At 57.3% G+C, this 50,437-nt stretch carries 36 protein-coding genes and 2 pseudogenes (1 of these 38 only partly in view); 15 read left to right on the top strand and 23 right to left on the bottom strand.

The annotated features are described in order from the left end of the window. From cmk to lapB, 5 genes are all read left to right on the top strand, one after another. The coding region (gene cmk, locus Q7V20_RS21855; RefSeq protein ID WP_304795892.1) for a (d)CMP kinase at nucleotides 1–1,478 on the top strand (1,478 nt) is incomplete at its 5' end. A gap of 164 nt (nucleotides 1,479–1,642) precedes the next feature. Beyond that, nucleotides 1,643–3,358: a 30S ribosomal protein S1 gene (gene rpsA, locus Q7V20_RS21850; RefSeq protein WP_230181727.1), complete on the top strand. Its 1,716-nt coding sequence runs from the start codon at nucleotides 1,643–1,645 to the stop codon at nucleotides 3,356–3,358. A 152-nt stretch (nucleotides 3,359–3,510) separates the two neighbouring features. Beyond that, entirely contained in the window at nucleotides 3,511–3,858 is a 348-nt protein-coding gene (locus tag Q7V20_RS21845) for an integration host factor subunit beta (protein WP_304795890.1), read from the top strand. An 8-nt stretch (nucleotides 3,859–3,866) separates the two neighbouring features. Further along, nucleotides 3,867–4,229 carry a lipopolysaccharide assembly LapA domain-containing protein gene (locus tag Q7V20_RS21840; RefSeq protein WP_300546821.1) on the top strand — a complete coding sequence of 121 codons (363 nt, stop codon included), beginning with the start codon at nucleotides 3,867–3,869 and terminating at the stop codon, nucleotides 4,227–4,229. Between the two features lie 24 nt (nucleotides 4,230–4,253). Further along, nucleotides 4,254–5,411, top strand: coding sequence for a lipopolysaccharide assembly protein LapB (lapB, locus tag Q7V20_RS21835; protein ID WP_304795887.1), 1,158 nt, complete (start codon nucleotides 4,254–4,256; stop codon nucleotides 5,409–5,411). On the opposite strand, the gene Q7V20_RS21830 is transcribed toward lapB, so the two are convergent. The 7 genes and pseudogenes from Q7V20_RS21830 to Q7V20_RS21800 form a co-directional block, all read right to left on the bottom strand. Further along, nucleotides 5,405–5,854, bottom strand: a complete 450-nt coding sequence (locus Q7V20_RS21830; RefSeq protein ID WP_304795885.1) for a copper chaperone PCu(A)C — start codon at nucleotides 5,852–5,854, stop codon at nucleotides 5,405–5,407. The two genes, lapB and Q7V20_RS21830, sit on opposite strands and share 7 nt — an antisense overlap. Before the next feature lie 26 nt (nucleotides 5,855–5,880). Next, nucleotides 5,881–6,765, bottom strand: coding sequence for an SDR family oxidoreductase (locus Q7V20_RS21825; RefSeq protein ID WP_304795883.1), 885 nt, complete (start codon nucleotides 6,763–6,765; stop codon nucleotides 5,881–5,883). A 62-nt stretch (nucleotides 6,766–6,827) separates the two neighbouring features. Further along, nucleotides 6,828–7,487 (bottom strand): annotated as a pseudogene (locus Q7V20_RS21820) (ATP-binding protein); the annotation flags it as partial. A 130-nt stretch (nucleotides 7,488–7,617) separates the two neighbouring features. Further along, on the bottom strand, nucleotides 7,618–7,950 hold the full coding sequence (locus Q7V20_RS21815; protein WP_304795881.1) for a hypothetical protein: 333 nt from the start codon (nucleotides 7,948–7,950) through the stop codon (nucleotides 7,618–7,620). 12 nt (nucleotides 7,951–7,962) lie between these two features. After that, nucleotides 7,963–8,535: a hypothetical protein gene (locus Q7V20_RS21810; RefSeq protein WP_304795879.1), complete on the bottom strand. Its 573-nt coding sequence runs from the start codon at nucleotides 8,533–8,535 to the stop codon at nucleotides 7,963–7,965. Nucleotides 8,536–8,665: 130 nt separating this feature from the next. Beyond that, nucleotides 8,666–9,889, bottom strand: a complete 1,224-nt coding sequence (locus Q7V20_RS21805; protein ID WP_304795877.1) for a hypothetical protein — start codon at nucleotides 9,887–9,889, stop codon at nucleotides 8,666–8,668. 46 nt (nucleotides 9,890–9,935) lie between these two features. Beyond that, on the bottom strand, nucleotides 9,936–10,745 hold the full coding sequence (locus Q7V20_RS21800; RefSeq protein ID WP_304795875.1) for an N-acetylmuramoyl-L-alanine amidase: 810 nt from the start codon (nucleotides 10,743–10,745) through the stop codon (nucleotides 9,936–9,938). Between the two features lie 452 nt (nucleotides 10,746–11,197). Here Q7V20_RS21800 and Q7V20_RS21795 point away from each other — a divergent pair, with 452 nt between their 5' ends. After that, nucleotides 11,198–11,935: a glycoside hydrolase family 19 protein gene (locus Q7V20_RS21795; protein ID WP_304795873.1), complete on the top strand. Its 738-nt coding sequence runs from the start codon at nucleotides 11,198–11,200 to the stop codon at nucleotides 11,933–11,935. A 673-nt stretch (nucleotides 11,936–12,608) separates the two neighbouring features. Here Q7V20_RS21795 and Q7V20_RS21790 read toward each other — a convergent pair. From Q7V20_RS21790 to Q7V20_RS21760, 7 genes are all read right to left on the bottom strand, one after another. Then, entirely contained in the window at nucleotides 12,609–13,250 is a 642-nt protein-coding gene (locus tag Q7V20_RS21790) for a hypothetical protein (RefSeq protein WP_304795872.1), read from the bottom strand. A 3-nt stretch (nucleotides 13,251–13,253) separates the two neighbouring features. Then, the gene (locus tag Q7V20_RS21785) at nucleotides 13,254–13,931 is read right to left on the bottom strand and encodes an AHH domain-containing protein (RefSeq protein WP_304795870.1); all 678 of its coding nucleotides are present in this window, start codon (nucleotides 13,929–13,931) and stop codon (nucleotides 13,254–13,256) included. An 11-nt stretch (nucleotides 13,932–13,942) separates the two neighbouring features. Then, entirely contained in the window at nucleotides 13,943–15,172 is a 1,230-nt protein-coding gene (locus tag Q7V20_RS21780; RefSeq protein ID WP_304795868.1) for a hypothetical protein, read from the bottom strand. After that, the gene (locus Q7V20_RS21775; protein WP_304795866.1) at nucleotides 15,173–18,136 is read right to left on the bottom strand and encodes a type VI secretion system Vgr family protein; all 2,964 of its coding nucleotides are present in this window, start codon (nucleotides 18,134–18,136) and stop codon (nucleotides 15,173–15,175) included. It lies immediately after the preceding gene. Nucleotides 18,137–18,406: 270 nt separating this feature from the next. Beyond that, nucleotides 18,407–18,715, bottom strand: coding sequence for a hypothetical protein (locus Q7V20_RS21770; protein WP_304795864.1), 309 nt, complete (start codon nucleotides 18,713–18,715; stop codon nucleotides 18,407–18,409). A 488-nt stretch (nucleotides 18,716–19,203) separates the two neighbouring features. Beyond that, entirely contained in the window at nucleotides 19,204–20,193 is a 990-nt protein-coding gene (locus tag Q7V20_RS21765; RefSeq protein WP_304795862.1) for an HNH endonuclease, read from the bottom strand. Next, entirely contained in the window at nucleotides 20,190–21,854 is a 1,665-nt protein-coding gene (locus Q7V20_RS21760; RefSeq protein WP_304795861.1) for an AAA family ATPase, read from the bottom strand. The genes Q7V20_RS21765 and Q7V20_RS21760 overlap by 4 nt, the downstream gene beginning before the upstream one ends. 761 nt (nucleotides 21,855–22,615) lie before the next feature. Here Q7V20_RS21760 and Q7V20_RS21755 point away from each other — a divergent pair. Beyond that, nucleotides 22,616–23,599 carry a hypothetical protein gene (locus Q7V20_RS21755; RefSeq protein WP_304795859.1) on the top strand — a complete coding sequence of 328 codons (984 nt, stop codon included), beginning with the start codon at nucleotides 22,616–22,618 and terminating at the stop codon, nucleotides 23,597–23,599. Nucleotides 23,600–23,816: 217 nt separating this feature from the next. Here the strand turns inward: Q7V20_RS21755 and Q7V20_RS21750 are convergent, their stop codons facing one another. Further along, nucleotides 23,817–26,027 carry a hypothetical protein gene (locus Q7V20_RS21750; RefSeq protein ID WP_304795857.1) on the bottom strand — a complete coding sequence of 737 codons (2,211 nt, stop codon included), beginning with the start codon at nucleotides 26,025–26,027 and terminating at the stop codon, nucleotides 23,817–23,819. Nucleotides 26,028–26,440: 413 nt separating this feature from the next. Here Q7V20_RS21750 and Q7V20_RS21745 point away from each other — a divergent pair, with 413 nt between their 5' ends. The 5 genes and pseudogenes from Q7V20_RS21745 to Q7V20_RS21730 all read left to right on the top strand — a co-directional run bounded on the left by Q7V20_RS21745 (nucleotide 26,441) and on the right by Q7V20_RS21730 (nucleotide 31,374). Further along, nucleotides 26,441–27,085, top strand: coding sequence for a TnsA endonuclease N-terminal domain-containing protein (locus Q7V20_RS21745; protein ID WP_304795854.1), 645 nt, complete (start codon nucleotides 26,441–26,443; stop codon nucleotides 27,083–27,085). Further along, the gene (locus Q7V20_RS21740) at nucleotides 27,076–28,944 is read left to right on the top strand and encodes a Mu transposase C-terminal domain-containing protein (RefSeq protein ID WP_304795852.1); all 1,869 of its coding nucleotides are present in this window, start codon (nucleotides 27,076–27,078) and stop codon (nucleotides 28,942–28,944) included. Before Q7V20_RS21745 ends, Q7V20_RS21740 begins: the two co-directional genes overlap by 10 nt. An 8-nt stretch (nucleotides 28,945–28,952) precedes the next feature. Next, nucleotides 28,953–29,849 (top strand): TniB family NTP-binding protein, encoded by an 897-nt coding sequence (locus Q7V20_RS21735; RefSeq protein ID WP_304795850.1) that lies wholly within the window; start codon nucleotides 28,953–28,955, stop codon nucleotides 29,847–29,849. Next, a pseudogene (locus tag Q7V20_RS24420) lies at nucleotides 29,794–30,297 on the top strand (TniQ family protein); the annotation flags it as partial. The gene Q7V20_RS21735 and the pseudogene Q7V20_RS24420, both read left to right, overlap by 56 nt. Nucleotides 30,298–30,360: 63 nt before the next feature. After that, nucleotides 30,361–31,374, top strand: a complete 1,014-nt coding sequence (locus Q7V20_RS21730) for a hypothetical protein (RefSeq protein ID WP_304795848.1) — start codon at nucleotides 30,361–30,363, stop codon at nucleotides 31,372–31,374. A gap of 130 nt (nucleotides 31,375–31,504) precedes the next feature. Here Q7V20_RS21730 and Q7V20_RS21725 read toward each other — a convergent pair whose 3' ends face one another. Further along, nucleotides 31,505–33,052, bottom strand: a complete 1,548-nt coding sequence (locus Q7V20_RS21725) for a hypothetical protein (protein ID WP_304795846.1) — start codon at nucleotides 33,050–33,052, stop codon at nucleotides 31,505–31,507. Between the two features lie 449 nt (nucleotides 33,053–33,501). On the opposite strand from Q7V20_RS21725, the gene Q7V20_RS21720 reads away from it, so the two are divergent. After that, a protein-coding gene (locus Q7V20_RS21720) for an IS3 family transposase (protein WP_304795844.1) occupies nucleotides 33,502–34,769 on the top strand; the annotation gives its coding sequence in 2 pieces (ribosomal slippage) (nucleotides 33,502–33,835 and nucleotides 33,835–34,769; 1,269 coding nt in all). Between the two features lie 295 nt (nucleotides 34,770–35,064). Further along, nucleotides 35,065–35,574, top strand: a complete 510-nt coding sequence (locus Q7V20_RS21715) for an antitoxin Xre/MbcA/ParS toxin-binding domain-containing protein (protein WP_304795843.1) — start codon at nucleotides 35,065–35,067, stop codon at nucleotides 35,572–35,574. 18 nt (nucleotides 35,575–35,592) lie between these two features. On the opposite strand, the gene Q7V20_RS21710 is transcribed toward Q7V20_RS21715, so the two are convergent. The 3 genes from Q7V20_RS21710 to Q7V20_RS21700 form a co-directional block, all read right to left on the bottom strand. Next, a complete protein-coding gene (locus Q7V20_RS21710) occupies nucleotides 35,593–35,982 on the bottom strand; it encodes an antitoxin Xre/MbcA/ParS toxin-binding domain-containing protein (RefSeq protein WP_304795841.1) in 390 nt (129 codons plus the stop codon). Between the two features lie 143 nt (nucleotides 35,983–36,125). Further along, entirely contained in the window at nucleotides 36,126–36,467 is a 342-nt protein-coding gene (locus Q7V20_RS21705) for an HAD domain-containing protein (protein WP_304795839.1), read from the bottom strand. 181 nt (nucleotides 36,468–36,648) lie between these two features. Then, entirely contained in the window at nucleotides 36,649–38,022 is a 1,374-nt protein-coding gene (locus Q7V20_RS21700; RefSeq protein WP_304795837.1) for a helix-turn-helix domain-containing protein, read from the bottom strand. A 340-nt stretch (nucleotides 38,023–38,362) separates the two neighbouring features. Here Q7V20_RS21700 and Q7V20_RS21695 point away from each other — a divergent pair, with 340 nt between their 5' ends. Then, nucleotides 38,363–38,599: a hypothetical protein gene (locus Q7V20_RS21695; protein WP_304795835.1), complete on the top strand. Its 237-nt coding sequence runs from the start codon at nucleotides 38,363–38,365 to the stop codon at nucleotides 38,597–38,599. A gap of 403 nt (nucleotides 38,600–39,002) precedes the next feature. On the opposite strand, the gene Q7V20_RS21690 is transcribed toward Q7V20_RS21695, so the two are convergent. The 4 genes from Q7V20_RS21690 to Q7V20_RS21675 all read right to left on the bottom strand — a co-directional run. After that, a complete protein-coding gene (locus tag Q7V20_RS21690) occupies nucleotides 39,003–40,424 on the bottom strand; it encodes a hypothetical protein (RefSeq protein ID WP_304795833.1) in 1,422 nt (473 codons plus the stop codon). Between the two features lie 5 nt (nucleotides 40,425–40,429). Next, nucleotides 40,430–45,184, bottom strand: coding sequence for a hypothetical protein (locus tag Q7V20_RS21685; RefSeq protein WP_304795832.1), 4,755 nt, complete (start codon nucleotides 45,182–45,184; stop codon nucleotides 40,430–40,432). Between the two features lie 806 nt (nucleotides 45,185–45,990). Further along, nucleotides 45,991–48,183, bottom strand: a complete 2,193-nt coding sequence (locus tag Q7V20_RS21680; protein ID WP_304795830.1) for a phosphotransferase family protein — start codon at nucleotides 48,181–48,183, stop codon at nucleotides 45,991–45,993. A 359-nt stretch (nucleotides 48,184–48,542) separates the two neighbouring features. Then, nucleotides 48,543–50,437 carry the 3' portion of a CHAT domain-containing protein gene (locus Q7V20_RS21675; protein WP_304795828.1) on the bottom strand. Its footprint extends 2,920 nt past the window's final position, so 1,895 of the gene's 4,815 nt are visible here — the last part of the coding sequence; its start codon lies beyond the right edge, outside the window — the gene reads right to left on this strand; it ends in the stop codon at nucleotides 48,543–48,545.

Below are 50,437 nucleotides of genomic sequence, written 5' to 3'. Positions count from 1 at the left end.
TGACCATCGAGGTCGAGGGCGAGCTCATCTCCAAGCCCTACATCGAGATCACGCTCAACCTGCTGGCGCGCTTTGGCATCCAGGTGCAACGCCAGGGCTGGGAACGCTTCGTCATCCCGCAGCGCAGCCGCTACCAATCGCCCGGCGAGATCCACGTCGAGGCCGATGCCTCATCGGCGTCTTATTTCATCGCGGCGGGCGCACTGGCTGCCACCGACCAGCCGCTGCGCATCGAAGGCGTGGGCGCAGACTCCATCCAGGGTGACATCCGCTTCGTCGAGGCCGCGCAGGCCATGGGCGCCCAGATCACCAGCGGCCCCAACTGGCTGGAAGTGAGCCGGGGCGCCTGGCCCCTCAAGGCGATCGACCTGGATTGCAACCACATCCCCGACGCGGCCATGACCCTGGCCGTGATGGCCCTGTATGCCCACGGCACGACCCGCCTGCGCAACATCGCCAGCTGGCGCGTGAAAGAAACCGACCGCATCGCCGCGATGGCCACCGAGTTGCGCAAGCTGGGTGCCACCGTGGTCGAGGGCGAAGACTTCATCGAGGTGACGCCCCCCCTCACCTGGCAGCACGCCAGCATCCACACCTACGACGACCACCGCATGGCGATGTGCTTCTCGCTGGCGGCGCTCAACCCGCTGGCGCCTACCGCCACGCCCGGCCGGCCCATTTCCGTTCGGATCGAAGACCCGCGCTGTGTGGGCAAAACCTTCCCGGATTATTTCGAAACGCTGTTCCAGGTGGCCGACACCCATCCCGCCCTGATCCCCGTGATCACGGTCGATGGCCCCTCCGCCTCGGGCAAGGGCACGCTGGCCAGCAACCTGGCCACCCGCCTGGGCTACCAGTTCCTGGATTCGGGATCGCTCTACCGTGTGACCGGGCTGATGGTCGTTGAAAAGGGCATCGACCCCGACGACCAGGAGGCCGTGACCCAAATCGCGCGCCAGATCGGCACCCACATTCCGCTGCACTTCGAACAGCACAATGTGTGGCTGAATGGCAAGGAAGTGAGCGAGGACTTGCGCCAGGAGGCCGCCGGGCAAATGGCTTCGCGCATTTCCGCCATTCCAGGCGTGCGCCAGGCGCTGGTCGATCTGCAGCACAGTTTCAGGGGCCTGCCCGGTCTGGTGGCCGATGGCCGCGACATGGGCACGGTGATCTTCCCGGATGCCGCGCTCAAGGTCTTTTTGACCGCAAGCGTTAAAGAACGGGCCGAGCGCCGATATAACCAATTGATTTCAAAGGGGTTTTCTGCTAACCTTGATGAGATCTGCGCGGACCTGGAGTCGCGCGACCTGCGGGATCGCACCCGCGCCGTGTCGCCCCTCGTCCCTGCACCAGATGCCCGAAAACTCGACAACTCCGCACTGACCAGCGACCAATCGGCCGAAACAGTGTTGGGATGGTGGGTCGACGGGTGGCCTCACGTCAAAGCCAGTGTTGTCAATGACGTGAAGCCGATTTAAGGCTGTGACACTCAGCCTTCACCGCCCGGTGAAGGTTTGGTTTTCGCCAGGGTTTGCCTTTGTACTGTGCAAGCCAGGGTGTCATGTTCTCAACCCAACCGTGCTTCGTCGTTCCTGTCGATGAAGCCGCACCGCTGGCCCCAAGCCGGCACAGGAAATCCTCAATGTCTCAAGCACAAACCGCCGCCTATTCGGGCGCAGATTCTTTCGCCGCCATGTTCGAGGAGTCCCTGAAGGGCTCCAACATGCGCACGGGCGAAGTCATCACTGCTGAAGTGGTGCGCATCGAACACAGCTTCGTCGTGGTCAACGCAGGCCTGAAGTCAGAAGCCTACGTGCCAATCGAAGAGTTCAAGAACGACCAAGGCGAGCTCGAAGTCCAAGTGGGCGACTTCGTCTCGGTGGCCGTGGACGCCGTCGAAAACGGCTATGGCGACACCATCCTGTCGCGCGACAAGGCCAAGCGCCTGGCCTCGTGGATGTCGCTGGAAACCGCACTGGACTCCGGCGAATTCGTCATCGGCACTGTGAATGGCAAGGTCAAGGGCGGCCTGACCGTTCTGGTCAATGGCATCCGCGCCTTCCTGCCCGGCTCGCTGCTGGACACCCGCCCCGTCAAGGACATGAGTCCTTACGAAGGCAAGACCATGGAATTCAAGGTCATCAAGCTGGACCGCAAGCGCAACAACGTCGTGCTGTCACGCCGTGCTGTGGTTGAAGCTTCGATGGGCGAAGAACGCGCCAAGCTGATGGAGACGCTGCGCGAAGGCGCCATCATCAATGGCGTGGTCAAGAACATCACCGAATACGGTGCCTTCGTTGATCTGGGCGGCATCGATGGCCTGCTGCACATCACCGACATGGCCTGGCGCCGTGTCCGTCACCCTTCCGAGGTCGTGACGGTTGGTCAGGAACTGACCGCCAAGGTTTTGAAGTTCGATGCCGAGAAGAACCGCGTCTCGCTGGGTCTGAAGCAAATGGGCGACGATCCTTGGGTCGGCGTTTCGCGTCGCTACCCCGCCTCGACCCGCCTGTTCGGCAAGGTCACCAACATCGCTGACTACGGCGCATTCGTCGAGATCGAACCCGGCATCGAAGGCCTGGTGCACGTCTCCGAAATGGACTGGACCAACAAGAACGTGGCCCCCAACAAGATCGTCAACATGGGCGACGAAGTGGAAGTCATGGTCCTGGAAATCGACGAAGACAAGCGTCGCATCTCCCTGGGCATGAAGCAGTGCAAGCCTAATCCTTGGGACGACTTCGCCGTCAACTTCAAGCGCGGCGACAAGGTCAAGGGCCCCGTCAAGTCGATCACCGACTTCGGCGTGTTCGTTGGTCTGGCCGCAGGCATCGATGGCCTGGTTCACCTGTCCGACCTGTCTTGGGACGAGCCCGGCGAAGCCGCCGTGCGCAACTACAAGAAGGGCCAGGAAGTCGAAGCCATCGTGTTGGCCATCGACGTCGAGCGCGAGCGCATCTCCCTGGGCATCAAGCAGATGGATTCCGATCCGTTCACGAACTACACCTCGGTCAATGACCGTGGCATGACCGTGACCGGCAAGGTCAAGACCGTCGACGCCAAGGGTGCCGAGATCGAACTGACCGAAGGCGTCACCGGCTACCTGCGTGCTTCCGAAATCGCCCGCGAGCGTGTGGAAGATGCCCGCAACGTGCTGAAGGAAGGCGACGAAGTCACCGCCGTCATCATCAACGTGGATCGCAAGACCCGTTCCTTGCAACTGTCGGTCAAGGCCAAGGACAGCGCCGAGCAGCAAGAAGCTCTGCAACGTCTGAACGTCGCCGATGCCAAGGAAGGCTCCGGCACCACCAGCCTGGGCGCTTTGCTCAAGGCCAAGTTGGACCAGAACAACGGTTGATCCCGTTTCTCTGAGACCATCCATCCCCACCGAGTTTCTTTTCGAGTTTTTCTCAAGAAGGCCCCGGTGGGGGTTGTGATGAGCACACCCTGTTGTCTTTCCCGACCCGCGTGTTTTCATCACAGCCCCCGATCTTTTGACGTGACACCCTCATGACCCGTTCCGATCTAGTGGCCCGCTTGGCCGAGCGTTTTGGCCAGCTGACTCAGCGTGATGCCGAGTTCGCCGTCAAGACCATCCTTGACGCGATGTCCGAGGCGCTGGCCCATGGTCACCGCATCGAGATCCGGGGCTTTGGCAGCTTCTCGATCAACCGCCGTCCGCCCCGCATGGGCCGCAATCCGCGCTCGGGCGAGCAGGTGCTGATCCCTGAAAAACTGGTGCCCCACTTCAAGCCTGGCAAGGCCCTGCGAGAAGCGGTGGACGCCCGGGGCGAAGCACCAGTCGCAGACATCACCCCATCGGCCGTCGAGGCCGAGGCCCTCATCCGGAAAGCCTGAGGCAACCCATGCGCTTATTGACCTGGTTGTTGCGTGGCCTGGTGTTCTTCGTCTTGTTTGCCTTTGCCCTGAACAACATGCACCTCGTCGAGTTGCAATGGTTCTGGGGCTACCGCTCGCAGGCCCCGATGGTCTTCATCGTCCTGGCGGTGTTTGGCCTGGGGTGTGCCGTGGGTGTGCTCGCCATGGTGCCCAGTTGGTGGCGGCATCGCCGCGATGCCCGCCAACGCCTGCACCTGTTGCCGGAAAAAACCGTGGTCCAGGCCCCGGTCGCCACCCACGCCAACAGCCGATCGGGTGGCCACTCCACCATGCCCGCCGAGTTGCCGCACCCGCCCGACATGCCCGCCCCGCGCAAGCCCGGCAAGTGATCACTCAACGCCGCACGCATCCCCATGGAATTTGACCTGCAATGGCTGCTGCTGGCCCTGCCTGGCTTTTTTTTGCTGGGCTGGGTGGCCTCGCGCCTGGACCTGCGCCAGCTCAAGCGCGAAGACAGCGCCTCGCCGCAAGCCTATTTCAAAGGCCTGAACCTCTTGCTCAACGAGCAGCAGGACAAAGCCATTGACGCTTTCATCGAAGCCGTTCAGCAAGATCCGAACACGTCTGACCTGCACTTTGCACTGGGCAATCTGTTCCGCCGCCGTGGTGAGTACGAGCGGGCCATCCGCGTTCACGAACACCTGCTGGCGCGCGGTGATTTGCGACGCGATGACCGTGAACGCGCCCAGCACGCCCTGGCCCAGGACTTCCTGAAGGCCGGCTTGTTCGACCGCGCCGAGACGGCCTTCAAGGCACTGGAAGGCACGGCCTTCAGCACCGACTCCCGACTGGCCTTGCTCACCTTGCACGAGCGCTCACGCAACTGGCACCCGGCCATCGAGGTAGCCCGCCAACTGGAAGCCGCCGGCACCGGCTCATTCGCTCAACGCATGGCCCACCACTGGTGTGAAGTGGCGCATGAAGCCGATGCCCGGGGACGCCATGATGAAGCCGAACAGGCCCTGGTCCGCGCCCGCGAAGCCGCGCCTCAAGCCGCGCGCCCGCTGGTCATGCAAGGGCACCGCCTGGTGCGCCAGGGGCAGCATGCCGCCGCCTTGAAGGTGTGGGACGAGTTGATGGCGCTGCAACCGCAGGCGTTCTCACTGGTGGCACAAGACTACGCCACCAGCGCGCAAGCCAGCGATGGCGTGGCCGAGGCGCTGGCCAGGCTGGAGGCCTTGTACAAGCAAGCGCCCTCGGTGGATCTGCTGTCGGCGCTCAATCGCCTGCAAGACGAGCCGAGCCTGCGGCGCCAACGCCTCATCACCCACCTGAGCAACCAGCCCTCGCTATCGGCCGCGCAAGGGGTGATCCGCGAAAGCCTCAGCACCGGCGTGCCATTGACCGTGCCTGAAATAGAACGCCTGCAGGATGCCTTGGCCACGGCCGCCAAGCCCTTGCAGCGCTACCGTTGTGCCGCTTGCGGCTTTGAAAGCCAGCATTACTTCTGGCAGTGCCCCGGCTGCCATGGCTGGGACACTTATCCGCCTCGCCGCCTGGAAGATCAGTGAGGCTGGCTGGCGGTCGCGGCGGCTGGCGCGGTGGCCAGCACCGGCACCCGGATGGTCTGTTTGATGATCTGGCCCTTGCCGTCGCGCAGCTTCAAGGTCAACACAAGGTGATCTCCCACAGACAGGGGCCGCGTGAGCCCCATCAGCATCAGGTGATGCCCCCCCGGCTGCAACGCCACGGGCTGCCCGGCAGGCAGGGGCAAAGCGTCGATGGCGCGCATGCGCATCACATCACCTTGCATGCTCATCTCATGCAGTTCAGCCGACGCTGAGACCGGCGATCGAAAACCCACCAGGGTGAGCGGCACGCGGCTGGTCAGCGTCATGAACCCCCCCGTGCCGCTTTGCCCCTTGACCGCTTGCCGAACCCAGGCATCGTTGACCTGCACCAGCGGCTCTTGCCCCACGCTGACCGAACACACCGCTGCCAACAGCAGTGCCACGAAAGATTGCTTGCTTGTCACCATGATCAACCGGCTTTCATTTGAGGGGCCACCATGGCCGGTTGGCCAAAATGGGTGATCCCGAACACCTGTTCACTGTACTGCCAAAGCTGGCGGCTCAAGGCGGGATCACGGTTGGCAGGACTGCCCCGGCGCACCTTGCGGGCCGACCAGTACTCGCCCGTGGCGCTCAGGCCCTCGTGCGAGGCCAGGTGAATCTGGGTCTTGGCACCTTTGGCCTCTGACACCAGGAAGGGATCGACCAGCGCCGTGACCCAGCCCGGCGTGTCACGCCAGAAGTCGCTCTTGATGCCGCCCGGGTGGAAGCCGTTGACCTTGATCGACGTGCCTTGCAGTCGCTTGGCCAGTTCACGCACAAACAGCATGTTGGCCAGCTTGGAACGGCCATAGGCCTTGAAGGGCGCCCACTGCAAAGCCTGGCTGCGAGACGGCTTGTTCATGGTGCCAAGGTCCATCCGCCCACCCATCCAATGGGCCACCGAGCTGCTCACCACGATGCGCCCATCGCGGGAGGCGCGCACATTGGGCAGCAGATGGTGGGTCAGCAAAAAATGCCCCAGGTGCGTGGTGGCGAACATCAGCTCGATGCCTGCGTGATTGGTGGTCAATTGGCGCGTGTACAAGCCGGCGTTCAACACCAGCGCGTCGATCACCGGCAGGCGGCGAGACACCTCGTTGGCAAAGGCCTGGATTCCATTGAAATCCGACAGGTCGACCGCCAACCAGTCGATCTCGGCGCGGGGGTTGGCGGCGCGGATCGACTCCACAAGCGCACGGCTTTTGGCCGCATCGCGCGCTGCGATCAAGACCCGCCAGCCCAAGCCCACCAGCGCACGCGCCGTTTCCTTGCCAATGCCGCTGTTGCCACCTGTGATCAACGCAGTTTTCATGTGTGTGTCCTTGGAGCCAATCCATCAAGCGCCACATGATCCTCCAAAACCAGGGCCATGGATCACGGCGCCTGCACCACACGCCGGTACTGGATGGCTTCAGCCACGTGGGCCAGCCCGATGGCGTCGGATTCGGCCAGGTCGGCGATCGTGCGGGCCAGCCGCAGGACGCGGTGAAACCCCCGCCCCGACCACCCCAGGCGCGCGCTGGCGCTTTGCAGAAAGGCCATGGCGGCCGGATCGGGCATGGCCAGGCTGTCAAGCCCGGCACCATCCAGCACGGCATTGAGGCAGCCTTGCCGGTCCAGCTGGCGCTGCCGTGCCTGGGCCACTCGTTCGGCCACCAGCGCCGACGCTTCGCCATCAGGGGCTTGGGCCAGGATGTCGGGCGACACGGCTGGCACCTCCACCTGCACGTCGACCCGATCCAGCAAAGGGCCGCTGAGCTTGCCCTGGTAGCGCGTGACCTGGTCTGGCGTGCAGCGGCAGGCCTTGAGCGGATTGCCCAAGTGCCCGCAGGGGCAAGGATTCATGGCGGCCACCAACTGGAAGCGTGCCGGGAAATCATGGCGCCGGGCCGCGCGTGAGATGGTGATGTGGCCAGTTTCCAGCGGCTCACGCAACGCCTCCAGAGCGGCGCGGGGAAACTCGGGCAACTCGTCGAGGAAAAGCACGCCGTGATGGGACAAGGAGATCTCGCCCGGCTTGGGTGGTGAGCCGCCCTGAAAGAAGTCAAGCTAATTTATAAAACATCACGATAATTTATAAATCAACCGTTTCAAGTCTGTCAGTCGACTCACCGCACCCTGCAGGCCACCGAGCCAAGACCTATGCGGGGCGCAGTGATCGGCCCTAAAGGAGAACGAAGCCAAGTGCCGTGTTAATGACATCCTTAACGGCCCCCAATGCCGCATTGATTGCTCCCTCCACCAATAGAAGGGACATCCCTTTAAGCGCAAGCATTACTGCTCTAGCCGTGTTCTTTTGCATCTCAAAAAGAACGCTTGCTTCGGCAGCACCAATTTGTCCACTTATTTTCAACGTCTCAATTTGCACAAGTGTCCTTGCCAGTTTTTCAAATTCAGGCCCTGCATAGTCCTGAATCACTGGCCATTTCTGGTCAAAAACGCCCTTAGCTGCAGCGATCATTCCAGGAAGTATTTGCTGAACGTCTATATTAGCCATTTTCTCACCCCTTTACTTTGACTGATTTTCGCCGCGCTTCTTAGCCAACTCAAGCGCCATAACTGCGCCAATATGTTGATTGAACAACGATTGAATGGGCGCCACAACAAATCGATTTATAGCAATGTCGCCTCTATCCGGCACATTTTCTGTAGCCCCATTGTCAACCCTGCAGTCCAAGGACAAGTCTATGCCATTAGTTCTTACTTTTTCTTTTTGACTATCTGTTAGCGGGGTCGTTATGCATTGTTTATGCAGAAGAACTAAGTAAGCCAAATTCTCTTTCGCCAAATCGATCTGTTCTATCGTTATTTTGTTTTTGTAAATACCACTGGCGCGGATGCTCATTGCATTAAGATCAGCAAGTAGCTCCTGGTAAAGCTTTTGTTGAGATTTGTATTTCAAATCGTCGCCCTTAGCCGCCTGAAGAGAAATGAAATACGTATCGAACTTCTTTTGCACTTGTTGAGCTTGACCATCAATGGTCTCATCGTAATTTGAGACAAGTTGTATTGTCGTGCATCCGCTCGTAACGAGCGTGAGCGTCAAAATCCCCATCAAAAGATAATTGGTTTTATGCCGCATATTCTGTACCTCCGTTTAGTGATGATGAATGCACACAAGATATATTTTCTTGTATAAGATGCTCGCGAAAAATCCTAATCTGGCAATTTCCTATTGGAAAGTTGGGGGCCATTCAGCCGACAACTTCTTCTCACCCACAACAGCCTGCGCTATCGCAATCCTTTTCGTTTAGCTGGCCAACTGATTTATTCGTAGCTTCTGGCAGCAAGGCCATGCGAAGCGCTTTGAGGCGCCCGCATGCTGGGCATGTCAACATTGAACTTGCGTGACTAAGGAGGATTGACTTTGGAACGCCAATCTTCTCTGAAATGGCATCTAGCGATTGTTCATTCGAAATTGCTGCACCATAGCTGAAAATGTCCCTAATCCCGACAGCCCTGAGCTTATAGAACGTATCTCCCTCAAATCGGATGGCAAGCTGCGCCTGTGAGATCCAGTCAAGGATGAGTTCCAATGTATAAGCGGTTCGAATCCAAAGAATGATCGGATTCTCACTCGCCATTTTTTGACAATTCTCAATATCTAGCTCATTCATCCGATCAATCTTGTCTGGAACCATCCCTTGCAACATCAATAGCGTAAGATTCAACGGCAAGTCTTGCTTCTGCGGCCAACGCTGAGATGGAATCTGAGTTTTGATCAGGTCACCGATCCTTAGAAGAGTTTCTTGAATCCATAGCGCAGGGTTCCAGCCGATAAGAAATCCAAAGATTGCCAGTCCTACAGGAAACTCGGCGTCTTTGCCCCCTTCGGAGTAAACAAATCCTCGAAGAAGCGGAATGCCCTCAATAATGTGACGAGCCAGCGCTGCGACGAGGCAAGCAGTCAAGATCCGGATCGAGAGAAAATAATATGTCGACGGATTCATGTCATTATTATCAATACGATTGACAACCTGACCGATGACCCAGAGATACGCACCCAAGAAAGCCATAGAGCCTATGAAAGCCGTACCTGCCTGGTATCTATGTAAATTTTCGATTGCACCTGCAGGATCGATGGCATAGGCTCCGCCTAAGACAAAACTTGGCACCGGATCCACACCCTTTTCTCCGTAAAATACGGCTCCAAAGTACGTCCCGATTGAACATGCCGTCACCACGAATATCAGCAACCAAACTGGAAGAGCATGTGGACCTGATGTGAAAACGTTTTCGCACTCTCGGCGCTTGAAATAACGTTCAGCTGACAGAAATATTTCTGTACTTTTTACTCTGGGTGCCATCTCATCGAGAAGCCTGCGGTACTGCTTAGTTGCCCGTTGTTGGAAAAGAGTCGAGGCGACCAAAACGCCAACTAGCATTAGCACGCTTACAACAGACTGAACGTGCACCACATTAACTGCCGTCTGCATAGCCTCTCCCTTCTGGAATAAATTCCAAGGTCCCGAGGGACAGTAATCACCCCAGTGGATCGACAAATGCGGAGTGAACGAAGCCATCCGCGCCTTCGCCTGGATCTATCTGCACTTGAACCCAGTCAGCCATGCGAGACAGTACCTTTACCGATGTTCCAAAAGGCAAGATAGTTATCGTGCTGAAATCAGTTCCTGGTCCAGACCTAAGCCGAAGGCCTTTTCTAGCGATAACCTTGTGATCACCGCGCCATTCATCAGGCGATTCAACAGGGTCCGCTGCATCGCCGTGGTCATGATCGTGCCCAGCCTGAAGATCGATAGCTTCGATCTCTTCGAGTCCATTGTGAGCAATAACCACAGATTGGACGAACGACTCCCATCCTCCGGGCTTGTCTCGCAAAACGCGCGGGCAATGTTTGCCCGACCAATGATGGTGCTGAACGATGCCAGCCGGCAGGGGGATGTTGGATCGCTTTGCCAAAAGCGCAATGAGCAGTGCCGCTTTGTTATATGCGTCGGAAACGTTCATCTCCGGATGCATACATATTTCGACACCAATGCTGCTACCGTTACCTTGCGAAGATGCCGCGTGCCACGCCACTTCATTTGTTGGAACGCTTTGAAAAGCTGCTTTGTCATCGACGGTGAAATGCCACGAAACTTTTCGAGCGCGAGCGTCAGCGCCCTTTTGATACTTCGCGTGGGCAGCCGCATTAGCATTGCTGCTGGCATTGTCAGTGTTGTGAACCGTGATAAACCTAGGAACTAATTTTTGCCCCGGCCGGTTCGAGCTGCCCGGAGCAATGAAGTCTTGAATCAAGTTCAAGCTCGCATACGCCTCATCAATCTTCATCGCCCACTCCCTGTACGCGTTCTGATGGAAAAGCCCCGCTTGGCGATTTGCATTCGCGAGTTCCCAAATATTCAGTTTTCTTCGAAGAAGCTGCAACCCCTAGTTCGTGGAACGTCGAAGGTCTTTGTGAACGACAGGCACCCTCAAAGCGACGCTGGGAGCCTCGAAGAGCATGGTCCACTGGCTCATGGCAGTCAGCCATACTTCGTAACACCAAGCCTGGCGACGCGACCAACTGGAGTCGTCCCACTGGGATCGGTCAACCTGCTCGAAATCGGCAACGCGCACACGTCATCTCCAGGCGCTGCCTATCGTTGCCAGGATTGACGACGGTGCCACGATGGCTTAGCTTCACGCAAATCAGCAACCATGCTGCCCCGGGAGGAAAGGTGAACATGACTCGCATAGCAGCAAAGGCGATTGCACGCCATGGCCTAGTCAAGAGACTACCGATGGCTGCGCTACTTGCCTGCGCGATTCCCGGCACCTCATTCTGTGCACCGTTCAAAGCGGATCGCGCCTGGTTCTTCGACAAGTGCGCCGTCCTGCAAAACTATGAGATAAATGATGAAGGCACGGCAGCAGTAACTAAAGGCAAGACATTGCTTTCGGAGCCAATGAAGGCGGGCCTCAATCATCTCCTCGATAGCTGGGAAAAGTTCGGAGATGCCGACGCAAATCGCCTCGCCTTCGTGTTGGGAACGGTCAGGCGGGAATCGATGGGCACCTTTGAGCCAGTGCGCGAAGCGCCGCGCTGTGGCTCTGATGAGGGGTGCCGCGAGCGGGCCATCGGAAAGCTGCTCGCCGACAGGGCGGCCAAGTCCGGAAAGTCGGCGCGAGCCAACTACGCGCTGCCTGACGTCAATGGGCAGCGCTTCTACGGGCGCGGCTTCGTACAGATCACTCTCCGCGAGAACTACCAAAAGACGGGCGCGAAGCTTGGCCTCGATCTGGTGTCGGCTCCTGACAAGGTGCTCGATCCAGACATAGCTGGTCAGATTCTGATACGCGGCATGTTGGAGGGCTGGTACGGCAGTAAGAAGCCTCTGTCCGCGTACATCGATGGTGACAAGGTCGATAGGATCAACGCCCGGAACAACGTCAACCCGCATTCGCCCAACAAGCCCATCACTGCTGCCTATGCGAAAGAGTTCGGCGCGTGCCTTCGGCCGCTCGCTGGATCACCTTAAGCGCAGTAGGGGCCGAACAGAGAGACGGTTGCGCACCTTGGCAGCATCAAGCTGCCACCAAGCCACCCAAGCACCTCCGAGGGAGATCAAGACGGCCTCGGCCGACAGGTACAACTCAAGGTACTTGTTAGCATCACTGCTCATTCCGATCTACATTGCAATTTCTTAGCTGCTGGCTTGGCATGCCATAAGTGGCAGTCCCGGCCAGTGCGCTGTGAAATCGACTGCCGGCGATTCAATCCTGGCTACACGATGGGTCCACGACACGGTGATCTCCCCGGGCAAATCTACCCAATGGATTGGCTTTTGCCTCGGGCCAGAATGCCAGGCGCGCAAGTCATGTTCAATCTCCAGCCACCGACTTTCTATCAGCTGAGTCACAAGGTTGAGCTCTTGGATGACTTGGGCGGAAGAGGGTAGATCGGACAGCCACGTACCTTCGGCCCAGTTCACCCTCAAGGTGAGACCCGGCATCCAATCCCCTATCTTGACAAGCCCGCCTCCGAAGTAGCGGGATGTCAAGCAGGCTAAATGAAACGATTGCTGCAGTGCAAACTCCCCACGCATGTCCAACGTCTGGCGTGATCCATGAATCAGCTCAACGTGTGAGCCAAGCGTCGCGTCGATAGACATAGTGGCTGTGAGTGGTTGCTCGAATGACGATGAGGTTGACTCAATACTTGTCGGGATAGTCGGTGATGGACAAGACCTGAGCACCATTGCCAGCTGAGCGAAAGACCGCAGCAACAGATTGGTGGGCAACGACAAAGCCTTCCTGAGCCCCACCCATCTGAAAAATGGTTCTTTCCGTGAGAGGGACCTTTTTGAGCACGTCTTCGTCAAGGCTGAAACGATAGATCTGGTAGAGCTCAAAGCCGCCGAGCCTGATAGGTTCGATTCCCTGCTCATAGTCAGAGGCCTGCCTGTCCCAGCAATCCAATCTGTCAAGGAAAGTCATGTACCAGTAGTCTTCGTGCCACTTTCCCCAGTCATCTATGTACATGGCTGGTTGCAGCGCGAGGTTTGGTAAATCGAACTTCAACAGCTTGTCTCTAATCTCTCCTGAAACCACAGGATGGTTGCCTGCGAACAGCACAGAAGGCGGGGTCCTGACAAAGGAGTACCCATACTTCTTCCCCATCTCTTTCAATCCATTGATGAACACCAAAGGCTTGCTACCAACCGGTAGAACCTCGTACTGGAAAGGCAACTTGGCCGTGCTCTCATCGGGCGTCAAGAATGGCAATACGTCGACAGTCTTCTCGTCATCGCGCGGTTGAAGAACAAAGAAATACTGGTTATCAAAGTCATTCATGGTTCACTTTCCAGGCGCGGCGCCGTACAACCCAATCGATGCATAACTGATCTTCTCTTTGCGTTGGCCGGGGCCTTGGCGCTCCAGATGATTCCTGCCCGTCGGACACTTCGTCGACTCACGATGGTCCTTCACCGCGTCCGCTCCCGAGCATCCGACGTGGTTGCCTATCGAGAAGTGATCCGCGATCTTCGTCAGGCGCGCGAGGTTGGGCGTTCTACAAATCATTCCGAGCACGGATTTGCTCAGCACATCCATCTTGTGTTTGACCTGCGATCGGGCGGGATCATCGGATCCTGTGCAGGCCTTGTCCACGGGCAGCTTCAGCATCTCAACTTTCTTGGCCACCATCAGATGGTAGCTGCGCGGGTGGTCATCATCGTCATAGTCCGACTCCTCGCGGTCACTGATTGCGGTGTGGTTTCCACGGTGCGGCTGAACACCCAGGTGACACGCTCCCTGCAGTGTGCAAGGGAGAAACGCCAAGTTTTCTTTCAAGTTGATGTCGTAGCCAAAATCCTCAAGCTTGCTCGCAAGTCCAGAAAGCTTCACGCCATCCGCAGAGAGAATGTGATGCGCCTGCATCTTCACTCCCTTGTGCTTTGGATGCTTGCCGTCTGCCTTGATCAAGCCGTTCATCAATTTCAAGTACTGACTGTCTTTGGAGGTATTTCCGAGCATGCCCATCCTTTTCAGCGGTAAACCACCACACCGCGAGGTCCGCGTGGCGTGCGATGTTTTGTGCTGCCACAACGACGGCATCTGATATCGCGTTTGGCCAAGGTCCGCTGTGCTTGCAGCTTTTGCTGTGTTCTTCCTTTGAATCGAAGGCCCCTCAGTCGGGCGACCGCCAGTTTCTCGCCCATCTCCTGCAGGCGTCTGGCCGCGTCGGTCATCGTTTCAATCATCCTGACGAATGCGTCAAAGGCCTGTTTGGCCTTTTCGATTTTCTTGGCGGCGTTGGCCACCTTGGTGCTACTCATTGCCAATCTGGCCAGCAAGGCGGTGACGCGGGCGGCCGCAGCAGCGCCGGCTGACAGCAAAGCCGTGATGATCAAGGTCACCACCTCGATCAGCAGGTACATCGCTCCTTTGCCTGAGATGTAGGCGAAAAAATTGGGAGGCACTGCTTCCATCATCAGACCCAGGTAAGCCATGTAGGTGACGGCGCTGTCGTGGTCAGCGATGATCTCCAGAACCACATAGAAGTTCGGATCCTGCTTGATCGACTTTGCCAAGGCTGGATCGATGTCGCCCAGCACCGTGTCGACAAAGCCTTGAACGCCCTTGACGTTGCCCGCCGCAATGAAACTGGGCAAGTCCATGATGGCCTGGCGGTGCTTGTAGAACTTGCGGGCCTTCTCGACCATCTCTTGTCCTGCGTCAACCGCGTTGGAGATGTTCTCGCCGTAGCGGTCCATTTCGGCCTGAGCCTGTTTGCTCAGGTCGTCAATCTGAGCGTTCCACCAGCCCCAGCTTCTGAGGGTGGTGTCAGAGTTGGCAACCAATCCCTGAACTTTGCTGGCAGTGCTGTTGGCCCGGTTGACGATGTCTTTGGCGGTGCTGGTGGCGTAGTCTTGGCCAGCATCGATGGCCGAACCGGCCATGGACTTCACCTTGCCGCCAAAGTTGATCCAAGTCTCCTTCTTGAACATGTCCTTGAAGTCATCGCCCCAAGCCGCCGCGCCATCGCCTGCACCATGCTGGAGGCTCTGCGCGATGGACATCATGGGCCCAGCATCCCACTCCCTTTGGAATGGCGCCATGTACTCCACCAGGTTCTCATAGGCGCCATGCAGTTGAACGACCAACCCCTTGCGGTCGTCGTCGATTTCCTTCTCGGTGATCTCTGGATAGGAGGTGACGGTGACGTCGCCAGATTTCGGGACGTTGACCTTCCAATCGTGGTTTGGCTCAGCCATTCAATTCCCTGGTATTTTTCTCACGCTCACAGAATCAATGGCTGTCTTGCCATTGACTGCGATCTTCATGTTTTCAAGTGGCCACTGCGTGCTCCAGGCATCGTCGTAGAGCCCTTCAATGGCGACCCATGAGGTCTCGCTGTTCGGCATGACCGGCATGGTGTAGTTCATGGTGCCGCCACCCACCATGCTCTTCTGACTCGCCTGAACCAGGATCTTTCCGGGACATTCAACCGATATGGAGCCTCCATCAATGGTGATGCTCGCTCCGCCTGACACTGCCAGAACAATGCGTTTGGCCGCAGCGATGGTGACCACGCCGTTGGCCGTTTTCAGCTCAAGCACATCCTTGGCCGCTACTTGAGCGGGACCGGTCTGGGCCTGCAGATCGATTGGTCCTTGCGCGGCGATCACGGTCAAACCCTTGCCGGCTGCTTCAGAGCCGGGCTGGATGGCGCCAGCCAGCAGACCGATGGCTTGACCGGTGTGAATGCGCATCTGGCCACCGACTGCCCAATCGGTGTCCTGCCCGCTGGCGATGCTGGTCGTGTCCTGACTGCTCAGATGCAGGTCTTGTCCGGCGGTGAGGCCTACCCCTGCTTTCCCAACTATGACAATGTTGGGGTCAGCCATGTGCGGAAGTTGGCCCTGGCCTGCCTGGACAGATTTGTTCGCGGCATCTTTCAAGGCCGTGGGCAAGCTGTTCTGGCTGACCATGCCGCTAAGGCTTTTGGTCAGTGCTGCAGCGGGCGACAGCGACTTGTCGAGCGTGCTTTGGTTGGCTTGGAGGCTGCCGGCAGCGCAGGCGAGCCCCACGGTCTGGTGCGTGATGGCAGCCTGGTGAAAGGTCGCAGCCAACTGCTGCACCTGCTTGGCCAACGCCATGCCCGCAGCATTGTCACCAGCTGGATCTGAGCTCATTTCCAGGCCATTGTTCAGGCCAAAGGTGCTGAGCATCACGCCTCGTGCAGCACGGACACCGCCCCAGGCATCGGTCCGCAACTCGAAGCCCTGGCCTCTGAAGCTTCCCCGGTAGTTGTCTGCCTGATGCAGCAGGTGGCCCATTTGGAGCCATGTCTGACTCTGGCTGGTGTGCAGCAGCAGCCTTTGCTGATCCGGCGTGTCGTCGAACACCTTCTGGTTGTAGCCCTGCCCACCGAACTCCTTGCTCTTGATGCCGCTGAGCGCTGTCGCGTTGTTCTGGGCAGCCTGGCCTTCTCTGGCCACGCCAGGCGCAGCTCCGTGCCACGCAGGGCTGTTGCCACCAGCGCCAGCGCCTACCAAATTCATCTGCCCGCTGGGGGTGTGGTCGGTTGACTCGGCGAAGGCGTCCGTAACGCGCTTGGATGCCTGGCCGCCAGGGGTTCGAGGCACGCCACCTTCTCCCCGACCGTTGTACAGACTGCCCATCACGCAGGGACGGTCAATGTCGTTGTTCAGGAAGCCAACCAATACTTCCTGGCCGATGCGCGGAATGAACTGGTGCCCCATCCCAGGACCCGTGAATCGTTGCACGACCCGAATCCAGCAGCTGTGATCTGTGCTGGCCCGCTGTGGCGCATAAGGGTTGGCTTGCCAATGAAACCTGACCTTGATGCGCCCAAGCTTGTCCGTGTAGAGCTCATCGGCGCCATTGGCGGCGGTGCTACCGTCAGGGCCCACCACGATGGCGGTCTGAGGCCCGAGTGCCGTTGGCCGCGGCCGGGGCCGAAGACCGGTCTCGTCAAGCAGCACGGCTCGCCAAGGGATGCTGCGCCGCAAGGCCTGGAACTGGCACGCAAATCCAGTCAGCGCTGCCAGCTCGTGAAGGCCTTCCTCGTCAACTGAAAACTGATCCGCCATGGGCAGGCGAAGCTCAGGCAGGCGCGCTTGCCCCAATGACACTGCAATCGCAACGCTCAGATCCTTCGGAAGGTTGTTGATCCCGATGGCATGCACGGCGTGGCAGAAGAATTCCTTGTCATCGGCTTCCATCCCGAATGAGGCGAGCGGATCCAGCGTGGATTGAGTGACAGCCATCCATGTCCCGGCACGCAAGGTCCGAACAGTGGCTCGGCCCAGCCAAATCTTGTAGCGAGCCTCGTGGGCTTCTTGTAATCGCGTGGCGGCAAACTGTGCCTCCGCCTGACCGCCAAAGATGAAGTCGCCCGTAGGGTCGTAACTGGTCAGCCAGGTTTGAAGACTGGATGCCGTATTGCCTCCCCATACATGGTGTGTTGGCACATCTGCCACGATGGCCGCGTTGGCCTTGTAATCCCAGCCCTGAACTACCATGCCGGTTGACCCGATACGGCGCACTGATCCCATGGCCTGGATGCTGTCCTGCTCCTCCTGACTGCTGCTGCGATGAAAGCGGATGCCTTGTCCGCCGAGACTGCTTTGGCTTGTGACGTCCTCCGGCTGCTGGCCGCTGTTGACGAAGAACACAACAGTGTGGCCACCAGGTGCGGTTTCGTCTTCATCCACACGCCAGCAAATGCCTTCTTCAGCCAGAAGGCGCGCGACGAAGTCCAGATCCGACTCCCGGTACTGCACGCAATAGCTTCGCTTGCCGCCATTCCTTGCATACAGACCTTGGGCAACGTAGGATGGAACGTCGTCGTCCCACTTCCACGCCGCGATACTTTGATGGTCGGCGAATACGTCCTCAACGATCTCGATGATGGATCGGTCCTGCCAAAGGCGGCTGGATAAGGTGTGGCTGAGCAATGCCAGCCATGGTTGAATCATCAGCCCCTTGCGGGCAAAGCCGCCGTCCGCGTCCAGCGAGTCTGCACTGGTGACATATCCGCTGCGACGAGCACGGCTGCCATCGGCCAGGGTGGTGTGGAGCGTGATGGGCCGTGCGTAGAGCTGCTTAAGTTCCACGTGAGCATTGACGACCAATGCATTGACGTATAGCTGAAACGGTTCAGAGACGGCCTCTTCTAAAACGAAGCTCTCGACCATCAGGTCGGCAGGCAAGGCGCAGCCGCTGCCGGGCGCAGACAAGGTGTAGAGGCGCTTTTCAGTCGTCCATTGCTTGACGATAGAGGCCAGCGCCTCCGTCAATACCGAAAGATTCAGTCCCATCCGGACTCCCTGATTTTTGGCTTTTCTTATCTTTGAAAGAAGGCGAGATTTTCAACGCGAAAGTTGCATGTCGCTCAGATCGAAGGCTCGGCAGTGCAACCGCTTGTAACCCTGCTCTAGTGCGCCGATGCGCCAGCTGGCCGTTTCGAAAATTGGAGGCTTTCAGATCTCTACCGTGCCGAGAACCACTCCAGGAGTGATACGAAGATAGAAGGCGCCCTTGGAAAACAAGTTGCCCTCTACGCGGCCGCGCAGTTCGAGAATGCCTTCATTGATGACGTCTTGCTTGACGACTCCGTGAACGATAGCGATTCCACCCTTGTGCACATGAAGCGAGCCGCAACAGGTCCCGCGGAGATGCAGCGTGCCATCGGCCGTAACCGTCATTGACCCACTGGCCTCTCCTTCGAAAACAAGGGGCCTGTCGACAACTGCACTTCCGTCAATCAAGCCTTCATCTTCCAGTCGCAAAATCTTCTCCGGGATAGCTCAGTGAGATGTACCCACTATATTTCCGGATCACGAAATGACGATTCCCACCTATAGGGGTGTCAAAGCCTGAGAACAAGCGGATCATGGCCAACATCAACCCGGGGTGGCATGGCGCTTTCGCCCCTGAGCGGCTGGCTAGTCGAACGGCGTCGCTGGAATGCCCGGAAGCGGGCATTCCACTGACCAAAGGCGGTTGGAAGAGAAGTTAATACATCTCGGGTCGAAGTGCCCCGAATTTCCAGCGCAAGAACCTTCCCAGACCACGATGTCCGGGAAGAGCCTCTTAGCGCTGACTCCCTATTCTTCCGCTAAAAAACGGAGGATGTCGGGTCGCCCTTTCGGTTGTGGCTGATGACGTATCGGCCGGAGCAATTCCCAGCCCGCTCACTGCCCAGGCGTCTAGCACCTAGCCCGAAAGCACCTACGGCGGCAGTCAGAGGTACGGCCGTGAGTGGTAGTCTAATCGTTCAAATGTTCAGGGCAACGACCTGACTCTCCAGCGTCAGTTCGCCTGGTGAAGCCTGTGATCTCTCGAACAGTTCACCCAAGAGCCGAGGATCATCGGCGACAACGTGGCGGACAAGAATGTCGATCGATCCGCCCTGTCTATTGGCGCCATAAGCTGTTTTCAGCTCCGCCTGCGCAATTCGATGAGCGTCTCCGATGGTCGTGACCTCATGAGCTTGCAGTGACGCAACGAAGTAGTCCAGCGCCTTGTTGATTTCGCGCGCAGTGCGTTCGGCCAATCGGAGCTTGCTAACATGAAAGTTCACCAGTCGGTACTTTCGATAGAACGAATTGGAGGCTGCCAGGACTTTGAGGCCATTGACATCGACAAGGCGCATCATCCGGGTGCTGAAGATCTCATCGAAGTACGGGTGCAATACGCGTGATTGGCCTGCTAGGCGAGCCTTGCCAGCGAGCCGTCGACCGAACACACTGCGAGCGGGACGCTCAAGAACGGACTTGTGCAGAGTGGCGGGTGGTGGGATTACTCGCACGCGCAGGGCCTTTGAAAAGCCCGGATAGAACTCTCCTTTAGCTCGCTGGCATGGCATGCAAGCTGGCACAAGATTGGCGGTTAAGACAGACAGATGGGGAAACAGGCCTACCGAACGCGGGAGATAGTGATCCAACGTCAGGTCGCCTGGTAAACCGCAATATGGGCAGGACTGCAGAATCTTGTTCGCGCTGTCCCGCAGCCTTTGGATGTAGCCGAAGCAACTGATTCTGCGATCGTAGAGTTCGTTGAGGAGCCTGGCAGACGGAACCGTCAGTCGCTTCAGCTTACCCAGCAGGACCGGCTGTCGATAACGCAGTTCGTAGGCACGGTATTCCTGTTCAACGAACTTCCAGCAGGCGCGGAGCGTTGGTGACGCCTTGAGTCTATTGGCTCGTAGTTCACGCAGCGCGGCAAGGTCCTCTTGGAAGGCTCTCGGAAGTTTGATCTGATTCAAGGTCCGCGCCTTCCGATCGCCTTCATGCGAATGTATAGCTCTGCGTCTCTGCCTACGGAGGCCTCAACCGTTTCAACAACTCGTTGCCGTTCCTGTTCGCCTTGCGCTTGATCAAGCATGGCATCGATACGACGTTCGTAGTTCTTGCGCGTATCGGAATCTAGAAATACATGATCGGAGACCGAACCAACGTCGGCACCTAGAGTCTGCATGGATGTTCTGTAGAGTGCTGGATCTCCGTTCTTGTCGGGCTGCATGATCAAAATGGCAGTCTTGTCGACTTCCCTAACGACGAACGGCGAATGGGTGACCACCACCGCCCTGGACTCAGTCGCGATCAGGACCTTGTGCAACATCTGCATGAGGATAGAAACGAAGCGCGGGTGTAAATGGTTTTCTGGTTCGTCGATCAGAACGAATGCACCAAGCGCGGCCTCTTTGAAGAGATGGGCGCCAAAAAGCAGCACGCTTTTTTGGCCTGAGCTAATGCGGTAGAAGCCAATGTCGGTCGACCAGAAATAGGCTTCTTTCGTCAGGTCGAGAGCGCTCACAATGCTCGGATCGGAGAAATCCCTCAGGCTCGACAGCGATATGCTCGGTTGCGGATGTCCCGCGTCCTGCGCTGTCTTCACAAGCGTCGGAAGGTAGAGGTGATTGAGGTTCGCTACGTCAGTCATCACTTCATGAAGGGCCGCCAGGTTGAAACTAACGCGGTGCTGATCCAATGCTAGCGCCCGTAAGACATTGGTGAAGCCGCGCCAATTCGGGGCCGACACGCCGAGCGAAACAATGCGGGCCCCACTGCGGGCGAGTCCAGCCCACAGAGATCTTTCGTATGTGAACGACACCAGCGGGAGCCAGGTCATCGGTGCGACTTTACCTTCCCGGGAAGCGCTCAGCTCAGTTCCTCTCCGTCCGAGCGCAGCCTTCCCCAAGCCGAGAAGTAAGCGGGTCTTTCCAACCCCGTTCGGACCAATGACAACGGTCATTGGCTGCGGCGAATCAAGCACAGCGCCATACGTCAAGCGAACTTGGAGGAGCTTTTTGGGCGCTATCTCGAATGTCGCATCAATGCCTTCGGTGTCAGGTGGAAAATTCCGTTGCTTTTCCTGAAGCAGCGAATCGAGCGCGAACAGCGCGAACTGCTCCTCGTCCGTTGAGACGATTACGCTGTAGTGGGGATCGGTGCGGATCGTGCGCAACACCGTGCTTGAACTTGCGAAGGCCTGCAAGGCGGCGAGTTCGTTGGAACGCGACAGAACTCGTTTTACAAGCTGTCGGTCGCCACCAGCAGCATCGACAAGTTGGCGATAGTCACGCCTACTTCCAATGAACAAAGCTGCAAGACCGACCTGGGCGCTGAGCTCGTCGAAAGAAAAAAATGGCCTGTGATCGAGCAACGCCATCAGCTGCCCTCTTTCGGCGCCTCTGACTATGAGCTTGACGTCACTGAGGTGTCGTACCTGACCTTTGGATATCCAGTGGCATTCAACTTTTAGAAATGGCTGCTTGAAGTCCGGGTTCCGAATAGCCAACAGTAGGCAATCGTGAAACAGACTGAGCTTCTCAAGAACCTCGCGCTGGCGGTCTGAACTGCTGAAAGCTTTATACGTCAGGACGACGTCGCGTTGAAACCGCTGCTTTTCGTCACTTTCGCTCAATTTGGACGCCCCTCCTGGCGGATTTAGCTCCCGGCCGCGTCGATAGCGGCCTGGGCGTGGATCGATGAATTGATGTCCATCTTAAGATGGTCCGTCGATCGCTGTAGCATGGAACGATTTTCCTCGCTTCGTCGTGCAGTTGTGAGTTGTGAGTTGTGAGTTGTGAGTTGGGTGCTGGGTGCTGGGTGCTGGGAGCGGAACTTCGCAGTATGCTCAAGCAGCGCCACCCTGCGCCGGTCGACCCAAGGTCCGTGACAGATTTCGGAAGCGCGTGGGAACGTGCAGTTGAAGAATACGTCTATCGCAAAATAGCAACTTGTTGCAAAAGGCTTTCGTAGTCCCGAAGTCCTGCGAACGTTTTGGCTCAAGGCCTGATTTGTTGCATGCCTCTCGAAAATTCGAGAGGCTTTTCTTTGACCGCCTACCCGAAAGCTGTCACTAACGATCGACAGCTCTTGGCCGGGACTACCATTTCAGGGGCCACGCCGACAGCGGCTATTAGATGTGGCGAGGGTTGAACGGCCGGTCTTCCATGCGCTGGCCTCACCATCCCGACCCGTTGCAGACGTTCGTAGAAGGCGCCGCAATGCCGCCGTTCGAGTCAACTTTCATCCGCCCATTGGGGGGACCGAAGAACGAAGGAAACTGGCGATCAAATTCGAAGCATGGGTGAATGTGCACCGGGTTTCCTAGTACCTATAATGCTGCGCTGACAAGGAGAGAGCAGGGTGGCGAGGCTTAAGAAATCGGCAGAGAACTTCATGACGGAATTCGCCGTCAACCTTATTAGTTCTCGGTTCTTGCTGACCTCGGCCAGTCAGCTGATGTCAGACGGAGAGATGCTTCCGAACGAGCTGGAGATCTCGAAGAACTGCCACATCTACATGGTCGTTACACGGCCGGCCGTTCACTTCGATCCCTCCGATTTCTCATACGCCGACGGTGTGATCTCAGGCTCGCTCGTCTACCGCAATGACGACGGCGAGCAACGGCATCAATTTTCCAGTCCGTTCGAGCTGACGGACGGCGCAATTCGACTTGATCTGTCGCCGTACCCTTACAACGAAATCAGGACGTACGACTCGGAAGGTAGCATCGTCCGCTGGATGCCGGCGAACGCGATCAGCGTTTACCAAACTCAACTGTCCTACGAACACGCATTTCGCAAGCTCAAAGTGCTGTACGTTGGTCAGTCATACGCAGGGGGGCACAGCTCTGCGTTTGATCGCCTTCGAAAGCACGACACGCTGCAGAAAATTCTTGCTACCACCGCCTATGAATCGCCTTCAAGCGAAATCTTGGTGCTTACCGTTGAATACGTGCCGCCACGGATCATTAGCATGATGAACGGAATGGACAAGAGCTTGATCCGCGGCGAGCGAGACGAGAAGCGTTTCACCAAGGCATTGGATGCCAATTTCAGCAAGAAGCTTCAGATCTCATTGGTCGAAGCAGCGCTCATCCGGTACTTCCAGCCGAAATACAACACCGTCTACAAGAAGAAGTTCCCATCTCGCGACCTAAAGGTGCTTCAAGAGTGCTACCAGTACGACTTCTCCAGCCTCGCGGTGGAATTTGACACGTCTGAGCTACAGATGGTGACGTACTCGGATGCTGTGGCACCCAGCGATCACCATATCGCAAACTTCATGCTCACTGACGATGCTGCTCGAATGCAGTTCTTCGCGATGCGGAGCCGCCCCGGCGACGTTGACATAACGACTCCTATCGCGACCTCGAAGTAGACAGACCAAAAAATCCGGGCGTCGTCAGGGCCAAGGCTTAGCGTACCGAAAGCAGCTGCTCGACGAAGACCGCTCATGGCCGATTTGAGACCAATACGGCAGTCACATTGCGAACCAAAGTGGATCTTCGAGCGACAGTTTGTCGTCGAACCAACCGATGCAGTGTCCAGGCGCATTGACAAACGTGCTGCAGGCGTTTGGGGTACCAATTTTGCGTTCAGGCGTTGCTGATCAGACTGTCGTCGACGACCACGCAAATGCTCGCGTGGTGCAAGAGCTTCAATGCCTTGCGCACATCGTTGGGGTGCGTGAACGCAAGCCCCTCCAGCAGCAACTTGATCGAGCGCCCCAGGGCCTTGAATTCGAGCGCTGACTTTATGACGGTCATGGTATCCAGGCCATGGAAGCTAACCTTGCCACCAAACAAGCCATACAGCCTGGCTGCATCCTGGGGCCCCAGCTGAGACCTCATCCAGCGTGCCTTGGAAACGCACAGGGCGATCTCGGCATCAAGGCCGCTGCGAAGCTTTGCGGCCGCCTGTGCGGCCCTGCCATCGGCGACGGCCCGATTGCGCCGTGCACGTCGGGCTTTGACTTCCCGCGCCTGTTCCTCGGCCGCGATGCGCTGGGCAAGAACCTCCCGAACTGCTGCGGGCGTAGCCACCGACTTGCTTAAGTCTGCCGAAATTTCAGGAAACAGCAGCCGGAGCAGTGGATCCAAATTGACATCTCGGACATAAGTTGATTCTCCAGCCTTCAGCGACCGCGATATCTGGTCTACCGTGTCCCGATAGAGATCAGAACTCGCGCGAAGCTTGCCACCGTGGTAAGCCCGGAGTGCATACATGGCCAGCACTGCCTTGGGAGCGCTGCCAGACCATCCTGGCTGGGCCGCTGCACATGCCATCTCAATTGCCTGCTCGGTATGCCCAGGTAGGCTTGGCAGATCCTGGATCCGCCACAGCAGGTAGAGCAGCCCACTCTTGGATTCAACCTCAATGCGTGAGCCCCTTGCCATTCCACGTCCGGTGAGGCTCTGCCAAACGCAATTCATGTCCACTTCGATGGTGAACATTGCTGGCGGTTTGTGTCCGAGCCAAACGGCGCACAGCTCCTTCAGATAACGTTCTGCAAGCTCTTGGTCAGGAGCGTCTCGGTACCATTTGTCCAACTTGGCCTGGTTCCGTACCCGCTGCTCTTCTCGGCGCTTTTCATCATCCACCTGCTTCTGAATGGTCCGAGCTCGTGCGGACAATCGGCGATCTGCTTGGGCTATCTCTGTCGTGAGGTCAGGCGGCTTAATCCACTCCTTCCCCGCAGCGTCCGAGCAAACCATTCGCTCAATGTTGGCAACTGGAACGGCGCCAGCCTGGGAAAACAGGTCCGCCCGTATTTGGATGCACGCAATGCCTGATTGCAGGATCTTCTGCCGCTTTTCGTCGTCGACGTAGTGGGTCACCGCAGCTTCGATCAGCAGTTGGAAGGGCGGATCGTTGCTGCCCATCCTGCTGGCCCAACAAACAGCATCGGGAACCATGTCGCCCACCTTACGCTCAAACGTCACCCGGTCAATCAAGAGGGTTTGCTGGGCAAATTTGGCAGTCTCTCGCGCAACCGTACCATCAGGCATGGTCTGGGTGCGTATGACAGAAAACTCCGGCAACTTGAGAGTTTTGTGGCGCTCGATTGCACGCTTGATGACCCAGTGCAGGATCGTCTCGCTGGCCATTTTGCCCGACAAGCCCTCAAGCCATTCCCGGGGGATATCGCTCAGCAATTGATCTTCGTCACTGGCGAGCTGCCCCTGGGCACTCTCATCAAGCTGCTCGTCATCCCAATGGCGATCCCATTTCATCCACCCTGGCAAAAGCAGCTGGGCCAGGATTTGCTCTTTGCTCCAGCCGGCCACATCTGGATTGGTAACCCCAGCGAAGGACAGCACCGAACGCGAAACCCCGTCAGGGCCCAAAGAGTGAGCTGTACGAACGGTGACGGCCAATTCCCTACCGTCTGCAAGCAGCAGGATGGCTGACTGGTCGTCTACCCAACGCCGCTCGACCACCTTCTCGGTCACACCTGGCGATTCCTTCACCACCTCGATGGTCTTGCCACTGGCCAGTAGACGGGTGACTCGGTAAGACCGAGGTGGCAAGACGATCACGTCTTGCTCGATAAAGTGAGCCAGCGCAATCAGGCGAGCTACCGCTGACAAGCATTTGCGATCGGCTCCACCATGGTCGTGCTTGAAATGGGGGCGTTGGGTGCCTGCCTTTTCGAAGTGGGTGGCCGGCTTGCCAACATTGATCGCACGCAATTTGTCGCCACAAGCGAAGCAAAGGCAACCGCATGCTGCGCCGTTTTCCTTCGGGTTGAGCATGGAGATGTGAACAGCCTGCCGGCCCGCACTCACCCGCACGGCCCAGCTCATGAGCGGCTCAGGGCGCTCGCAGCGCTTGTCTTGTGCAGTTGTGGAATCGGGAGGGAGCATGCCTTGCTAAATCGAACTTTGGGAGCTCATTGCCCATAAGGAGCATAGCGAAGATTCGCCCCTTGGTCGCCAACATCGATGACTGGCTAGTGACCGCTTCTCGCCGACTGGAGCCGGACACGGAAAAAACATGAACACTTTTTCGAGTAGTAGTCTCCTGGAATAATGCAGCACTTGAATTCAAAAAAAGGACAGAAAAATCAACACGGTTTGAACAGCCCAATTCCAATAAAGACGTAGTGGCGGGCCGGCCCACACTCAATGCAAACCACTTGTTCTTGCAATGGGATGCTCGGCTCGCCGCTTGAAACCGGCAAGCACCCTGGCGTCCCTCATGGGAGAGGGAACGCGCATTGGATTTCAAGCCAGTTCGAAAGATCGGAGTTCAGACCCGCAGCATGACGGGCACGATGCCCGATGGCAATCGCTACGAGTCCGCACTAGAGCGTGACCTTATGGAGCTTCTCCGCGCCGACCGAGACTTCAAACAGTTTCACGCCCAGCCCGTCAAACTGAGCTACTTCGACGAGGAGCTCAACGCCCAGACCACCTACACACCTGACGGCCTGGTCTTCTGGAAATCAGACCGCAAACCTTGGCTGGTCGAGGTCAAGTACCGGGCCGATTGCGTTGGCATGGTTAAGCCTTTTCTCAGAAAATTCCGAGCGGCTCGAGCACACGCAAAGGAGCAAGGCTGGGAGTTCAAAGTCTTATCAGAAGATCGGATCAGAGGCCAGCGTCTCCTAAACATCAGATTTCTTCATCGGTACAAGTCGTACCAAGCCATTCCCGCAATTGACCAAGCCGTTCTTGCTGCAGTCGCAGATGGAGCGACCACTCCCACATCAATACTTGAGCACGTCGCTTCTTCAGGTCAACAGCTTGACGTCGCTATTGGGCAGATCTGGCGCATGGTTGCGCTCGAAGAGCTACAAGTAGACCACCAGCACAAGCTGACAATGAACACCCGAATTGGACTCGGCAAGTCATGCGTCTAGTCCCTGGCACGGTTGTCTGCTGGGAAGGTCAAGAATGGATCGTCGCAGACCTCCAAGGACTTGAATCAGCCGAGCTGGAAGCGATCGCCAACTCCTCCAGAGCAGTCGCTCCGGTCACCGAACTGCAGCCCCGCAGAACATATCGCATCGAAAGAAACCTCCAGGAGATCCACGAACTCGAGTGGCGTGATGCACTCCAAATTCTTGATGCCTTGCGGCCGGTGCTGTCCGCTCAAAGACATGAGAAGAAACAAGCCATCGAAGCAGCCGCCGCGCGACTTCAAAAGTCAACAGTCGCTATCTACAAGTACCTACAGAAGTGGACGCAGCATCGCAGGGCGTCAGCTTTCCTTCGAAAGCAACGATCCGACAAAGGCACTCGAAAGCTTGCTGAAGAAACAATAGATGCAATTGAACAAGTCATATCTGACTTCTACACAAAACCAGAGCGCCCCTCGATTACAGAGACCTGGTATGAAATCAGGAGCAAATGCCTTAAAACAGAGACGATCGCTCCAAGTCTGTCGACGGTTGTTCGAATGATCAAACAACAAGACCCAAGGCGAATCATGACCGGGCGCTTTGGACCGAAGGCAGCAAAAGAAAAGTATGAGCCTCTCAGAGGATCTTTTCCTGACGCGAGCTTTCCATTGGCCGTTGTCCAGATCGACCATACGCCGATAGACATCATTCTCGTTGATGAAAGAGATAGAAAACCCATCGGCCGCGGGTACCTGACATCGGTGATCGATGTGTGCACTCGCGTAGTCGTAGGGTTCTGTGTGAGTCTTGACGCGCCCGGCTCACTTGCTGCCGCACTGGCAGTAGCCCATGCAGTCCTACCCAAAGACAAATGGCTCGACGAACGCGGACTCGAAGCCCCGTGGCCTGTATGGGGCATTCCGAGAAAGATCCATACGGACAACGGTAAAGACTTTCGTGGAATTGCGTTAACGAGAGGCTGCGCAGAACACGACATCATCTTGGAACATAGACCGAAGGGGCAACCGCAATACGGTGGTCACGTCGAAAGTTCTATGCGTACGTTCATGAAAGCCACGCAACGGCTAAAGGGCACCACCTTCTCCAATGTCATACAGAAGTTGGACTACGACTCTGAAGGCAAAGCAGTGATGACCATGGCCGAGTATGAGCGTTGGCTAACCATATTTATCACTTACCGCTACCACCACAAGAAGCATCGCAGCACCGGCTACCCGCCCATCAAACTGTATGAAAAACACCTCGCGGGAGACAACGAGTATCCGGGCATCGGGCTCCCTCCACTGATCGCAAATCCGCGCCGGCTAATGCTCGACTTCTTTCCGCACTTTCAGCCGACTGTGCAGGTCTCAGGAATTGTCCGAGACCACATCCACTATTGGGACGACCAACTAAGGCGCCGCGTGGTCGAACGTGATCCGAAAGATCCGACAAAAAGCCGAAAATTCACCGTTGCATTTGATCCGCGAGACCTTAGTCGGATTTACTTCTTTGATCCAGATCTGAACGACTACATCGAGATCCCATACAGTGATCGTAGTCGGCCACCCATCAGTGACTGGGAACTTCGGGCGGTCACGAACGAGATCAACAAAGACCCCCAGCGCAAGCCGAACGAAGACATGATCTTCGAAGGCATTAGGTTAATGCGAGAACAAGAAGAGTCCGCAGAAAAAGAAACAAAGAAAGCGCGTCGCGAACGATCCAAGCGCACCACGCGGAACAACAGCAGTTTTAAGCCATCGAACGTGGCATCCGAATCCCTCCTTCCAATTGCACCTGCCGCTCCCATCCCATCTTCGGCCCACTCTTCAGATGAAGATGATGAAGATCCCCAGTGGCTTGAGATCATCTAGGAACTACTTTGAGCACCACCCGAGAACGGAACCTTACGGCCGAAGCATTGGCGGTCATGGAAGGGTCGGACGCAGATCGCATCAACTACATTCGTCAAGATAAGTTCATCCTCTACAAGGCCGCTTCCGAAATTCTGGCGGACCTAAAGGACCTGTTGACGCATCCGCCCAGACATCGAATGCCTTGTCGGCTGATCATTGCGGAAACGAACAACGGCAAAACAAATTTGATCCGAAAATTCATTGAGTTGCATCCGGGCGACCCCAATGTTGACGGCGAATGCATCAAGCTGCCGATCATTCATGTTGAACTTGTCGAGCCTGACGACAAACATCTCTACCAGCAAATTCTAAAGGCCGTGTTTGCAGACTTCCCGCCAAAAGGAAACGCTTCCGAGCGGCGAGAGCAGGCACTTACGATATTGAAAAAGATTAAGCCAAAGCTACTGATCATTGACGAAGCCAACAACATCATCAGTGGCTCCGTGAACAAGCAACGCGCTTGCCTCAACGCGATCAAGCACATCTCAAACGAAGCGGGAATCTCGGTGGTTGCAACTGGCACCGAGGCGGCGGTACATGGGTTCCGAACTGACTCTCAGATTGAAAATCGCTTCGAAAACCGCTACCTTCCAAAGTGGAACGATGGCCGAGATCTCATTAGCTTTTTGTCAACCTATGAAGGCAACCTTCCTCTTAAGGAAAAGTCCCGCATTTGGCAGGACAGCATGCGCAGCATCATCCTGCTGAGATCCGAGGGAACGATTGGGGAGATCGCCAAGTTCCTAGAAGCCGCAGCTATCTATGCCATCAGAAACAAGATTGAGCAGATAACACCTGAAGTGCTGAATGCATGCGGATACGTGTCACCGAAGGCGAGGCGTATGGGCACGCAGCTTAGGTAACGTGAGGATCCTCGATAGCGCCGTGCGGTGGCCGGTGCACCCACAACCTCTTCCCGATGAACTGCTATCCAGCTGGATGGTGCGTACGGCCCATGCCCATGGATTCAAGACAGAAAGCTTTTACGCCCACTGGCTAGGTCGAGATGTCCCGCTCTGGAACAGAGACATTGATCGCCACTGCTCAGATGAGTTGATCGCTCAAATCGCAAAGATGAGCGGGATCCCGCTTGCCAAGATTGCCCCCCTATCTCTGCAGTCGATAGACGGCCAGACCTATGAAAACTGCACTCAGGGTGCATTCTGTCCTTGGCTCTTGCCACTGGGCATTCGGCATCGGCTCCGCCTCAAGGGCGGCATGCAGTTCTGCCCACAGTGCCTCGCCGAGGACGATCAGCCCTATTTGCGCAAGACCTGGCGCCTAGCCTGGGCGACTACATGCACCAAGCATGGCTGCGTTCTATTGGACCGCTGCCCTCAATGCCACACGTTCCTTCAAGCCCACAGGGTGGACATGAAAAACAAAGGCTTCTTGGAGAAGGGATTGTCCAACGCCAAATGCTGCGAATGTGCGCTTGACCTGCGAATGACCAGCTCATCGTTGAAAGCGAACGATGCCGTGATGGATCTGCAGCGCATGTTCGAGCGCGCGCATCACCAAGGCCACGTGAGCTTTGCTGGAGTTGAGGACATGCATTCACTGGCATTCTTCGCAGGAATTCGCGTCATAGCCGCCGGGCTTCTGAAGACAATCGAGACAAAAGCCGTCCTTGGCGCAGGGATTGGCATTGAGCAACTGGATCTGCAAGATCGCTATGTACTCATGGAAAATCTTGCGCCACTACTTCAGGCCTGGCCAAGCAACTTCATGCGTCTAGTCGATTCAGTGAAGAACCCGTACAGCCACTTCACCAAAGACGCGAATGTCATTCCGCATTGGCTTGCCACAGAACTGACCGTTATCCGAAGAGACAAAGTCCTGCTGCCACCCGAAGAGGTCAGGTTCATCCAGAACATGGTCGAGGCTGAGACTGGGAGCTATACCGCGAAGAAGGCGTTGAAAATCTATGGACGAGATGTAGGCTCCAAGACAGCCAGGCCGATCGTGGACAACGATGACGTTGAGGCGTTGATTGCATGGCTTGACCAATCCATCTCAGTATCAAGCGATGAACAGCGTCGAGACCTATTGCGCGACAAGGTCCTGTTTCTAACCGCCCGGATAGGCAAGCTTTCAGCAGCAGCCACCGCCTCGCTCACACTTGATCTCCACAAGTATTCCATCGATGCCGAAGACGACGCCCCCTGGGAAACGCCAGGCAGCCGGGAGGCACTTCAACGCTGGATGCCTTGGTACACGCACCAGGTGCGCAGCGCATACCGCGCAGCAGACAGCGAATGGCTGTTCTTGTGTAGAGCTGCCGAAGGAAAAATGTCCGACAGTTTGATCTCGGCACGCTTCACGTCAGCCTTGCGCTCAGCAGGCCTAGAACGCCGCATCCATGGATTTGGTCACTGGACATCGTGATTGCCGGTATGAGGATGAAGTCATGAAAACCGCTCAACTAGCCCGCTGAACCTTCAATGCGCCCAGCACGTTAGGCAGCCCTGACTAACAGAGGTACGAGCGCACATTCAACTGTCAACCGCCAGTACCATCAAGCGCCGACGCTATTGCTTCTAAACCTACCCATCCTGGCCGCAATAGATTTCTCCTGGATGAAGCATTTGTCGATCAAGGTTTCAAGTAGCCAGGCCCGAAGTTCAGGCTCCATCACTTTCAGAAGTTCCGAGGTGTCAGTTTGTCCCGATGGATCAAACTGGGAATCGAGCAGATGCAATTGCGGTCGCCAGCATCTGAGTTTCAGAAGGTACAACAACCAACGTTGTTGTCCGTGCGCAAGCCTGAAGGCGACCATGCATGTCGCTGCTATGCCTGGGGCTTCTTGAACGGCAACTTGTTGTTCGGCTCCGTTTAGCAGCTCCCAGTCGTCATCATCGGCGCTCCGCGCAAATGCTTCGATCTCAGCATCGGGCAAGTCAGATGCGGCATCTTCCACTGCTGCAATCAGATCGCTGACTGAAAGGATGCATGTCCCTGACTCGTCTTCAACTGACACTTGGCGTACGCGCCTACTAGAGCGAGTACCGCCAACTGCAACATCATCGATGGGCATGCTTTTGCTTGCACCGCCTTGCTGAGAATCCGTGTGCACAGTTGACCGTTGGAGCCAAACGCTCTTATTTTTAAGGTCCGGAAAATCTCGACTCATCCTATGTCGGTACGTCTGAGGACTTAGCCCAGTCGATGGGTCAACGTCACGTAGAACCGGGTTCTTTGCAGACTTGGATGCACCTCCCCTGGCAGCGACTACAGGTTGCGGATCCCGAAGTGGTTTCTTCCATCCGCTCTTCGACTCGCTGCCACTCAACTTGTACTTGACCGCTTGGAACCCGAAGGGATGGGAGCAACTCCACAGTTGATAGACAACGAAGGTTTGTCGAGCTGCATCGCCGTGTGACAACCAACGCCCCGTTGCCCTCAGATTGGTCTTTCCTTTGAAGGGAAATTCTGTCTTTGGATAGATTGGTGCATGCACTGCGGAATCGACAAGACATGATCTTCTGATCAATGCTGCAGCATTCTCGGCATACCAACTGGAAGCAATTCTTCCAATGTCTGAGGCACTCGAGCCAGGCACCCCATCGACGAGGTCGAAGCAGAGATACCTTCCCTCGTGACGAACATTCGTATACAGCGGCTTCTCACGAATGTCTTGAGAAAACAGCTTTCCCAGCAATCCGCTGGAGGATCCAAAGTAGAACCGAATGAGTTCCATGCAAGGAATCACAATGCGGCGGTCGCTGTCGATCTCCACCAACACACAGTTCGACTTGGTGTCTCTCATGTGCCCAGGATGCTCCTTCACGGGCAACAGGAAATTACCGGTGTTGTCGAGCTTGGCACCTGCCTTGATGAGCCTGGCATTCGAGACGTCCAGGTCACCGAATATCACGTCTTCATAAGATGGACGAGCGACTCTCTTTCCACCTTGCCACAAGTCTCCAATCCCGATCAACTTTGCCGTCCCAATGGACACCGTACAACTGAATTGACGGCCCCTGCTTGATTCGATATCCAGCAGCAATGACTCGTCGAACATGCATTGCTCATCGACAACCTCGGACATGTGCACTTCAACCATTGGCTGGGTGCTCCTTTTGGTTCGATCTCCATAGGACACTTCCCCGAACCAGTCGACCCGCCATAGTGCAGGTCCACGAGGAAACGCCCCAATGGTCAGAGGCCTCGGGTCTTGCAGACTCCAGTCGCTGTTGGCCAAGCTAGTCCTCCCTATGTTCCTTATGAGCGTCTGAGCACTCACGATTCATTTAGGAGAATTCTTGTCGTCAGCTAGGTCAACTTGCGCTCAAAAAGGATGTTGTTCGGGCCACAACTTAGGGCCTCAGATTTCATGTTTCCATGACGCATGAAAGTGCACTCTCTCATGTCATTTGTGCTTCACGCCTGCCAGATCAGATGGCTATTGGCAACAACGCAGGAGCACTTGGTGGATCCTAATGGTGAAACGGCCCCCTGATTCGCCGGACACGGACTATCGCTTATCTTACGGATAGGAATAGGACTGTGAGTATGACTAGGCGTACAGAGACCATAGAGGTCATCACTACCGATCAGCGCCGCAGGCGTTGGTCCATCGAAGAGAAGTCGGCCCTGGTGCGTCGCACCTACGAGCCGGGCATGTCTGTCTCGCTTGTGGCACGCGAGGCCGGTGTGTCGGCAGGGCTGCTTTTCCAGTGGCGCAAGCTGGAACGCCAGGGCGCGTTGGTGGCGGTGTCAGCCGGCGAGTCCGTGGTGCCAGCCTCGGAACTTGCAGCCGCGCGGGCCGAGATTGCCAAGCTGCAACGTGTGCTGGGCAAGAAGACCTTGGAGAACGAGATCCTCAAGGAGGCAGTGGAGTACGCAGCCGAAAAAAAGTGGATTGCGCGCTCGCCCTTGTTGCCAAAGGACGAACAGTGAAAGCTGTTTGCCTGGCCCTGGGGTTGGCGCGCTCGCATGTCCATGACATGCTTGCCCGGTCTGATGACTGGATCGATGGTCGAACGCAGCGCACACCGGCCATCGATGGCCAGCTGGTGGACGAGATCCGCCAGCACATCGCTGAGTTGCCCAGCTATGGCTACCGACGCGCCTGCGCATTGATCAATCGTGCGCGCCGCGCCAGCAGCCGGGCAGTGGTCAATCCGAAGAGGGCGTACAGGGTCATGAAGCAACATGGACTTTTGCTACCAAGGGCGCCCCGCAGAAGGGCTTCAAGCCGGCCTCACGAGGGCAAGGTGTCCGTGGCCAGCAGTGACCTGCGTTGGTGCTCTGATGGCTTCGAGATCAAGTGCGATTCCGGCGAGACGGTCACGGCCACCTTCACCAAGGACTGCTGCGACAGAGAAGTCATGGCTTGGCGAGCGTGGCCCGGCAAAGGTCTGCCTGGCGAGCCAGTACGAGAGATGCTCATCGAGGCGGTGGAGAAGCGCTTCGGCTGCGTCGAAGCCATCCCTGCCACCCGCCAGCTTGAGTTCCTCACGGACAACGGCGGCGCCTACATTGCCATCGAAACCAGACGCATCGCCAGAGACTTGGGGCTCAAGCCTGTCAATACGCCGGTGTGCAGCCCGCAGAGCAATGGCATCGCCGAAAGCTTCGTCAACACGTTCAAGCGGGATTACGTCAGCCGCATGGACCTGCGAGATGCCAGGACGGTCATGTCGCAGCTGCCGTCAGCGTTCGAGCACTTCAACGAGGTTCATCCACACTCAAGTTTGAAAATGAAGTCGCCTCGGGAGTTCAGGCAATATCAACGGCGCGAAACCCAACCCGATGGGACCGCGCTACATTGCGCATAGACCGTGTCCGGGGATACGGGGGCAAGATCAATGGAGCCGCCTCCTGATTCGCAAAGCGCGAACGATTGCTTATCTTGCGGATAGGAATAGGGATGTGAGTATGACTAGGCGTACGGAGTCCACTGAGGTCTTCGCGACCGATTGGTGCTCTTGGGTTAGCCCGTTAAAGAGGTCGGGCCCAGTCAGGCGTCAAGGTCACGGCCTCTGCAATTTCCCTTCTCCCAAGCATTTATCGTAATATTGTGGCCACCTGGCGCATACGCCCGTTCGCCAGTATCTGAATGGGAGAGATTGCGTGTCAGCTTCCGCCAGTCGCAAAAAAAATGCGCCCAAAGCAGCGGCAAGGCGCTTACCTGTCTCTTCACCTCAATCGCCATCCAAGGTATTGAGTGACCTTCTTCCAATGGAGGGATTGGCTGCCCATGCAGCGGTTATCGCAGGACTTCCGCTGGCAACATTAAATGAGTTCTTGAAGTCGTTCAGGCGGATTGCCAGCAAAGATGTGCTTGCTGCCATCGGCATGAGCGAGCGCACAGCACAGCGGGCATTCGCTCGCGACCTCGAGCCGGGTGGACAGTCCGCAACGACGGTCGACAGCAGCGTGTCGAACCGCATTCTGCAGCTCAACAAGATCCGCCAGTTAGCCACCACAGTGCTGGGAGGTCAGGATGCCGCCGAGGAGTGGCTGCTGCAGCCGGCCATGGCGCTAGATCAAAGTCGCCCCATTGACCTGCTCAAGAGCACTGAAGGGATCAACATGGCGACGGACCTGCTAACCCGCATGGAGTACGGCGTCTATTCTTGAGCTCCCAGTTGGGCTCATTCAAACTGCACCACCGTACTTCGCGGACATCAGTACATTCTTGACGGCCTGAGCACCGTAAGAAGTCTTTGCTGCATCAAGTGGCCGTTCGTTTTCCAGCAATGGATGCGGCGTTCTCAGCCATGTGGCGGTCCCCGCTGGCGTATCGAAAACGTCCGCCGCCATGTCGTGGATTTCGAGCAGGCGCAACAGCGAATCTGCTGCATGTGGCGGCAGGTTCTTCCCCTCTGATGAAAGCCTCGTTGCGGTGCCCCGATCCAGGCCCATGAGATCTGCTAGGGCGCCTCTGCTAAGCCCGAGATACTGGCTCACGAGCGCGATGACATGGCTTGATACACCACGCTTAATAACATGGTGCCCCTTGATGGGGACCACTGTGAAGTCGCGCAAGCCTAGGTACGCAAGAGGACTCGTTGTGGTTGCAGTTACTAGTGTTCTAGGCATTTCGCTCAATCCAAATTAAGGCCTGCGCTCTTTTCCAGATGTCGAACGCTGTCCTAATAACGCCATTGCAGCATGGCTGCAGGTCAACGCTACATCCTCAACGCAGCCGCAATCAACTCAACGTGCTCCGGCTGCAGTCCCCGCCATCCTTTGCAGATCACAACCCTGCCCGCAAATCCGTGATCGTTAACCTCGGCGGCTAACTGAATTGCAGGACCACTGTGGGTGTCGTCCACAACAGCAAACGGCGTATTAGATTCCTCATTGCGAAGTAGCCACTCCGAGATCTCATCAGCACGGGTACCGTCCTTAAGTGACACAGTTCTCCCGTCTTGCTCCAAGGCCTCGGCGACGAAACTGAGGTCGCAGTGCTCGAACACCTTGATGATTTCATCTCGCTCATAGAAGTCTCTCCAAGAGATGGAGATCACGTCCCGAACCCTGCCGTCAATCTGGTCGTGCGCGGCCTATAAAACAGCAACGCAGGCAGGATCAAACAGGATACCGGCGATTTTTCCGATTTAAGATTCAAACACTGACCGGCGATGACTCGCTCCATATATGCAGCGCTACCTTCAAGGTACGTGGGCAGCTTGCGGGCAGTAGGGAACGCTACATGGCTCGGCTAAACAAAGCCGAATCAGCGTTGAAATCGAGAATGTTGCGCCACTCGTCCGGTGGAACCTTTCGATTGCTAGCCCCCTTGCGTCCATAGAGGTAGCTGTCTTGGCGAATGCTCAGAGGCTTAGCAGGTGCGGGAGCAACCTCAATCACAACTATCCAGGCGCCGTCGATTTGAACATTTTTGACTTGCAACGCCACTTCGCCCGAAATGTGGTCTTTGATGCTGGCCTTGAGTTCACCCGCGTATCGCTCAAGGCTCTCATCATTTACGGCGCCCTTGGCCCATTCCGCGAGCCGGGGAGCAACACCTGTCACGGCGCAATCGTCGTCAACACCGAGATAAATCGAGCCGCCAGAGGTGTTCGCAAACGCGACAACGGTGGTAATTACTTCGTGTAGCTTGGTTCTTTGACTGTTAGATGTAAGTGGCTGCCGAGGATCGACGAAGGGCTTGAATTCGACGTGCTGTCCTTCCCCATCGCGGATCGCACGGCTCACCAGTTCTACCCATGAACGCTTGTTTGAGCCAAGTACGCTGACTTCGTTTCTGAGCCGCGAATATTTGTCTTCTCGATGAAAATCGTAGATGGTGCCGAGGCCATCAATAAGGCAATATTCAAGTCGATCAGCATTCGCAGGAATGGCCACTCGGACATTTTTCCCGCGTACAACTGATTCAATCTGTTTAATGGATTGTCCCTCCCAGTACGCACCTTTGATCATCAGAGGCAAGCTGGAAACTGCGCTGCCCGAAACCGTGATTTCAAGATCGTCCTCGTCGCTGTACTCTGAAGCGGAAATGAAGGCCCGATCTTCTGGCAACAGAAAAATAACATGATTGTTTCTGCCATCGCTGTGGCCGTGATACTTGGAAAAAGGAAGCCAGTCTCGCGCTGCTTCTTCGGTATCTGGGTAGTACGGCTGGTTCGGAGCAACGAGGGTTCTGAATTGTTGAGGTGCGATCTGTCTCCCCCAATTCATAGACACCACTTGGCCTGCGTAAGGCATGTAGTCGTTCTGGACAGGAACAGATTCCACAGACCAGTACGCAGTAGGATCGCACCTTAGCGCTATATCGTCGAAGTCGGCGCGGCCAACATGGAGGTTGGCGGCAAACTCCAAGCATTGAGCTCCCGTCAGCCAGTCCTCATACAAGACAACTTCGCTATATCGATGCGAGGGGACTGGCTCAGGTAATTTTCCTACAGAACGAAATCCTTCGATAGTGCAGCACAGGAGTGTCCAAAGACCATTGCTGGAGACCAAGACAGCGCGTCGGCGGAAAGTTTGTTGTTCAGTCCGGCTCTGGAAGTATTGTGTAAGTTTGCTTGGAAGCTCATCGTTGTAATGTTCTAGGTCCATTTTTAGTTCCTTGTCTCCGTTCAAACGCAGCAGTAGTCCCAACTTTGGAATTGTCGCTGCTCCCTCAATGCACCCATGAAGGCATTGAGCGATCCACGTTTAGGCAGTGGGTCTGTTGGCATCAGGTTCGAGGCAGCAAGGCTTCGTCAAGAACACTCTTATGAATCGATCTTGCCACCTGATATCGACGCACAAGCACTCGCTGCCCGCCGAAGGCGTGCGCGAGCTGCGCTTACGCGCCGCTTCCTGGGCCCGTTGCGGACATCGTTGGCATTTCTCTCATGGGTGAAGCGACGCTGCGCAAGCGTCCATATCCACCTGTCGCGCCGAAGAAGCGGGCGTGATCAACATGGTGTTGCCGCCCCGGTCGATTTACCGCGTGAGCGAGCCGGCCCGTAGGGCTTGTCAGCACAGCGTGGCAGCCACTCCTGCCCTTAGATACTCGATCACGTTCGGACCGTTCGACAAATATTTTGCCAATGCGCCGATCCTGATTTGGGATACGCCTCATCGAGGAGGGCTGAGGCTTCAGCTCGAACGCACCTATGAACAGCCCCGCTGCGCGATGCTCGCCTGAGCTATACCTTGGTACATTCAGCCTTCCGGGGGGATGGGCTCAAACAGATTTTGGTCAACCGACCCAGTATTTTTTCAGCTGCGCAACGTCTGTTTCAGGCTGATCTCAGTCGCTCGTGGCTTTCAGTCTCAACGCCTGCTATTGCGGCGGCCGGCAGTTGACGAACGGCCAGCTTGAATGAGCGCAACGCCGCATAGAACCGTCACTGGAGCGATGCACATACTGTGCCTTCAACAAACGAAGATCATGGGGCGTCATACATATCCGCTCTATCTGCAAATCGAGCGCCCGCTTCAAAGCGAGACCGTGTGACAGCACAGTGGTGGGAGCTTTCGACTCGCCAACCGGGCCCGCCTCTATCGATACATAGCGCACCCCGATAAGGCCACTGCGCACGATATTCTCAAGCCGACCCGCCGCAAGGCAGCGGTGGATTGACAGTGCCTGGCCAGCAGACAGGCGCGAACGTGCAACCGCGGCAGCAAAGTCGCTCATCGATCATCGGGACCTGGCAACGCGACATGCGCCGATCCAGCACGTCGCGATGCGCACAGTGATGAAGCTTATCGTCAGCAAACAGTACCTTGGGTGTAATGATCGGCCTCATGATGGCTGATTCGCCTGCCGCGCGATGTGCGGCTTTGCAGGTCCCCCAGCTGTGGAAGTCGCAGGCCAAGTCTGGACGCGCCCTCACAAAGTGGGTGTCCTGGCCGGTGACGACGATCCAGTTGTCCTTGTGGCTCGGCATGTCCTTCACGAGCGATGTGACGACTTCAGCTCCATGCAACGGCTGCCTTGGGAATCCGCGGAAATCGACGGTTGAAGACGGATGAAGTTCGACGCCGAGCTGCTCTGAAGTCCTTCTCAGAAGGGCAGCAGCGGCCTCGCCAATCGATGCCACATGAACGTCCAGGAACAAGTCCTCCCCGTCTTCATGCCTGCCGTACTCCATGTACACGGCATCTGTCTCCTCCAACACCGTCAACCGCATGCCGTCGAGGTCTTGAAGCACGAGTGCTGGATGGATTGCAATCCGCGGCTTCTTTCCAAAGAGGGATGTGCCTGCCGTCTCATAGCTCACCAGCACCGCATGGAAGCACTTGTCGAGCGTTTTGCTGGTCAAGAAGTTCGAGATCTCCGTCGGACGGACACTGGCTGGCGTCTCCTCGATCAACGAGTCCTTCGAAAGTAATTCATAGAGCAGGGGGGCGTCGCTCTCGAAGTTCCTCTTCTCGAAGTGCTTGATGGAGGTGCTCCGCGCGGGACCTTCCACAAACGCGGCCACCGGATCGATGAAGACGACGATCCATTCTCCGCTGCAAATGACAGCCCTGGGCAACCGATGCCGGTGGAGCTTGTACAACCTACTGACGTAGTTGCCGACCTGGACGATGTAGTCCGGCCACTCGCCTGCAAGCGGCGATTTCGAGGCCTCACCGCCCCCGCGCCAATGATCGATGGCGTTCGCCAGAACGCCCTCAACGCGAAAGGCCTCATTTTTTCGAGGCTGCAGGAAGGGCTTCTCCCATGCCTTGGCTTCGATCAGCAGCGCGGGAACGTTGGTATCGCACGCCTTGCCCAGGTAGTCCATGCGCGTTGTCGTCTTGTCCTTCAGGCGCGCCTCTTCTACCATATCCCCGCCCAGACCCAGCGTCCACCCCAGCAGCTCGATGAGCTCGTCTAGGAAATACACGCGCGTCGCATGCTCGTGCGGGTTGCCGACAGGACCACCGTCGTACGGCGCTGCAGCGATTGGACCTTCCGCAGCCTCCAGACGAGCAAAGAGTTCGGCAAATTTTTCGGGGAAGTCTGCCTTGCGCGCCATGCGACTCACTGGAGCAACTCCGGCAGCCGGTAGAGCAGCTTGCGCGCCGACGTCCAGCCCGCCTCCATGAAAATCTCAAGGCAATCCACCAGCGCCTGGCGTCGTTCTTCGTCTTCGAATATCTCCTTGTTGTCCGCCAGGAAACCGCTGACCAGTCGCACCATCAAATCGGCGCCCAACGCTTCGAACTGATATCCGCCCCTCGATCCGCCGGTTCGAATGGCGTGCGCCGTCAGGTCGAATGCCTTGATCGGATCCTGCGGTGCTAGCACCTCGATGAGCTGCAGCAGTTGATAGATGGTGTGCGCGTTGGGTTGACGCCCGATCAACATCAGCGTCGGCGACACCTCGTTCAGGAACACTGCACACGCTGCATCGTCGAGTCCCGAGCCGCCCGTGGCCCGTTCCGTCGCAAAATAGAGCTGCATTGCCGCCTTGTCCACGAGCTCCGCGCAGGCGCGAAGGCGCGTCAACTCGTCTTGCGGCAGCGGTTGCGAGAAGTCAGCTGCGGCCAGTTGGGCGTCCGCCGCGACCACGATGCGATGCATCAAGGCCTGAGAGCGGCGTCTCACAGCGTCGTTGCCCGCCTGATCGGCCTGAAGTCCCAGCACGACCGCTTCACGTAGCGTGTAGAGGATGGTGCCCAGCGCGCTGCTGTGGGCTGCCGGGCTGGCCGTCCATTCCGTCAACTTGGCGTCCGCCTCCGCACGGTCGTAGGTGACGTGCAGTATGGCGAAGAGGTCAGACAGCATGTCCTCCACGTCCGACTCTTGGAGCGTGCCGACGTACCGCGCCGTCAACTCGTAGATCAGCGCCTCCGTTCGCTCAGGATCGGTGTGGATGACCGACTGAAGAACTCCCACCGTCGATTTGAGGACGGCAAGGTTCGTCTCGACCCTCAACCGGGACTTCAGGCGAGACCAAAACCCTTCCCGGTCAATGCTCCAGATTCGCACCAGATGCCCGATGCACTGCGACCTTGTGGCTGGATGGGGATCACTCAGGAGTCGGTCAATGTCCGTCACAAGGCGGGGATACAAGTCTTCCCGCTGCAGGCAGACGTCCAGCGCTGCCGTGGCGGCCTCGATTCGCGCGGCAGGCCCACCCCAAGACTGTGACCGCTCGTAGTCGCTCTCCGTAGTGTCGGCGACCTCCGGGTTGGCCGAGGTGCTTGCGATGCGCAGCAATGCGAGGAACCGACCTGCAGGGTCGAACTGATCCGTAGCCAACAGCCGTTCCCCCTGGGCTAGGTGATCACACCCCTTCCCGATCACGCCCTCCCCGTTCAAGCGCAGGGCGGGATGCAGGTCCGGTGCATGAAGGCTGCTCGCAACGGCTTCCAACAGCTCCAGCGCCTGCTCGGTCCCGATGGCGTCGGCCTGTTTCCCAAGCTGCGATTCATTCACCGCCTTAACGGCCTCAAGCGCCTGAATCGCGACAGCATTCGCAGGCAGCGACTTGTCGAGATCCCGGATCCAGAAGTACGGCTCAGTCGGCCTCCACCCGGTAGTGAGCCTAAACGGCCTCTCGTTCTGCTCACTTCTCGCGAACGCCTCGGTAGACATCGCGTCAAGCACGGCCTTTGCCTGATCGGTGGCTAGCTGAGGCCGACCGATTACGCTGAACAAGCGGTGCATCAAGGCTGATCTGGCCGCGTCAGGGTGGGTGAAGCCATCCATGGCGAAGCTGGCAGCCGAGGACTCAAGGCCTTCTCGCTCTTCTGCGGTTCGCCGGGAGTAACCCGTGGCGACCAGATCGATCGCGTCCTTGCGGGTTTCGGGTCGGGTCAACCAGGCCTCGTCTGCAGCGATGGGCCACAGCAGATCGACGCAGCTGTCGCCACGGCGTACGGCTGCCAGGAAAAGCCGCGACCAGAGCAATCCCCACCCGGAGTTCGTGGCAATCTTGTCTGCCACGGCGCGCGCGTTTGCTTCGGGAAGTTCGACGAATGCGCCGAGGAACTTCAGCATCAGTGCCTCGCCATCGTGGCTATGAGAACTATCGGGCTCGTGCGCCCACACGTGGCTGTTGTCGCCAATGAGCTTGAACTCGACGCTGTTGATGGTTCGGCTGACGGCGTCTTCGTTCTCCAAGCCGTGCTCTCTCCTGATGAACCCCTCTACCGCCGCGATCAGTGCGCGCGTGGCGGGCTCGGGATGGGCTTTCAGAAACTTTGGGTAGAACTCGGCAAGCGAGTACAGCGCCATACCGTAGTCCTGCACCGAGTTGGAGCTCAAAGACAGGATTTGGCTCCGGCTTCCGCCGATGCTCGTGGTCACGCTTTCGGTAACGCTGCCTGCAAACGTCCAGCCATATACCTCGGCGGCAAAGTCCGGATCTGACTCGACGAGCGTGGCGATCTCGCGGCACAGCGCCGGCACATCATCCCAGTTGTGGCTGACGGCCCGCGCTGGCAAGAAGACTTGCGCGAGCAGTGCTCGGGACTCGGTCAGGTTCGTCGCATAGGTTGAAACAACCCGCGGGATCACCGTCGATGCTGCGATCTTCGAGTCAGGCTCGAACGCAAATCGCAGCAAGGCGCGCGCGCCCAAGCCGACTGCATCTCCGGTTTGCGGTGGACGCGCCGTGATGACCAGGACATGGAGCAGTGATCCCAGCACGTAGGGAACGGCTTGGACACAAGCTGCCAGTTCGCCCGCAAGAGCGGCCCATGGGGCGAGGTTCAACTCGGGCGCGTCTTCCACGCGGACGGCGAGGGCAGCGACCACGTGCCGGAGCGCTATCGCTGTATGCCCCCTGTGCGCGCCCGTGTGGACTGCGATGGCATGAACGTCCCGCGGAGCCTCGGGAAGCTCCGCACTGAGCCGCCCGGCGACGCTGCGGAAGATCGGGTCGCCATTGGCGTTGCCAAGAATCCTTTCAACGGCTGTCCAGAAGCGCTCACGGTTGTTCTCCGAGCTCCAGAGCTCTTGCAGCAGGAATCCTAGGGCTGGCGCGAGCATCAGGCCAACGGTCTCCCCTCGCAGGTACTCCTTGGCGCCGGATACGATGCCGTCCACGTCCATCAGGAGTCGAGAAGCGGCGTAGTCAAAAATCAGGTGATGCCGGAACTGGACGTAGCGGTCGTTTTCGACCCTGGCCAGCACGCCATGTTGAAGCAGGCTAGTCAGCGCTTCAGGATCTGAAGTCGCGATGAGGGCGGTCGGGGTTCTGAGGGCACGGCCGTCGACCATGCTGTTAACAACGCGCAGAAGGCAGGCGTCGGCACCGACGCCCAGGGGCGTGATGCGGTAATCCCAGTACAGCCGCAGCAGGCCGGCCTGACTGCCCAGATGCACAAAGGCATCGGCAGTCATTCCTGAGTTCAGCAGCTCGCCGATCAAGCGGGTGTTGAAAGGGACCATCGCCAGCTGCTGCAGCTTCACCGGCACGCCGGCCAGCGCCCGACGTAGATGCGGAGCCTGATTCAGCACACGCTGGAATTCTTCTGGGGACCAGGACCGCACCGCCAGGTGCCTGACCATCGAAAACGTGCTGTCCTGGTAGTCGGCGTGGGCAGGTCGGCCCTTGAATAGCTCGCGGAACCGCACGCCCATCTGCAGGTCAAACGTGCGAATCGACGCGATGACCTTCCAGCGCCCCTTCAAAGCCAGGACGCGCTCGATGAGGGTCCGGAAGGCCCCCTCCCCCTTACCACCGCGGGTGGCGTCAAGAGCGTCGATAACCAGCCACCCGTCCGTCGGTCCGTCCCAGGCTTGGAGCACGCTGACCACATCGTGATCGAGGTCGAGCTCCCGCTGCAGTCCCGCGAGATCCTGAATGCTGTAGCGATCGACCGCCATCTCAACCACGTCGCCATACGCCCTCAGCTCTCGGGCGAGCGTATTGATGACCGCGCTCTTGCCGGCCCCCGGCTCGCCAATGAGAAGAAGGGATCCATCTCTGGCGGCCGCCAGGGCAGCAGGCTGGCAATCCCGGTTGATCCGGATCTCGCCGTCCGCCTGGTCGATCCTTTCGTAGCTCTGGAGATCGACACCGATTTGCAGGGAATGCGCTTTCAGCTTCTTGATGTCCCGGTCGAACTGCGGCGGCGCCTGTAGAGCGATGCTCTCGGCCCCGAGTGCCTGGCGCAGTTGCGCCAGGTCGCCACCGCCGCGCTGCGTCATCCACCGCTTGGAGATGACCACCAACGTATTGATCAACGGGCGTGCCAGGGGAGGCTCCACAACCACCGCCGCCATCGTGTCGAGCGCCTGACTGTCTGTACCGTCTGGATCGAACGTGATAACCCTGATCAGCGCTGCGAGCTCGCGCAGAAGCTCGGCCGGCATGGCCTCCGATGTCGTGGCGACCCAGGCCGCCTCAACGCACGACTTGAACACCTCAAGTGCTCTGCCCTCGTCTTTGTTGAGCGCGATCGGCGTGGGCTGCGAGAGGGATCGCAGGGCTGCGGGAAGGTCTAGACGGATGGACGAGGGAGCTGATGGTCCGACCGCCAACACCAGCCGATCGCGGGCTGGGTCCAGCGTCCGGTTCCATAGATCTGTTCCATCGCCATTCCGGCATTCCAGCCAGTGGCGAACGAACTGCTGGATGGTCTTCGCCAGCCCGCCTTTCGAGTTGGGCGACAGGTCCACCGAGGTCTTGGCCTGCACTGCGATGAAGCCATCCTGGGAAGTCGACACCAGGATGTCATCGACCGGGGCTTCGCTTTCGAACCGGATCCAGGCGGGAATTGCCGACCCCAAACCGAGCGAGTGATCAACCGGCCGCTGCGCGAGTAGCTGCAGGCCGAACATCGCCCCAAGCTTCGCCTGGAACTCGAATCCGCCCGCCGCAGCCGAACCGCCGGATTCAACGCGTTTTGAACTTCCTGGAATCCGTGAGTTAGGCAAGATGACCCGCTTTGCTGAGTTCGTGATGCGATCGCGGATATTGTCACATCGACAAATGCCCGCAACGCTGCGCACAGCCGACTTTGGCGCCCCGGTGTCCTTTCCACCTGTCAATGTCCGCTACGTTGCATTTTCCATGAAGCAAGTTCCGGCCACGAATGACTGCAACCGCTGGAGGTGATGTCGCCACACTGAATTCACGGCCTGGGCCACACAGCGGGCATCCAAGCGCCAGTGACATTCCGGGATCAATGGCCGGTTTCAAAGCAATACTGACGTTGCCTGCTTGCCGGTAGGTTGTGCCACCCAAACGTCTGCTGATCTCGGGCGTAGCCTGTTTGGCGAATAAGTCCCACCGATGTCGGCCAAAAACCTTGAACCTGGCGCCGCCATGAGCATTCCTTACGATTATCAGGCAGCTTGAGCTCGCCAGGCAGTCTTGGCGGCGCATGTGACTTTGGTCTTTGAGCCTGCCGCTGCACGTGCCGATGCTTCCGTTCTGCTTCCTTTCGAAAGCCAGCAAAAAAACGCTGGCACTGTCAGGCACCTAGCGCAAAAGTAGCGCTGCGCAAAGTGGTGGTACAGACAAGCCAGATCATCGCATCTCCCGCTTCTTTAAGCGGAGCACGATTTGGGCCGAACGCGAATAGGCCTGACTCACCGCGCAGTATTGCTCAGATCTCCGGTGAGTGACGAGTCGCGCGGCGCGCCTATAACTCGCCGGTGGCCATCGCTCCACAGTAGGCTTTCGTGGCGGCGGCAGGCACCAGAGTGAAGCGTTCACATAGGGCTGCAGCGAAGGCGATCAACTCGGCAAGCACATCGGAGTGCACGAGCCTAGACGCAGCAATGTCGACGTCTGTAAACGTAGCGAGCCGTTGCGTCCTTAGGGACTGTGCCACTACATGGTCGATATTCAGTTGGAACAACTCGGCATCGCCTAACCTCACTGAATGCTTTTCACGGAATGTGGTGTGCTCTTGGACGGGCTCGAACTCGCCCCCTTCGATGCCAGCGATTCGCGCCGCCAGGACCAGTGGCTGACTGCTGGAGCCTTGATGGCCGCCTGAACCGTTGAAAGCCTCAAGCGTGGCAGCTATTCGATCGATCCAGTTAAACTCCAAACGAGCAATAACGCCGGTCTGGGCGTAAGAAACGAAGGGCAGTTCCAGGTTCAACGAGCGCTCATCGCCGTTGGACTCCCAAGTCATGAAGGCACTGGTCATGACGCGTTCACGGAGCGTCATCATGCGCGGAATCAGGCGCTGTTCGACGGTGGAGCCCTTGCGATCCCAGTACAGATCCCGGCTCTGCGGCCCGGGCTCTCGTTGAACTCGCCGAATCGACCAGTCGCCAAATAGCGGATGGCCTGGAAGCAGAGCATTTCCTCTCTCCATGGAACCGCTTGCGGCCAGCGCATCCTTCAGCTTTTGGAGCGCGCTTGGCGACAGAGGCATGAGTCGTGCCTCGTGCTCCAGCGACAGCTCCACCGGCTTGCCCGCCGCATTGACGTGCTCGGGAGGCCAATGGAGGGCTTGGAAACCGCGCTTGTCCACAGCATCAACTACACCCGGTGCGTCAGCCCGGACTCGTTGCCGCGCCGAAGCCAGTCGTGCCGGCTCAACTTCGGACAGTGCCGATGCTGTAGGTCGAGGATCCATGACAGAAGTGATGCGTGGCAACCGACTGCAGAATCGCTTAAGCCATTTCAGTCCCTCGCCGTACAGCGCCAGTGCAGCATGTGGACGATTCTTCAGGCGCCCTGAAGGGAGGCCAAGCAAATTTGCAGCCATGGCTAGCTCGTATCGCGCGAGCCACTGGTGGTCACCTTGCGACTTCGCGAATCGCCCAACGCGATCGAGACATGCATCAACCAACCCATTTGTCCATGTGGGGACCTCAAAGCGATAACGAAGCTCGGCGGTCCCAAGGTGCTCTATGTATTCGACCTCCGTCTCCTTCCCGGAGCCGGGCTTCTCAATGGGCCCCGTACCTTCAAGGAAGTGCGTCAGCTTTGCAACGTCGAACAGATAGTCGCCCGTCTGCCATTCCTTCGGATCGATCAGCTTCACCTCAATTGAAGCAATGTCGACCCGCAGCATCAAATTGCCTGGGTTTGGATCGCCGTGAGCGATGGTGGTGAAGGGGGGCGTGATCGTTGAGATGTAGCCCGGATTCGCCTGTAGCTGGTCAAGGTACGTTTGCCATGGCTCGATGGTCTCGCCGTTGATCAGCAGAGGAATCGAGGCGAAGCGGCCATCCTTGGCGACGTCTGCAAGTCGTTCCTTGATTCGACCTACATAGTCTTGAGCTAGGCTCGGCAACGTGCGGTTGTCAACAGTATCCGCGTAGCTCTCAAAAAGTACATCCAATACCTTGTGAGTCAGGCGTATGGCCTCCGCACCGGGCAGCGGCGGGACACCTGGGCCTGGGTAAAGCCGATCTTCAAGCGAGACCCAGCCGTCCTCGCTGGGGAAATACTCCATCAGATAGGCATACGGCACAACATCCCGGATTGCGTAGACCACCGGCCATGCATTGCGGGACTGCGGACTGAGCTTCGGATGCTTGCGCGCGTTGTCCATCATGTGTGCTTCCGCTGCGAGCTTGGGCTTGCTGTCCAGCTTGAGGACGAACGGTGCGTGCAAGGTCAGCTGCGCAACGGTCTCGGCGGTGTTGCCTCCACCAAGCGGCCGCTGTTCGACTCGCAAGTTGCGTAGCGGCAGGTCGGAGGCCAGGGCCTGCTGCACAAGCTCTTTCGCGATCTGAGCTGGGCTCGCTTGCTGTGCCGCTCCGGGCCGCAATTGCAAGCCGCCACGCAAGCGGCGAAGTGGCGGTTCAGACATGTGCTGCGCAATCAGCGCAGTGAGCGTCTCTACCAGTGTCGTTTCGCCTTTATCCACCAAGGCTCCTTCCCAAGTCAGTTTGCAAAAAACCCGCTGTGGGCGTTACCTGCACATCATCGGCCGAAAACTGTCCAGCCAGCTCAATAGCAGGCCAAACTGTACGCTGCACAGGCAAGAGCGAATCGCTCAACCCAAATGGGACTTGGGTCCGACTGGCAGTTCGCTGCTCTGGTATGCGGTTGATATCTCAAGCCATGGGTTCTCCACGCCTTTGGCGGAGGAATCTTCGGCTCGTGCAGGCGTATCACATCTTGCGCTGCTCAAGAGAGCAGTGCAATGGTCGTTCGGCCATGCGGGCATCTTAAAAACCTTGGCATTGGGATGCAGCAATTGTGTCAGCGCAACATGCGGTCGGCTCATTGGAGTGTATCTCCTTGGCCTTCGGCCAGATCAAGTTCTTGCAAAATATCGAGTGCTTTTGGCGCTAGGCTGTGGGTACCCTTGGACAAAGGCTCTAAAAGTAGTCGTGCTCGTTGGAATTGGTTCTTCAGTGCATATATTTGGGCGCAATGAAACTGTGCAACTTCGTCCGTAGGATTTAGTTTCAATGACGCATTGATATCTTGCAGAGCCGAATCCAAGTCGCCGACAAACATGAAAACTGTTGCACGATTTACTAACGCGTGCGCGAATGTAGGTCGTATATCTAGCGCCCGGTTGTAGTCATACATTGCCAGAGAATTCTTGTTTTGATCGGCATATGTATTAGCGCGGCTATACCAAAGATCTGCATCAGCTGGGTCGAGCGCAATAGCCCTCGTAAAATCTTCGGAAGCCGTCTGAAGTTCACCAATCGCCAAGTGCAGGTGAGCGCGCTGAATCCAGGCAGCGACAGCATGTGAATCGCCAGAAAGTAGTTGATCAATAAACAGAAGAGCCTCGCCAAAAGAAGCGGCCTCCCTTGCACTCTGAAGAAGGGCGTCTGCGACCGGAGCACCCGCCTTGATCGCATTTGCGATGACTCGACTAGCCTCTGCATGTTTTCCTGCGCCATGCAGTTCGCTGCCTATGCGAAATAGGTCGTTCGCGATAGGTGAAGCTTCACCGTGTGATTTCGTTAGTTGAAGCGGGCCAGTTTCTCCAAATAATACAAATGCTCCCCATATACCGGGAGAGGGCCACTGCATCCGCAAATCAGAGCGCGCAGCCCGCAAAGCGTCCAATCGTGATGCGCCTCTCAATAGATACTTGTAGAACAAGTTCATGAGTTCACGTGTCGGTTCATCCGGCACCGCCCACAAGCTGACAATAACGCTTTGCGCACCTGCCAGCATAAATGCCCGTCGCAGGCCCATCACGCCTTCGACTACTGCTAAGTCGCCAAGCCCCGTCTCGCACGCTGACAAAACGACAAGTTCCGTTCCTCGAAGGTTCATGCCAAGAACCTCTGCTGCTGACAGGATCCCGCTGCCGGCGTCGGTATATTGCTCCTCTGTCGCAACCGCGTTGGCGCCCGCGAGGGCGAGGCCACAGCGCCACATGGCCTTGACGGCTGGAGCTGACCTCAATGGTTTGCGCAATAAGCCGTCAATCAACCCTTCGGTTTGCCCGACATCACCGTCACCCTCACCCTCACCATCGGTATCGGTATCGGTATCGGTAGAATAGAAACCGTGCGTGGCGATGTGTAATATTCTAGGGCGCTCGACAAACTTCAATCTATTTTTCAGAGCATCAGCACCCAGCCATGGCTCTACACCAAGAAATCCTGATATTGTGACTGCTTCATCTCGCGTGCCGGGCAAAGGCTCAAACGGCGTATCGTTTATGTCGACCGGGTGCGGACAGCCGAGATCAAAGTCTGGATCCCCGATAACAATAGATGGGCCACCGCGCCCTGTTGGTGAGTGCGCCATGTCGCGCAAGGTAGCGACATAGCTTAGGTGATAGTCGTCACCTAGCCATGCGCCGCTCGCCGACGGGAGAGTTTCAAAAGGAAGCTTCGATAAGGCTCCATCAACGGCTATCACAACGCTGCTACCCAGTGCCACACCCTGTATCAGTGGATCGAACAACTTTTCCCGAAGGCGTCTCCCTAAATTTTGAAATGAGCCTTGTGGATCAATTTCTTGACAATCGGATTGGACCAAACTATCGGCATGTTCTACGAAGAGTCCAATCTGGCTGTCTATGGATGCCGCGTCGCCGAGATCTATAAGTCGAATTCGTGTGATATCTCCTTCTGGGATCAAAAATGCAAAATAGTGTGCATCTAGGCCAAATGAAAAACGCAGGCTTTCTAAGGAAGCTA

Origin of the sequence: Aquabacterium sp. (genome assembly GCF_030652515.1) — a bacterium.
Classification (GTDB): Bacteria; Pseudomonadota; Gammaproteobacteria; order Burkholderiales; family Burkholderiaceae_C; genus Aquabacterium.
This window is presented reverse-complemented; position numbering and strand designations above follow the sequence as displayed.

Excerpts from the sequence above, each read along its gene's own strand:
- Q7V20_RS21725 (WP_304795846.1), bottom strand. The coding sequence starts at position 33,052 with ATGGTTGAAGTGCACATGTCCGAGGTTGTCGATGAGCAATGCATGTTC.
- Q7V20_RS21800 (WP_304795875.1), bottom strand. The coding sequence starts at position 10,745 with ATGAAGATTGATGAGGCGTATGCGAGCTTGAACTTGATTCAAGACTTC.
- Q7V20_RS21840 (WP_300546821.1), top strand. The coding sequence starts at position 3,867 with ATGCGCTTATTGACCTGGTTGTTGCGTGGCCTGGTGTTCTTCGTCTTG.
- Q7V20_RS21790 (WP_304795872.1), bottom strand. The coding sequence starts at position 13,250 with ATGAATGACTTTGATAACCAGTATTTCTTTGTTCTTCAACCGCGCGAT.
- Q7V20_RS21810 (WP_304795879.1), bottom strand. The coding sequence starts at position 8,535 with ATGCGGCATAAAACCAATTATCTTTTGATGGGGATTTTGACGCTCACG.
- rpsA (WP_230181727.1), top strand. The coding sequence starts at position 1,643 with ATGTCTCAAGCACAAACCGCCGCCTATTCGGGCGCAGATTCTTTCGCC.
- Q7V20_RS21795 (WP_304795873.1), top strand. The coding sequence starts at position 11,198 with ATGGCTGCGCTACTTGCCTGCGCGATTCCCGGCACCTCATTCTGTGCA.
- Q7V20_RS21700 (WP_304795837.1), bottom strand. The coding sequence starts at position 38,022 with ATGGACCTAGAACATTACAACGATGAGCTTCCAAGCAAACTTACACAA.
- Q7V20_RS21730 (WP_304795848.1), top strand. The coding sequence starts at position 30,361 with ATGAAAAACAAAGGCTTCTTGGAGAAGGGATTGTCCAACGCCAAATGC.
- Q7V20_RS21685 (WP_304795832.1), bottom strand. The coding sequence starts at position 45,184 with ATGTTCGGCCTGCAGCTACTCGCGCAGCGGCCGGTTGATCACTCGCTC.
- Q7V20_RS21825 (WP_304795883.1), bottom strand. The coding sequence starts at position 6,765 with ATGAAAACTGCGTTGATCACAGGTGGCAACAGCGGCATTGGCAAGGAA.
- Q7V20_RS21750 (WP_304795857.1), bottom strand. The coding sequence starts at position 26,027 with ATGAGCTGGGCCGTGCGGGTGAGTGCGGGCCGGCAGGCTGTTCACATC.
- Q7V20_RS21785 (WP_304795870.1), bottom strand. The coding sequence starts at position 13,931 with ATGCTCGGAAATACCTCCAAAGACAGTCAGTACTTGAAATTGATGAAC.
- Q7V20_RS21690 (WP_304795833.1), bottom strand. The coding sequence starts at position 40,424 with ATGGCGCGCAAGGCAGACTTCCCCGAAAAATTTGCCGAACTCTTTGCT.
- Q7V20_RS21755 (WP_304795859.1), top strand. The coding sequence starts at position 22,616 with ATGACGGAATTCGCCGTCAACCTTATTAGTTCTCGGTTCTTGCTGACC.
- Q7V20_RS21815 (WP_304795881.1), bottom strand. The coding sequence starts at position 7,950 with ATGGCTAATATAGACGTTCAGCAAATACTTCCTGGAATGATCGCTGCA.
- Q7V20_RS21805 (WP_304795877.1), bottom strand. The coding sequence starts at position 9,889 with ATGCAGACGGCAGTTAATGTGGTGCACGTTCAGTCTGTTGTAAGCGTG.
- Q7V20_RS21845 (WP_304795890.1), top strand. The coding sequence starts at position 3,511 with ATGACCCGTTCCGATCTAGTGGCCCGCTTGGCCGAGCGTTTTGGCCAG.
- Q7V20_RS21740 (WP_304795852.1), top strand. The coding sequence starts at position 27,076 with ATGCGTCTAGTCCCTGGCACGGTTGTCTGCTGGGAAGGTCAAGAATGG.
- Q7V20_RS21780 (WP_304795868.1), bottom strand. The coding sequence starts at position 15,172 with ATGGCTGAGCCAAACCACGATTGGAAGGTCAACGTCCCGAAATCTGGC.
- lapB (WP_304795887.1), top strand. The coding sequence starts at position 4,254 with ATGGAATTTGACCTGCAATGGCTGCTGCTGGCCCTGCCTGGCTTTTTT.